Below are 56,702 nucleotides of genomic sequence, written 5' to 3'. Positions count from 1 at the left end.
CGCACCCTGGCCCAGGACCGCGGAATCCGTTGTCTCGTACTCGATTACGACGCACTCCGCGGGGCCGAGAGCACGGAGTTGCGACTGTTCTGATCGGTTGTGCTCAGCCGATCAGTTCTGCTCGACCTCGAGTGGGGCGGTATGGATCGGTGCGGTATCGGCGCGCTTGCCTGCGTGGCGGCCGTTGTGGCCGGTGGCCTTCTGGAACGGCTCGGTGTCGATTTGCGCGTCGCGTGACAACAGGGTGTTGAGCAGTTCGGCGTCGCTGTGTTCGGACGCGGTGGTCAGCTCGGCATCGACCTCGGTGTTCAACAACGCCGGGAGTTCGGCGAGACGCTCGGAGATCCGCGAGAACTCGGAGACGATCTCGTCGCGTGCCTTCGTGACGCGGTCGCCGAGTTCGCGCGAGCGCGCCACCCGTTCGGTGGCGATGGCCCGCGCGGTGCTCTCGATGTCGGCGGCGAGGGCGTTCGCCTCGGATCGCTGGGCGGACAGTTCCGCGTCGTGTTGAGTCCGCGCGTCCTGCAACTCCTGTGCCGTGCGGCGCCGGAGTTCCTCGGTCTCGGTGCGCGCCTTGGTGAGGATCCGTTGCGCCTCGGCCTTGGCTGCGGCCATCGTCTTCTCGTGTTCGGACTCCATTGCGGCGGCGCGGTCGGCGCGTTCGGCGGCGGCGCGTTCGGCGTCCGCGGCGGCCTCGGCCTTGATGGCGTCGGCCTCGTTGCGCGTCTTCGCCGAGTACTCGTCGGCGTCACCGACGATCTTGCTCGCCCGGGCGCGCGCGTCGGCGACGATCCGCTGGGCCTCCTCGGCGGCGTTGCGCTGGGTGTCCTCGGCCTCCTGGCGAGCCACGGACACCGTCTCGGCCGCTTCGGCACTCGCCTCGGCACGCATCTCCGAGGCCTCGTCGGAGGCCAGCTGCAACATCCGTGAGAGCCGTTCACTCATGCCGGTGACCGACGTCGGCGGCACCGACAGCTTGTCGACCTCGCGGCGCAACTCCTCGATCTCGTCGCGGGCATCGGCCAGGTGCGCCGCGAGTTCGCGGGCATGCGCGGTGGCCGCGTCGCGATCCGCGGCCAGCACCCGCATGTCGGCGTCGATGCGCCGGAGGCGGTCGGCGACCTGTTCTCGGTCGTACCCGCGCATCACGATCGCGAACGGTAACTGCTGCTTGGGTGCAGGGGCTGACATGCGGGCCAGTCTAATCGCAGCACCCGCACGTGCCGAGGAGGACGAAGGTCCCTCCCCGGCCACGCAGACGACCCGGTGGTCTCAGTGGGCGGACGCCGCGGGCTCGACCAGTTCGAGGAGCACCCCGCCGGCGTCCTTGGGGTGTACGAAGTTGATCCGGGAGCCGGCGGTGCCGCGACGCGGCTGTGGGTACAGCACGCGGACGCCGTTCGCGGTCAAGCGGTCCATCACCGCCGCGACGTCGGTGACCCGTACCGCGAGCTGCTGCAGGCCGGGGCCGTTGCGATCGAGGAATTTCGCGATGGTCGACTCCGGGGTCAGCGGCGCGAGGAGTTGGATGACGGCACCGTCACCTCCTTGCGGGCCGATCATCGCCTCACGCACGCCCTGCTCGTCGTTGGTCTCCTCGTGGAGCTCGACGAATCCCAGATTGTCGGCGTACCACTGCTTGGCGGCGTCGAGATCGGGCACGGCGATGCCGACGTGATCGATCGCGAGGACGAGATCGGAGATCAGTGCGGCCGGGGATTGGGCGGTGGTGGCGGGGTCAGCTGCGGAAGTACTCATGGCCTAACGGTAGCGTTAGAGGCGACAAAATACAGAGCGACCGCTCGGTTGGTGCCGCGGTCAGAGTCGTGGAGGTCCTCATGTCCCCAGATCAGACGACGTCGGTGATCGTCGCCGGCGCACGCACGCCGTTCGGCCGGATGCTCGGCTCTCTCAAGGGTTTCAGTGCCGTCGACCTCGGTGCCATCGCCATCAAGGGTGCGCTCGAGCGCTCGGGGGTGGCCGCCTCGGAGGTTCAGTACGTGATCATGGGTCAGGTCCTGACCGCCGGTGCCGGACAGATGCCGGCACGCCAGACCTCGGTCAAGGCCGGCATCGGGTGGGACGTACCCGCGCTGACGATCAACAAGATGTGCCTGTCGGGAATCGACTCGATTGCACTCGCCGACCAGCTGATCCGCGCCGGGGAGTTCGACGTGGTGGTCGCCGGCGGTCAGGAATCGATGACCCAGGCGCCGCACCTACTGCCGGGCAGCCGTAGCGGCTTCAAGTACGGCAACACCGAACTCGTCGACCACATGGCCTACGACGGCCTGTTCGACGCGTTCACCGACCAGCCGATGGGTGCGCTGACCGAGCAGGGCAACGACCTCGGGGCGAGCGGAGCGACGGGGAATGAATATCGTGGGTTCTCCCGCGCCGAGCAGGACGAGTTCGCTGCGCGCAGCCATCAGCTCGCCGCCACGGCCTGGAAGAACGGTGTCTTCGCCGACGAGGTGGTTCCGGTGTCGATCCCGCAGCGCAAGGGCGATCCGATCGAGTTCGCCGAGGACGAGGGCATCCGTGCCGACACCACCGCCGATTCGCTGGCCGGTCTGCGGCCTGCCTTCCGCAAGGACGGCACCATCACCGCGGGCAACTCCTCGCAGATCTCCGACGGGGCGGCCGCGGTCGTCGTGATGAGCAAGGCCAAGGCCACCGAACTCGGCGTCGACTGGCTCGCCGAGATCGGTCCGCACGGCGTCGTCGCCGGTCCGGATTCGTCGCTGCAGCAGCAGCCCGCGAATGCCATCCGCAAGGCCTGTGACCGCGCCGGGATCGCGCCGACCGACCTCGACCTCATCGAGATCAACGAGGCGTTCGCGGCCGTCGGGCTGGCCTCGACGAAGTCCCTGGGCGTCGATGAGTCGATCGTCAACGTCAACGGCGGGGCGATCGCCGTCGGCCACCCGATCGGCACCTCCGGAGCACGCATCACCCTGCACCTGGCGCTGGAACTGCAACGGCGCGGTGGCGGCGTCGGCGCCGCGGCGCTCTGTGGCGCCGGTGGACAGGGCGATGCGCTGATCGTCCGGGTTCCCAAGGCCTGATCTCCAGAGCCTGATCGCCAGAGCCTGAGCGCCGGAGGTCTGAGCGCCGGAGTCTGATCTCCCCAGGTCTGACCTCCAGGGCCTGATCGACACCGCAACCATCCCGTGGTGCCCGTGATGTGGGTCACGTCGGATCGCGTACGGCTACTACGGGATGTCGTAGGTTGTCCGCGGCTCCGGCACAATGGAGCGCATGAGGCAATTCTTCGACCTGTCCACGCCCGCCAAACGATTCCGCTTCGTCGCCGTGCTCGAAGCCATCACGTGGGCGGCGCTGCTCGTGGCGATGTTCTTCAAATGGGTGCTCGGCCACGACGAGGCCGTGCAGATCCCCGGCATGACGCATGGGATCGTGTTCATGGTGTTCGTCGTGGTCTCGCTGCTGACCGCGTTCTCCCTGCGCTGGAGCGTGAAGGTCACCGGGCTGGCCCTGTTCTCGAGTATCCCGCCGTTCGGGACCCTGGTCTTCGAGTGGTGGGCCCGGCGCAACGGACACCTCGCCGAGCTGTCGGTGTCGGAGTCGACGAGCAACGCAGCGGCCGCTGCCTGAGATACTCGGCTGCCTGAGATACTCCGCTGATGGGGACGCAACGATGATCGTCGCATTCAGCATCACGCCGTCGGGCGGCGACGCGGTCGAGGACGACGGCGGCATGAGCGCCGCGGTGGCGCAGGCGGTGCGCGTGGTTCGCCACTCCGGACTGCCGCACCAGACGACCGCGATGTTCACCTACATCGAGGGTGAGTGGGACGAGGTGATGGCCGTGGTCAAGCAGGCCACCGAAGCTGTCGCGGCGCTCGCCCCGCGCGTCGGGCTCGTACTCAAGGCCGACATCCGGCCGGGGCACACCGGCGAATTGGCGGGCAAGGTCGCCCGGGTCGACGCCCATCTGGAGAATTGACCGATTCCGGGCGGTCGACGGCGCCCGAGCATCTGGGTCGATCTCGTGCCGGTGTGACCGCGATCTTCTGCCTCAACGGCTTTCTGGCCGCGCTCTGGGTGGCCCACATCCCGGTCATCACCGAACGCACCGGCACCTCGCACGAGTTGTTGGGCGGGTTGCTGTTGCTCGTGGGCGCGGCGGCCTTCGTCGGGATGCAGGTGTGCGGGCATCTGATCGACCGCGTCGGCTCGCGACCCACCACGATCGCCGCAGCGGTCGTCCTGTGCCCGGCCATGCTGGGTCCGGTCCTGGCCACCGACCCGGTCGGCCTCGCCTGCGCGCTCGCCCTCTTCGGGTTCGCCAACGGTTCTCTCGACGTGTCGATGAACGCGCAGGCCGTCGTCGTCGAACGGATCTATCGACGCCCGATCATGTCGGCGTTTCACGGTTTCTTCTCCGTCGGTGGACTTCTCGGTTCCGGTGCGGTGGCCCTGGGGCTGTGGATGCAATGGCCGGTGGTGGCGACGGTGGCGGTGCTCGCCGGCATCGGGCTGGTCGTGGTTGCCGTCGCGGCACGGGGAATCGTCGCCCGGGGTGGTGCCCCGGTCTCGGTTTCGGCGCAGGGCGCCCCCGGCGGTGACGCCGACACGGAGTCGCCCCAACCAGGGGTCCCGGCCTCGCCGGATGCCCCACGCGCCCGGTGGTGGCGCGAGGTGGACCTGCGACGCCTGTCGGTGATGGCGGCATTGGCGTTCGTGCTGATGCTCGCCGAGGGCACGTCGTACGACTGGAGTGCGTTGCACATCGTCGAGACCTTCGGCACCCGGGAGGCGGTCGGCGCCATCGCCTTCGCGAGTTTCAGCGCGGCGATGATGGTCGCCCGGTTCGTCGTCGATCCCATCGCGGCACGTGTGGGACCGGTGTCGGTGGTGCGCGGGGGTGCGGTCATCGGAGCCGTCGGGATGGTCATCGTGCTCGTCCCGTCGACGCCGACCACCTCCTCGGCGATCGCCGCGATCATCGGATGGACGATCTTCGGGATCGGACTGGCCGGGCTCATCCCGCAGATCTTCACCGCCGCGGGCAATCTCACCGAGCACTCGAGCGGGCGGGCGATCTCGATGGTGGTGGGCTGTGGCTATCTCGGCATGCTCGCCGGGCCGGCGATCGTCGGCGTGATCAGCGGCCACTCGAGTCTGCGTCTCGGCCTCACACCGGTGTTGATCGCCCTCGCGTTCGCGGTCGTGGCCGCCGGGGTGGTCGCCGCGCCCGACAGAGGTGAGCGCACCTCACGCGCGTGAGCGCGACGCGCGGTCATGACACACTGTAGGGGTGAGCAGACCTTCCAACAGGGCACAGGCAGCCGCAGCCCAGCAGGCGGCCGCAGCTGTCGCGATGTCCGGTGCAGTCGACCTGTCCGCACTGAAGGAACGCGCGGAAGCCCAACGCGCGCAACCACAGCGTTCCGCAGCTCCCGGCGGACCGCCGGCATCCGGCCCGAGCTCGCCGGGTTCCGCCTCCCCCGGATCGGTGTTGGACGTGACCGAGGAGACCTTCGAGACCGACGTGCTCGCCCGGTCGACACGGCAACTCGTCGTCGTCGACCTGTGGGCCACCTGGTGTGAGCCCTGCAAGCAGCTCTCGCCGGTGCTCGAGCGCATGGCGGCCTCGGCCGGCGGGCAGTGGGTGCTCGCCAAGGTCGACGTCGACGCCAATCCCCGTATCGCCCAGGCCTTCCGCGTGCAGTCGATCCCGATGGTCGTGGCGATCGCCGCGGGCCAACCGGTCGCCGCGTTCAACGGGGTACGCAGCGAGCAGGAGATCACCGCGTGGATCGATGAGATCCTCTCCCAGGTCGGCGGTCACCTCACCGGGGTGCCCGACGCCGACGAGCCGGAGCCCGAGGCCTCAGATCCACGGATGGACGCCGCCGAGGAGTTGCTCGACTCCGGGGACTTCGACGGCGCACTCGGCGCGTACCGGGCCATCGTGGAGGCCGAGCCCGACAACGTCGAGGCCGCCTCGGCTGCACGCAACCTCGAGTTCGTGCTACGGGCCCAGGCCCACGATCCGGCCATCGTGGAGACCGCCGCGGCCGCAGATGTCGACGCGCAACTGGCGGCGGCCGACGTGCTTCTGCTCGCCCAGCAGCCCGAGGCGGCATTCGATCGGATCATCGAGGTGGTGCGCGCGACCGCCGGTGACGACCGCACCCGCGCCCGCACCCGGCTGCTCGAGCTCTTCGAGTTGTTCGATCCGGCCGAGCCGTTCGTCGTCGCCGCCCGGCGCAAGCTCGCGAGTGCCCTGTTCTGAGTCCGACCCGCGCTGAACCGATAGCGGTTCGACCAGAGCCGTGCCGGAGCGCGGGTCATGGAGTTCACGACACCTTGCGTCGGTAGACGACCATCGCGGCGGCGTAGGCGATCACCAGGATGCCGACGCACCATCCCAGGGCGATCCAGAGGTCGCCGCCGACCGGCTGCCCGGCGAACAGTGCGCGAATGCTGTTCACGATCGAGGTCACCGGCTGATGCTCGGCGAATGCCCGCACCGGTCCGGGCATCGACTCGGTCGGCACGAATGCGGAGCTGATGAACGGCAGGAAGATCAGCGGGTAGGAGAATGCACTCGCGCCGTCGACGCTCTTCGCGGTGAGCCCGGGGATGACCGCGACCCAGGTCAGCGCGAGGGTGAAGACGACGAGGATGCCGGCCACCGCGAGCCACCCGAGGACGCCGGCACTCGACCGGAACCCCATTGCCACCGCGACCAGCACCACGATGGCCACGGCCACCATGTTGGCCAGCAACGAGGTCAGCACATGCGCCCACAGGGTCACCGAGCGTGCAATCGGCATGGATTGGAAGCGCTCGACCATCCCACCGGCCATGTCCGAGTACAGCCGAAACGCGGTGTAGGAGATCCCCGACGCCACCGTGATCAGCAGGATGCCCGGCAACAGGTAGTCGATGTAGGGGCCCGAACCGGTCTGGATCGCACCGCCGAGGACGTAGACGAACAGCAGCAGGAAGGCGATCGGCATGACCGCGGTGGTGATGATCGTGTCCGGGCTGCGCGTCACATGCCGCAGGGTGCGGCCGAGTAGGGCAGTGGTGTCGGTGGCGAAATGTGTGGCCATCACGGCTCCTTGGTCGTACGGGTGGTGTCCTCGCCGATCACCGCGAGGAAGACGTCTTCGAGCGAGGGCTGCTTGACGACGTACTCGACCTCGGCGGGCGGGAGGAGCGCGGTGAGCTGGGCGAGGGTGCCGTTCTGGATGATGCGCCCCTGATGGAGGATCGCGATTCGGTCGGCGAGGTGTTCGGCCTCCTCGAGGTACTGGGTGGTCAGCAGCACCGTGGTACCGCGTCGGGCGAGGTCGGTGATCGACTCCCAGACCTCCAGGCGCGCTTGCGGATCCAGTCCGGTGGTGGGTTCGTCGAGAAAGATGACCGGTGGTTCGCCGATCAGGCTCATGGCGATGTCGAGTCGTCGTCGCATCCCGCCGGAGAACGTGGCGACCCGACGGTCGGCGGCGTCGATCAACGAGAACCGGTCCAGCAGGTGCTCGGCCACGGCGTCGGCGTCGGGTAGATGGCGCAACCGGGCGACGAGGACGAGGTTCTCGCGGGCGGTGAGGATGTCGTCGACCGCCGCGAATTGTCCGGTCAGGCTGATGGATTCGCGTACCAGTTGTGGCTGCCGGGTGACATCGTGACCCAGGACCCGGATGGTGCCGGCGTCGGGCCGGGCAAGCGTGGTGAGGATCTTGACCGTGGTGGTCTTGCCCGACCCGTTGGAGCCGAGCAGGGCAAAGATGCTGCCGGGCGCCACCTCGAAGTCGACCCCGCGCAGGACCTCGAGTTCCTTGAACGACTTACGCAGTCCGGCAACGGAGATGGCGGGCTCGGCGGTCATTTCTCACGCTCCGGGGTGTCTGTGTCGGGGTTGCTCGCCTCGGCGGCGATCGCCTGATCGAGCGCCGTGGTCAATCGCTTGCGTTCCTTGCTGATCCACGACGCCTCCGGGTAATTGCGCAGGAATCCCTCGGCGAACTCGATCGGGTCGTCGCCGACGAGGTCGGCGACCGGGGTCCGGTCGGCGGCGGCCTGCTCGAAGAGGTCGGCGAGGTCGGTGAGCAACGACATCAGGGCATCGGTCTCCGAGGAGGCGAAGTAATAGATGTAGTGCTCGACGGCCTCGAGGACGGTGCGCAGATGGTCCGGTAATGCGTCCCTCCGCGCTTTGTATGCGCGCCAACGTTTCTTGTCGCCGATGATCTTGGTGAGCATCACGGTTGTTCCTTTCGGTGGTGAAGTGTGTCGAGCCGGTCGGTGAGGAAATCCCAGGTGCGCCAGAACTCGTCGAGGTACTCGTGACCGGAGGCGTTGAGGGAGTACACCTTTCGGGGCGGACCCTTCTCCGACGGCACCTTCTCCACGTCGACCAGTCCGCGCTTCTCGATGCGCAACAGCAACGCGTAGACGGTTCCCTCGGCGATGTCGGTGAAACCCTGCTCGCGCAGTGCCGCGGTGATCTCGTACCCGTAGGCCGCGCGCAGGCTCAGGATCGCCAGGACGATGCCCTCCAGCGTGCCCTTGAGCATCTCGGTCATTTGTTTGCCCAACGCGTCCTCCGATACTCGGGGTGTGAAGTACTACTCAGTGTTGCTGACTACTAGTACATAGTAACGCTGAATAGTGAAAGCGCAAGGCGTCTCGCAGGCCACACAGACGACGGCGCCGGGTCGAGGATCTCGACCCGGCGCCGTCGGGGGTATCAACCGACGTGGGCGATCACGGCGATGTCGGAGCGGAATCGGTCGGGGAGTCGACCGGGACCGGGGCCAGCCAGATCGCCGAGTTCGCCGGGAGCATCACCGTCGCCGAGACGGGACGGGCGTGCCACGGTTGGTCGTCGGTGACGACGCTGCCCAGATTTCCCTGACCGGAACCCGAATACGCCGACGAGTCGGTGTTGAGGACCTCGGCCCAGGTGCCCGCCACCGGAAGCCCGACGCGGTAGTTGCTGCGATCGGAGCCGGAGAAGTTGAACAGACATGCGAGAACCGAACCGTCGGCTCCGTATCGAAGGAAGCTGATGACGTTGTTGGCGGTGTCGTTGGCGTCGATCCACTCGTAACCCGCCGGGTCGGTGTCCGCGCTGAACAAGGCCGGCGTCTGTCGGTAGACCCGGTTGAGATCGGTCACGAGAGCCGAGATGCCCGAATGCAATTCGCCTTCCCAGCCCGACATCTGTGACCAATCCAGGCTGCGGTCCTCGGCCCACTCGCCGGTCTGACCGAATTCCTGTCCCATGAACAGCAATTGCTTGCCCGGATGCGCCCACTGATATGCCAGGAACACGCGGACCCCGGCGGCCTTGGTGAACGAGTCGCCGGGCATCCGGGTCCACAGTGTGCCCTTGCCGTGGACGACCTCGTCGTGGGAGAGCGGCAGGACGAAGTTCTCGCTCCACGCGTACATCATCGAGAAGGTGATCTCGTGGTGGTGGAAGCTGCGGTGAACCTGATCACGCCCGAGGTAGCCGAGCGTGTCGTGCATCCAGCCCATGTTCCACTTGAAGCTGAAGCCCAGCCCGCCCAGATCGGTCATGCGGGTCACGCCCGGCCATGCCGTCGATTCCTCGGCGATCGTGACCACGCCCGGGAAATGCTTGTGCACAGTGGCATTGGTCTCCTGTAGGAACTGCACCGCCTCGAGGTTCTCGCGCCCACCGTAGATGTTGGGACGCCAGCCGCCGGCCGGGCGCGAGTAGTCGAGGTAGAGCATCGAGGCGACCGCGTCGACGCGCAGGCCATCGATGTGGAATTCGTCGAACCAGAACAGCGCGTTGGCGACCAGGAAGTTGCGTACCTCGTGGCGGCCGAAGTCGAAGACGTATGTGCCCCAGTCGAGTTGCTCGCCGCGCATCGGGTCGGCGTGTTCGTACAGGGCGGTGCCGTCGAAACGCGCCAATGCCCATTCGTCCTTGGGGAAGTGGGCGGGCACCCAGTCGACGAGTACGCCGATCCCGAGCGAATGCAGGTGGTCGACGAGATACCGGAAGTCGTCGGGGTGGCCGAACCGGGCCGAGGGCGCGTAATAGCTGGTGACCTGATATCCCCACGAGCCGCCGAAGGGGTGCTCGGCGACCGGCAGGAATTCGACGTGGGTGAAGCCCTTTTCGACGAGGTAGTCGCCGAGTTGCTCGGCGATCTCCCGGTAGGACAACCCCATTCGCCACGACCCGAGGTGCACCTCGTAGATGCTCATCGGTTCGGTGGCCGGTGCGGAGGCGGCACGGGTGGCGATCCACGCGTCGTCGGACCACTCGTGCGCCGAGGTGGTCACCACCGACGCGGTCGCCGGGGGCAGGTTGGTGCCCAACGCCATCGGGTCGGCCTTCTCCCGGATCACCCCGTCGGCGCCGTGCACCTTGAACTTGTACTGGGTGCCCGCGCCGATGTCGGGCAGGAAGACCTCCCAGATGCCGCTGGAGCCCAGCGATCTCATCGGCGCGGTGCGCCCGGTCCAGTCGAAATCGCCGATCACCGCCACGCCGTGGGCGTTCGGAGCCCACACCGAGAACGCGGTCCCCGACACCTCGCCGTCGGGAGTGGTGTAGCTGACCGGCCGCGCCCCGAGGATTTCCCACAAACGCTCGTGGCGGCCCTCGCCGAACAGGTAGCGGTCGGTCTCGCCGACGCTCGGCAGGAAGCGATAACCGTCGGCGACGACGTAGGACTCGTGGCCGCCCGCGCCGTCGGGATACTCCACGCGGTAGCGGTAGTCGATGAGACCCTCGATCGGGACCGCGACGACGAACAGATCGTCGGTCTGGGCGGTCATCGGATAGTCGACGCCGCCGATGACCGCGGTGACCGACGTCGCGGTGGGACGCAGCGTCCGCAGCACGGTGAAACCGGTCCCGGTGTCGTGAGCGCCGAGGAAGGCATGCGGGTCGGGATGGGTCAGGGCATCGATCCGTCGCAGATCGTGGCCGGAGGCGTTCGGGTCGGGCTCGCCGCACGCCGGCGAGGCCGTGGGCCGGGGATCGTCGGGGGTGGGGAATTGCGGGGGATTGGTCACGTCGTCGTCCTCTCCTCGTTCCTCACCGGATGCGGTAGGAAAGCTGTTGCGCGAGCGCCGGATCGAGGGGCGGCAGGGCCAGGATATGGGCCACCGCGCGCCACGGTTCGAGTTGGATGTAGTTCGCCTGACCCCAGGTGTACTCCTCTCCGGTGACCTCGTCGCGGACCCCGAAGTGGTCCTGCCAGTCGAAACCGAGGGCGGGCATGTCGAGCCACAGGGTCGCGGTCTCGGTGCCGAATGGATTGAGGTTGATGACGACCAGTACCCGGTCCCCGGAGGCGGGGTCGATCTTGGAGTAGGCGATCAGCGCCGGGTTCTCGATGTGGTGAAAGGTGATGTTGCGCAACTGCTGCAGAGCCGGATGACGACGCCGGATCGCGTTGAGCGAGGTGATCCACGGTTCCAGGGATTCCCCTCGGGACGCGGCCGCCTTGTAATCGCGTGGGCGCAGTTGGTACTTCTCCGAATCGAGGTACTCCTCGCTGCCCTCCCGGACCGGCAGGTGTTCGTAGAGTTCGTATCCCGAATACACACCCCAGGTCGGGGAGAGGGTCGCCGCCAGCGCCGCCCGCAATGCGAACATGCCCGGGCCACCATGCTGCAGGCTCTCGTGGAGGATGTCCGGGGTGTTGACGAAGAGATTCGGCCGGGCCTCGTCGGCGTGTGCGGCGAGTTCGTTGCCGAACTCCTCGAGCTCCCAGCGCGCGGTCTTCCACGTGAAATAGGTGTAGGACTGCGTGAACCCGAGGCGCGCCAGTCCGTAGAGTCGTGCGGGGCGGGTGAATGCCTCGGCCAGGAACAACACGTCGGGATGGCGTTTCTTGATCTCGGTGATCAGCCATTCCCAGAAGTTCGGCGGCTTGGTGTGCGGATTGTCGACGCGAAAGATGTTGACGCCCAAATTGATCCAGTGCAGCACCACGCGTAGCACACCTGCATAGATGCCGGCGCGGTCGTTGTCGAAATTGAGCGGATAGATGTCCTGGTACTTCTTGGGTGGGTTCTCCGCGTAGGCGATGGTGCCGTCCGGCAGGATCGTGAACCAGTCGGGATGCTCGGTGGCCCACGGGTGGTCCGGGGCGCATTGCAATGCGAGGTCGAGTGCGATCTCCATGCCGAGTTCGCGCGCCCGTCCGACGAAGTAGGTGAAATCCTCCTCGCTGCCCAGGCGCGGGTGGATGGCGTCGTGGCCACCGTCGCGGGACCCGATCGCCCAGGGCGAGCCGACGTCCTCGGCTCCGGCGATCAGGGTGTTGTTGGGGCCCTTGCGGTTGACCTCGCCGATCGGATGGATCGGCGGCAGGTAGACGACGTCGAATCCCATGTCGGCGATGCGGGGCAGATCCTGCGCCGCGGTGAGGAAGGTGCCGTGCACCGGGCGCCCCTCGTTGTCCCATCCGCCGGTCGAGCGCGGAAACATCTCGTACCACGAGCCGAACAGCGCGCGTCGGCGATCCACCCAGACGCGGTGGTTGCGGCTCTTGGTGACCATCTCGCGGACCGGGTGTTGGTGCAGCAGTGAGGTGACGGCGTCGGCGATGGCGGGGGCGACCCGCGTCGACAGGGACATGTCCTCGGCGCGCAGCAGGCGGATCGCGTCGGAGAGGACCCCGCGTTCGGTGGGGGCGATCTGGTCGCGGGCCCGGGAGAGCACGCGCGCGCCGATCTCGAGGTCGTTGGCCAGGTCCGCAGCGGACTGACCGGCCTCGATCTTCTTGACGATCGCCGACCGCCAGGTCGTGTACGGGTCGCTCCAGGCCTCGACGCGGAACGTCCAGTAGCCCTCGGTGTCGGGGACGAAGACGGCGTTGAACTGGTCGGGCTCGATCGACGGCGTCATGGTGATCTCGTAGACGCGTCGGCGCGGGGCCTCGATCCGCACAGTGACCCCGAGTGCGTCGTGGCCCTCGCGCCACGCGGTCGCACTGATCGGGATCGTTTCTCCGACAACGGCTTTGGCTGGATACTGGCCCGCCGAAACCAAGGGTTGGATGTCGTCGATGCCCATCCGGCCGATCACAGACGGTCTCCCTTCTCACCCCGACCGCGTGTCGGTGCGAGGATGCGTCGTTGCTCACCGCGGCCTCTGCGCCGGGGCGTGGTACCCATTCTTGTCGCTCGGAGCGCTCCGCGCGCCAGGATCAGCGTACGGGCACCCCTGTCAGCCTGCTCAGTGCCGACCGGACCACGGTGGGGTCGGTGGTCCGCCAGAAGGGTGGTAGCGACGCCGCGAGGTAGCCGCCGTATCCGGCGGTCGCCAGACGCGAATCGAGCACCGCGACCACACCACGGTCGTCGACCGAACGCAGCAGCCGACCGGCGCCCTGCGCGAGCAGCAGGGCGGCATGGTTGGCGGCGACCGACAGAAAACCGTTGCCGCCGCGGGCGTCGACGGCGCGCTGACGGGCGGTGAGCAGCGGATCGTCCGGCCGGGGGAACGGAATCCGGTCGATGAGCACCAGACTCAACGACGGCCCGGGCACATCGACGCCCTGCCACAGCGACAACGTGCCGAACAGGCAGGTCTCCGGGTCCTCGGCGAATTGCTTGACCAACGTCGAGGTGGTGTCGTCACCCTGGCACAGGATCGGCACCGACACGCGGTCGGCCAATGCATCGGCGGCCGCGCGCGCCGCCCGCATCGACGAGAACAAACCGAGGGTGCGTCCGTTGGCGGCACCGATCAGCGACTCGATCTCGTCGAGGGTCGCCGGGGCCAGTCCGTCGCGCCCGGGCCGTGGGAGGTGGCGGGCGACATAAAGGATCGCCGAGCGCGGATAGTCGAACGGTGAGCCGGCGTCGAGACCGGTCCAGCGGACCGTACCCTCGTCCGACGGGGCGGCCTTGCCCGTCGCGGTCGCCGTCCGCGCGGCCACCGCGGATCGCCCAGACCTGTCTCGCCCAGACCTGTCTCGCCCAGACCCGTCCCGTGATGACCCGTCCGGTCCCGGGTCATCGACCTCGTCGGCGGCCGGGGTGTCTGCACCGCGCCCCGAAGCCGGCAACCCCCAGGTGGCGGCCAGCGCGTCGAACGAACCGCCGATGGTCAGCGTCGCCGAGGTCAGGATCACCGTGGAGGTGGAGAACAGGGTGCTGCGCAGCAACCCGCCGACCGACAGCGGTGCGATGTGTAGCACCGGGCGGGTGCTCGCCGATGGCCCGCGGCCCACCCGCTCGTGGCCCACCCAGACCACGTCACGACGCTTGGCCACCTCCGGCTCGGAGAACGCCCCGAGCAGCCGCACGATCGTGTCGTGGAGATCCTCGAGTCCGGTGAGCGCGGCCGAGCGGGCCGCGGCGGCACCCTCGTCGCCGCTCGCCCCGAGGCCGCGGACCGGCCCGATGGCACCACGCGTGGCCCACAGGCGGTCGCGCAGCACCGTCAGCGTGGCGCCGGCCGCAGGCGGCATGGCCGTCCACTCGCCGGGCGGACAGTCATCGAGGAGCTCACCGAGGTGCTCACCGGCACCGATGAGCGCATCGACGGTTTCTTCGTCGACGAGTTTGCCGACCCGCTTGGACAGGTTGGCCACCGCTGCCGCCGAGACCTCCGCGGTGCTGACCGAGGTGATGCGGTCGACGAGCTCGTGCGCCTCGTCGATGATCACCACGTCGTGATCGGGCAGGACGTTGGCCGGGCTGAGCGCGTCGATGGCCAGCATCGCGTGATTGGTGACGACGACGTCGACCTGGGCGCTGGCTCGGCGCGCGCGTTCGGCGAAACAGTCCTCGGAGTAGGAGCAGTTGGTTGCTCCCAGACACTCCCGCGCCGACACGCTGACCTGTCGCCAGGAGCGGTCGGCGACCCCGGGGGACAGGTCATCGCGGTCACCGGTCTCGGTGTCGGAGGTCCACTCCCGCAGCCGGGTGACCTCGCGGCCGGTCCGGGACAGCTCGAAGGCATCGAAGAGCTCGGTATCGGGTTCCTCGACGGCGCCCGCGTGGATCTTGTGCAGGCACAGGTAATTCGAGCGGCCCTTGAGGATCGCGAAGGTCGGCTTGCGCCCGAGCGGGCCGGCCAGGGCATCGGCGAGCCGTGGCAGATCCCGCTCGACGAGCTGGCGCTGCAGCGCGATCGTCGCCGTCGACACCACCACCGTGTCGCCGGAGGCCACGGCATGCCGGATCGCGGGCACCAGGTAGGCCAGTGACTTACCGGTGCCGGTGCCCGCCTGGACGGCGAGATGCTCGCCGACGTCGATGGCGTGATCGACGGCGTTGGCCATGCGCAGCTGGCCGTCGCGACGACGGCCGGACAATGCGGTGACCGCCGCGTCGAGCAGCTCGGTCACCGAGGGAAGATCGGTCATGGGTGCGGCTCAGGACTCCTCGGATGCGCCACTGTACAGCAGATCGCCGTCGAGAGTTATTCCCGCCGAACGCATCTCGTCGAGCGCGGCCTTGGCCGTCGATGTGTCGACGGCGGCGGTGAAGTTGAGCAGCACGCGGGTACGCAGACCGGCGCGCGCGGCGTCGAGGGCAGTGGCACGCACGCAGTGGTCGGTGGCGATCCCGACGACGTCCACCGAGTTCACCCCGGCCACGCGCAGCCACCGTTCGAGGGATACCCCGTCGTCGTCGGCGCCCTCGAAACCCGAATAGGCGGCGCTGTACTCGCCTTTGGAGAAGACATCGGCGACCGTCGAGGTGTCCAGCGCGGGCGAGAACGCCACACCATCGGTGCCGACCCGACAGTGCGGCGGCCACGAGTCGACGTAGTCGGGGTCGTCGGAGAAGTGCGCACCCGGATCGATGTGATAGTCGCGTGTGGCCACCACGGTCCGGTAGTCGCCCAGGATGCTGTTGATCGCACCCGCCACGGCGTTACCCCCGCGGACGCCCAGCGCACCGCCCTCGCAGAAGTCGTTCTGGACGTCGACGATGACCAGGGCGTCGGCCGGGCCGGACCATTCGCCGGACTGCGGGCTGCTCATGATTCTCCTCGGGGGCGGTGGACAGGGCGGCTGGTGACGGGCGACGGGAAGGCGGTGGCCCGGAATGCTCAACCCAGAACGTAGCGCGTCGGCACCGCCGGATCACCGTGCGACAGGCCGAGTCCCTCCCACGGCAGGCTCACGAGGCCGCGGCCGAGGTGGTCGCGCGCGTCGGACAGGTTCGGCAGATCGTCGACGGGCTCGCCGGAACGGACGAGCGGGATCTGCAGGTCGCGGGTGACGAGCCCGTGGGTGTCCGGCAGCGGATCGCCCGTGCGGTGGATGATCTCCTCGACGATGGTGCCGCTGGGTCGGGCCGCGCGGACGGCGGTCTTGGCACCACCCCGCGATTCCTTGTGGCTGGCCCGTTTGGCGACGGGGGTGCCGTCGACCTCGACGAGCTTGTAGACCATGCCGGCGGTGGGCGCACCGCTACCGGTGACCAAGGAGGTGCCCACCCCGTAGGTGTCGACGGGTTCGGCGCGCAGCGAGGCGATGGCGTACTCGTCGAGATCGCCGGACACGACGATCTTGGTGCCGGTGGCGCCGAGGGAGTCGAGCTGATCGCGGACCTGTCGGGCGAGCACGCCGAGGTCGCCGGAGTCGATGCGCACCGCCCCGAGTTCGGGTCCGGCGACCTCGATGGCGTTGCGGACCCCGGCGGTGATGTCGTAGGTGTCGACGAGCAGCGTGGTGCCGACACCGAGCGCCTCGATCTGCGCGGCGAAGGCCGCCTTCTCGTCGGGGCCGTCGGGTCCGGCGAAGCCGAGGGTGAACGCGTGCGCGGCGGTGCCGGCACTCGGCACCCCGTAGGTGCGGGCCGCCTCCAGGTTGGAGGTGGCCGCGACGCCCGCGATGTAGGCCGCCCGCGACGAGGAGACCGCGGCCCGCTCGTGGGTGCGGCGCGACCCCATCTCGATGATCGGCCGGTTGCCGGCAGCGCTGACCATCCGCGCCGCCGCCGACGCGATCGCACTGTCGTGGTTGAGGATCGACAGGATCAGGGTCTCGAGCAGTACCCCCTCGGCGAAACTCGCGCGCACGGTCAGGATCGGGGATCCGGGAAAGTACAGCTCACCCTCGCGGTAGCCGTCGATGTCACCGGAGAACCGGTAGTCACGCAGCCAGGCGATCGTCTCGGCGTCGCAGAAGCGTTCGAGGACCGCGATCTCCTCGTCGCCGAATCGGAAGCGTGCCAGCTCGTCGATGACCCGTCCGGTACCGGCGACCACACCGTAGCGGCGGCCGTCGGGTAGGCGCCGCGCGAACACTTCGAAGACGCACCGGCGGTGCGCGATCGGGTGGCGCAGCGCTGCGCGGACCATGGTGACCTCGTAGTGATCGGTCAGCAGGGCGGTGTTGTCCACGTTGTTGATCCCTTACCCTTGGACGTATGGCGCCTGACGGAATGCGTGCGCATGAGGCTACTCCCGGTGGTGCGGCCGTCGCCGAACCCACCGTCGCCGAGGGCGCATCGGACCTCGACCGCCCGTGGATGACGGTCGTGTGGGACGACCCGGTCAACCTGATGCGGTATGTCACCTTCGTCTTCCAGAAGATCTTCGGCTACTCCGAGGCCCGGGCGAACGAGCTGATGATGCAGGTGCACACCGAGGGGCGCGCGGTGGTGTCCAGCGGTGGCCGCGACAAGGTGGAGTCCGACGTCCGAAAGCTGCATGCCGCGGGATTGTGGGCGACGATGCAGCGGGATTGCTGAGCGCGCGTGCGCACCTGGAAAAGGCAGGGTCGGGGTTCGCGGATGCGGATCTGCTCCAACCTCGAACGCCATGAGGTCGAGCTGCTCGCGTCGATGGTGACCTCGATGACCGACCTCCTCACCGAACGGGAATCGAGCGCGCCCACCGACGAACTCGCTGCGATGACCGGCATCCGCACGGGCCACTCGTCGCCGCCGACCGATCTCACCCTTGGCCGGTTGCTGCCCGATTTCCATCGTCCCGACCAGGAGCGCGACCTGGAAGCGGAGATGATCAATGGCGACCTCAACGCCGCGATGCGCAGCCTGAACGAGCCGAAGATCATCGACGCCAAACTCGGGGCCGCCCGGACCTTGCTGGATTCGTTGCCCGCCGGCGGTGGCGACATCGCCCTGACCGAGGCACAGGCTCTCGACTGGCTGACCGCGCTCAACGACGTCCGGCTGGCTCTCGGCGCGATGCTCGGTATCTCCGAGGACACCCCCGACCAGCTGCCCGAGGGTCATCCGCATGCCGCCCATCTCGACGTCTACCACTGGCTGACGGTGATGCAGGAACTCCTCGTCGAGGCCTTGATGTGAGCGGAGAATGATGTGAGCGAGGCCTCTTGGTGAGCAAGGGCGTTGATGTGACGGGGGAGTCGGACGCCCGAATGGCGCAGGCGGGCAACCGCATCACCGATATCGACGGGATCACCGTCGGCCATCACCACCGCATCGATGCCGAGGTGACCGTCGGCGGTGGCGGCCCCGACGACCCGCCGGGGACCGGCTGGTGCAGCGGCACCACGGTGACCCGGATCGACGGGCCGCGCCCGTGCGCGGCCGTCGACGTACGCGGTGGTGGTCCGGGTACCCGCGAAACCGATCTGCTCGATCCCTCGAACACCGTCACCACCGCCCATGCCGTGGTCCTGACCGGTGGCAGCGCCTACGGGCTGGCCGCCGCGGACGGCGTGATGAGCGAACTCGAGCGCCACGGCGTGGGCCTGCCGATGGACGCGCACGGGCACGTTGTCCCGATCGTTCCCGCCGCGGTGATCTTCGACCTCCCGGTCGGGGCCTGGGAGAACCGTCCGGACGCGGGGTTCGGTACCGCGGCGGTGCGCTCGGCGGGTCGCGAGTTTGCGGTGGGCAGCGTCGGTGCCGGTGCGGGCGCGCGGGCCGGTGCCCTCAAGGGCGGTGTCGGCACGACGAGTAGACGGATCGAGGAGGGCCCGGCCGCCGGGATCCTCGTGGGCGCGCTCATCGTCGCCAACCCGGTCGGTGCGGTGATCGACCCGGATACCGGATTGCCTTGGGGCGTCGGCCAATCCGAGCTGGCTCGACTGGGTCTGCAGCAGCCGGCGCCGGCCGAGGTGGCCGCGCTGGCAGACGTCGGCGCCAAGCCGACCGTCCTCAACACCACGATCGGCGTCGTCGCGACCGACGCGGCGTTCGCCCCGGCGTCGTTGCGGCGGGTGGCGATGTCGGCGCACGACGGGCTCGCCCTGGCGATCCGTCCGGTGCACTCGCCGCTCGACGGCGACACCATCTTCGCCGTGGCCACCGGGGCGCACCCGGTGGCGCCGACCCCGGCGATCCCGCCCGGCATGAACCCCGACACCGCGGTGCTGGCACAGGTGTGTGCGGTCGCCACCGAGGTCACCCGGGACGCGGTGATCGCGGCGATCGTCGCCGCCGAACCGGTCGCAGGCATCCCCGCCTACCGACGCGTGATGGCGTCAGCGATTCGCTGACGCCATCACGGTCTCCGGTGGCCCGCCGGTGAGAGCGGGCGGTGACTATTCGTGGCCCGAGGTGCAGACCCAGGTGTAGATGTCGCCGCCGCCTGCGGCGTAGAGCGCGTTCGACTGGGCGCTGTAGAGGCTCGGGCCGCGACCGTAACCCCAGTACGACGGTGACGAGGCGACCGCGCCGCAACCGTTGACGAACTGGACCACGACCTTGCAGCCGTAGCCGCAGGAGTCGAGTGCCGCGTCGGCGGCCCCGGCGGAGGAGTCGTAGTCCCACGCTCGTCCGGCGTCCCCGGTCGAGGTGTTCAGCGCGATCGCGCCGTAGTAGTTGCCGTAGGCGTGGGCAGCGGGGGCGGTGTCGAGGGCGGCGGGAGCGACGAGCGCTGCACCCACCGCGCCCACGGCGACGGCCGAGGCAACCAGACGCTTGCGAATACTCATGAGCTGTCTCCTTGCGTGAGCGGGTGATCAGGCCGGCGCGCGCGAGGCGTCGGACGGGTTGGGGGTTCCGGAGGGGGACGGGGTGGCGATCGTCGCCGGTTTGGTGACCTCGACGGTGTTGTTCCAGTTCGACAGGTTCATCGTCATCGTGGAGTTGGTCGCCGGTATGAGGACCACTCGGGCGAGCTGGTTGTCGGGAGTGATCCAGACGTTCACCGGAACCTGGGCGTCCTGGTTCTTGGTGATGTTGGTCCCGGTCAGCGCGGCGAGTTGCTTGGCGGCGACGGTCCCGGTGACGCGGGTGGCCTTGACGCCGCCGATGTCCTCGGTGCCGGAGGTCTTGGGGTCCTGCATGTTCCGCAGCAGATTCGCCAGGCCCTTCTCGGGGTTGAGAACGACCGAGACGTCGTAGACGGAGCGGCCGTCGCCGTAGTCGACGTAGCCCTTGTTGCCGATGTCGGCGTAGAGGTGCTGATCGACGTAGACGAACGGTGCGGCGCTGTCGGTGGTGCCCAGCATCACCGTCGCGGTGCCCTTGGCCGCGGTCTTGGGCTTGGTCACCAGATCGGCGTCGACCTTCTTGACGGTCACGTTGGGAACCTTGCCGTCGACGGTGAGGTCCAGATGGGCGCCGGTGAGGGCGGCGGTCTTGTCGGCGGCGGCGTTGATGAGGGCGGCCGGATCGTTCATCGACGACGAGGCGGTGGTGTTGTTGCCACCCGAGCCGCTGTCGGAATCCGACGAGCAGCCGGTGAGTGTGATGGCAGCGGCGATACCCGTGGCGATGGCGGCCGTGGCAACACGGTGGGCACGGTGCATGTGGTGAGCTCCTGATTCTCTGAGGTTCCCCCGGGGCCGATGTCGGTTGTCGAAGTCGGCACCGCAGATCGTGAACTGTGGCGAAACGCTACAGCGCCGGACGACGGTGTGAAAACAGCTGTAGTTCGCACGGATGACGGGTGTGTGGCGCGGGCGCGAGCCGCCCGGGCGCAGCTCTGACCTGCGAGAGCATGCGATCGGACAGGCGACCGGAATAGCGTCGCCGAGCCGGACGTTGGGTAGCCACGATGTGCGGAGTGCACCCGTGACGGTGAGAGCGAGGAGTGGCAGTGCTGCGGATCAGCCGCGAGCTGGTGGACCAGATGATCGCGCATGCACGTGCCGATCATCCTGACGAGGCGTGCGGGGTGATCGCCGGTCCCGAGGGCTCCGACGAGCCACAGCGGTTCATCCCGATGGTCAACGCCGAACGGTCACCGACCTTCTACCGATTCGACTCGCTCGAACAACTCAAGGTGTGGCGGGAGATGGACCGCCGGGACGAGGAGCCGGTGGTGATCTACCACTCGCACACCGCAACCGAGCCCTACCCCAGCCGTACCGACGTGTCGTACGCGAGTGAGCCGGGCGCCCATTACGTCCTGGTGTCCACCCGCGAGCCCGACACCGACGAGGTCCGCAGTTACCGGATCCTCGACGGGGTGGTCACCGAAGAAGAGATCGAGATCAGGAGCTGAGCAACCATGGCGGTAACCGTGTCCATCCCGACGATCCTGCGTACCCACACCGGTGGTGAAAAGCGGGTCGACGCAACGGGATCGACGTTGAGTGAACTCATCGACAACCTGGAGTCGGCGAACCCGGGGCTACGCGAACGGCTGGTCGCCGACGGCAAGTTGCATCGTTTCGTCAACATCTACGTCAACGACGAGGATGTGCGCTTCTCCGGTGGTCTGGACACCACCATCGACGACGGGGACGAGGTCACCATCCTGCCCGCGGTGGCCGGCGGTAGCGCCACGTCGTGACCCGCTACGACTCGCTGATCGCCTCGGTCGGCAACACTCCGCTGATCGGTCTGCAGCGGCTCTCGCCGCGCTGGGACGACGATCCGACGCAGGGTCCGCACGTGCGGCTGTGGGCCAAACTCGAGGACCGTAACCCGACCGGCTCCATCAAGGACCGCCCCGCATTGGCGATGATCGAGGCGGCCGAACGCGACGGCACCCTGAGGCCCGGGGCGACGATCCTGGAACCCACGAGCGGCAACACCGGGATCTCGTTGGCGATGGCCGCCAAGCTCAAGGGATATCACCTGATTTGCGTGATGCCGGAGAACACCTCCGAGGAACGCCGATCGCTGCTGAAAATGTATGGCGCCGAAGTCATCTCGTCGCCCGCCGCCGGAGGTTCGAACACCGCGGTGCGGGTGGCCAAGGAACTCGCCGCCGAGCACGACGACTGGGTGATGCTCTACCAGTACGGCAACGAGGCCAACTGGCGAGCGCACTACGCGGGCACCGGTCCCGAGCTCTACGCCGACCTGCCCGAGATCACGCACTTCGTCGCCGGGCTCGGCACCACCGGCACCCTGATGGGGGTGGGACGCTATCTGCGTGAGCGCGACCCCGACATCGAGATCGTGGCCGCCGAGCCGCGGTACGGCGACGAGGTGTACGGCCTGCGCAACATCGACGAGGGCTTCGTGCCCGAGCTCTACGACGACTCGGTGCTGACCCGCCGATTCTCGGTGACCGGGATCGACGCCGTCGCCCGGGTGCGTGAACTCATCGACACCGAGGGCATCTTCGCCGGGATCTCCACCGGCGCGATCCTGCAGGCCGCGCGAGGGATCGGACGCAAGGCGCTCAAGGCGGGCCGGCGCGCCGACATCGGTTTCGTCGTGCCCGACGCGGGATGGAAGTATCTGTCGACCGGGGCCTACGACGGTAGCCTGGAAGAAGCAGAGCAGGCCCTGGAGGGACAGCTCTGGGCCTGAGGGCCCGATCCGCCCCGACTGCACCTGACCGACACCGCATCTGACCGACCGAACCCGACCGACAAGGCACCGGCACCGGCGCCGAGGAGAACACCATCAACGCGACCCAGACACCGGGAGCGCCGCCGACGCGGCGCCCGTTGTGGCAGCGCTCGGCGCTGGTCATGGTGTTCATCGTCATCGGCCTGATCATCGTCGAGGCCATCGATGCCGCGACCCATTACGACCTCGATTCGGCCGGCATCGAGCCGCGTCGTATCGACGGACTCGACGGCATCGTGTGGTCGCCCTTCCTGCACGCCAACTGGGACCATTTGTGGACCAACCTCGCGGTCGGGGTGGTCCTCGGATTCCTGTTGCTGCTCGCCCGGCGATTCCTGTTCGTCACCGCGGTCGTCTGGATCACCTCCGGACTGGGCGTGTGGCTGTTCGCGCCGAGCGGATCGGTGACCGTCGGGGCCTCCGGGGTGATCTTCGGCTGGCTCGCCTATCTGCTGGTTCGTGGATTGTTCAATCGCAACCTCTGGCAGATCCTCGGTGGCCTGGTCTTGCTGCTCGTCTACGGGTCGGTGCTGTGGGGCGTGCTGCCGACCGACCCGACCGTCTCGTGGCAGGGACATCTGTTCGGGGCCATCGGCGGCCTTCTTGCCGCCTGGTTCCTCACCGACCGCGACCGGCGTCGTCGATCTCCGGGTAACGCGGCCGCAGGCGGTCCGCCGATGCCGGGGGTGTCGCAATAGTCGCCCCCGGACCCGACGCCCCGATCGGCATCTTCGATTCCGGCGTCGGCGGGCTCACCGTGGCCCGCGCGATCATCGACCTGCTCCCCGACGAGGACATCGTCTACATCGGCGACACCGCCAACGGCCCCTACGGGCCGCTGACCATCCCGCAGATCCGCAAGCACGCGTTGGCCATCGGCGACGAGCTCGCCGAGCGCGGGGTGAAGGCCATCGTCATCGCGTGCAACACCGCGTCGGCGGCATGTCTGCGCGACGCCCGCGAGCGGTACGCGCCGATCCCGGTGATCGAGGTGGTCCTGCCGGCTGTGCGGCGTGCGGTGGTGGCCACCAAGACCGGTCGTATCGGGGTCATCGGGACCGAGGCCACCATCGCCTCGCAGGCCTATCAGGACTCCTTCGCCGCCGCCCGGGACGCGGAGATCACCGCGGTCGCCTGCCCTCGGTTCGTCGACTTCGTCGAGCGCGGCATCACCAGCGGACGCCAGATCCTCGGCTTGGCGCAGGGCTACCTCGAGCCGCTGCAGGACGCGGGCGTCGACACCGTGGTGCTCGGCTGCACCCACTACCCGCTGCTCTCGGGCGTCATCGCCCTCGCCATGGGCGACGAGGTCACACTCGTCTCCAGCGCCGAGGAAACCGCCAAGGACCTCTTTGCCGTATTGACCCGCTCCGACATGTTGCACCCGCACACCGATCGCGCCGCCGAACGAGTGTTTCAGGCCACGGGAAATCCGGAATCGTTCGCGCGCTTGTCAACTCGGTTCCTCGGCCCGACGGTCGGCTCGGTGGCCCGCATCTGAGGTGACCGGCGGGAGTCGTTCACACACCGACTTGTGATCGGATACCCGGCCACCATGACGCCCACGCATGGCAAGGTAGGGCTATGCGTGTCACGGTGCTCGGTTGCTCGGGAAGTGTGGGTGGACCGGGTGCAGCCTGTTCGGGCTACCTGTTCTCGGTGCCCGGCGAGCAACCCGTGCTGATGGACTGCGGACCCGGCGTCTTCGGCGAGCTGATGCGGGTGTCCGATCCCGACAACATCGCGGTCGTGCTCTCCCACATGCACGCCGACCACTGCCTCGATCTGCCGGCGATGATGGTCTGGCGCCGCTATGCCCCGCCCGGACCGGCACCGGAGAAGGCCCCGCTCTACGGCCCGTCGGGGGTGGCGATGCGAATCGGCGCGGCGTCCTCGGAATTCCCCGGCGAGATCGACGACATCAGCGACACCTTCGACGTGCACGAGTGGGCCGACGGGATGGAGATCACGCTGGGCGGGATGAACATCCACGCGATCAAGCTCGATCACCCGCCGGAGACCTACGGGCTGCGCGTCACCGGTCCGGAGGGTCACGTGATCGCTTTCAGCGGAGATACCGGGCCGTGTGACGAACTCATCGATCTCGCCGCCGACGCCGACCTGTTCCTGTGTGAGGCGTCGTGGACCCATGATCCCGGCAACCGCCCCGAGCATCTTCACCTGTCGGGTATCGAGGCCGGTGAGGCCGCTGCGAAGGCCAACGCGAAGGCCTTGGCCATCACCCATGTCGCGCCGTGGTGTGACGCGTCGGTGATCATGGCCGAGGCACGCAGCACATTCTCCGGTCCGGTCGAACTCGTCCGGCAAGGACAGATCTTCCACTTCTGACGCCCCGACGGCGTCACCGCGCTCGGTGTCTACAGTTGATCGGGTGACGACACGCGCTGACGGCAGGGCCGACGACGAACTCCGACCGATCACCTTCACCCGCGGATTCACCTCCCATCCGGCCGGATCCGTACTGGTGGAATTCGGACAGACCCGGGTGCTGTGCACCGCCAGCGTGACCGAGGGTGTACCGCCGTGGCGTCGGGGATCGGGCCTGGGGTGGCTGACCGCCGAATATGCGATGCTGCCCGCCGCCACCCATGAGCGGTCTCGCCGCGAATCGGTCGCCGGCAAGGTCGGAGGCCGCACCCACGAGATCAGCCGACTCATCGGACGCTCGCTGCGTGCCTGCATCGACCTCGCCGCGCTGGGGGAGAACACCATCGCGCTGGACTGCGACGTGTTGCAGGCCGACGGCGGCACCCGGACCGCCGCGATCACCGGTGCGTACGTCGCGCTCGCCGACGCGGTGACCTGGCTGGGTGCCGCGGGCAAACTCTCCGACCCGCAGCCGTTGTCGTGCATGATCGCCGCGGTCAGCGTGGGCGTGGTCGACGGCCGGGTCCGGCTGGATCTGCCCTACGAGGAGGATTCGCGGGCCGAGGTCGACATGAACGTCGTGACCACCGACGCCGGCACCCTGGTGGAGGTGCAGGGCACCGGTGAGGGCGCGACCTTCCCGCGCGCCACCCTGGAGAAGCTGCTCGATCTCGCCGAGATCGGCACCGCCAAGCTCTTCGAGGCGCAACGCGCGGTGCTCGACGAGCCGTACCCGGGCGAGTTGCCGACCGCATGAACGCTCCTGATTCGACACCCCGCCGCGTACTGTTGGCCAGCCGTAACGCCAAGAAGCTGGCGGAGCTGCGACGCGTCGTCGACGCCGCGGGCATCGTGGGACTCGACGTCGTGGGACTCGACGCGGTCCCGGAGTACCCCGAGGAACCGGAGACCGGTGCAACCTTCGAGGAGAACGCGCTCATCAAGGCGCGCTCGGGAGCGCGTGCGACCGGACTGCCTTGTCTGGCCGACGATTCCGGGTTGTCGGTGGACGCTCTCAACGGTATGCCGGGAGTGCTCTCGGCTCGCTGGAGCGGACGCCACGGCGACGACGCGGCGAACAACGAGCTGTTGTTGAGTCAGATCGCCGACGTTCCCGACGAACGTCGCGGGGCTGCATTCGTCTCGGCCTGTGCACTCGTGGTGCCCGACGGTACCGAGACGGTCGTGCGCGGCGAGTGGCGCGGGACAATCCTGCGAGAAGGTCTCGGCGCCAACGGTTTCGGCTACGATCCGTTGTTCGTCCCGGACGACGCCGCGGCGGCCGGGCGCACCTCGGCGGAACTGTCGGCGCAGGAGAAGGATTCGCTGAGTCACCGCGGGAAGGCGTTGGCGCAGTTGGTGCCTGCGCTGGCGGCACTCGCCGTATCCGACTGAGTCCGCCGTGGTTTATGTCGAGGCGTCGGAACGGAGCCGTCGGTCGGTCGCCGCGGCCCGGGCGGTGATGGCGCGAGAGGGCGTGGCCGCCACGACACTTCGCGCCGTCGCGGCCGAGGCCGGTGTACCTCTCGGAACCCTGCAATATGTCTTCCCCACCAAGGAAAAGCTGGTCAAGGCCGTCATCGAGGATGTGGTGGAGGAGATCGCCGCGTTGCTCGCCGAGTCCCTGCCGGTGAAGGGCGGGCTCGCGAGGGCGATCCGCGACGGCGTCGCACTGTTCTGGTCGACTCTCGTGACACCCGATGTGCGACTGCAGATCGTGCAGGGTGAGCTACTCAACCACAGCCTCCGCAAGCCGGGGTGGGAGCACCTCGCCGCGTGGCAGTACGAACGCTATTGCAGCGTGCTCGTGCAGTGGTGTGAGCGGGCGGCGCAGGGGGCCGGCGAGACCACCGCGGTGCCGATCGAGCGGCTGGCGCGCCTTCTGCTCGCCGGAATCGACGGCATGACCCTGCAATACGTCTGCGACCCCGACGACGAACGCGCCGAGAGCGATCTGGCGTTCTTCGTCGAGACGATGATCACCGCAGCCGGCATCCAACCCGCACGCTGAGAAACGCCATTGCCTTTCGCGCCCGTCCGGCCCTAAAGTCAGTCATACGACTGACTGAGGAGTTCGATGAGCAACGATGTCGATGTAGTGGTGGTGGGCGCGGGGCTGTCGGGGCTGATCGCGGCCCGCGCACTTCGGCGATCACGGGCCGCCGTCCTGGTAGTCGAGGCCAGCGACAGATGCGGTGGCCGGGCGTATTCGGTGACGTCGAGTCTCGGCTCGCGACTGGACCTCGGAGGTCAGTGGGTGGGGCACGATCACCACCGGCTGATGGCTCTGGCCGACGAACTCGGTGCAACCCGATTCACGATGCACACCCCGACGATGCCGAGCATCGCCGACGGCTCTCGACGTATTCGGGTGACCTCGCCGTCGGTGCTCGCCGCCGTCTTCGGTCTCGCCGCAGTGAGTGCGGTGCGACGCGTGCGACGTCGGCAGACGTGGGCGACGACGAGCGTGCAGAGCTGGCTCGACCGGGTTCCCGGGGGCGCCCGACGACTGCTCGAGGTCGTCGCCGCGATCTCGTGGACCGCCGACCCGCAACGGTTCTCGGTGCGGACCATGATGAGCCTCATCGACGTACAGGGTGGTCTGGTGACCATGCTCTCGACGAAGGGTGGTGCCCAGGACGGGCTGGTCGTCGAAGGGATCGGATATCTCGTCGACCGACTCGTCGACGATCTCGGCTCGGCGGTACGCACGAACTGCGTCGTCACCGGGATCGAGCGGTCCGACGACCGCGTCGTCGTTCGCACCGCCTCGGGCGACATCGGCGCCCGCGAGGTCATCGTGGCCGTACCGCCGCCGGTCGCGGCGCGGATCACCCACCACCCGCCACTGCCGGCCGGGCGGATCTCGATGGAGCACGGCACATTCATGGGCTCGGTGTACAAGGCGATCGCGGTGTACCCGACCCCGTTCTGGCGGGAGTCGGGCGACGCCGAGATGATCCTCATCGACCGCCCCGGTGTCGCCGTCTTCGACACCTCACCCCCGGGCGGCCCAGGCCATCTGTGCCTACTCGTCGGCGGTGCCGAGGCGCATGACCTCGATGATCTCGATCCGGAGGGACGACGGCGACTTCTGTTGGGCAGGATCGCCGGTCATCTCGGAGACGCCATCCGCGAGCCGGTCGACTGGCACGAGAAGGCGTGGCACCTCGACGATCACGTCGGCGGCGGCTACATTGCCGTGCCGGAACTCGGCGCCGGTCACGATGAGCTGCCGATGTCGGCGCAGGCAATCGGGCGCGTCCATTGGGCCGGAGCGGAGACCGCGAGTGAGTACCCCGGGTACCTCGACGGCGCAATCGGTGCCGGTGAACGAGCTGCCGAGGAAGTGACGCGGGCGCTGCGAACGCGGGCCTGAGCGGCTCGCGGGATGGATGCCGACAGGGCGCGACCGCGGGCGCGTCAGGGCCTACAGCGACTTGCCGCCGAGGCCGTACTCCTGCTTCACCTCACGGGTGCGGATGTGCTCGAAGTAGAACGACAGGAACGGGATCGTGCCGGCGATCGCCGTGAGCACGATCTTGCCCAGCGGCCAGCGCACCTTAATGGCCAGATCCACGGTCATGATCAGGTACACGAAGTACACCCAGCCGTGCACGATCGGGACGAAGTCCAACGAGTCGACGCCGAAGCCGTACTTGACGATCAGCTCGACCACCAGCAGCAGCAGCCACAAGCCGGTGACCCACGCGAGGATGCGATATCGCAGGAGTGCTCCCTTGACCTTCTCGACGGGAGTGGCGGTGGGCTGGGCGGTCTGGGTCACTTGCGGCGGTCCTCACTGACAGATGAATCGGGTGTGGCGGTGGCCAGGTGTCCGTCGCCGTGTGCACGATCAGCGGCACTGAGTTCGGCCAGGTACCTGTTGTACTCGCGGAGTCCGGCGTCGTCATCCGCGACGGTCGATTCGCGCAGCGACGAGGCGCTCGGGGTGCTCGCGCGCTCGGGGAGCAGATCCTCGGGGATTTCCGTCATCCCCTTGGCCGCGGTCGCCCTCTGCAGTTCCTCGGGGTCGCTCTCCAGGACGACGAACCGTCGGTAGGCCCAAAGGAACGCGAAACCGAAAGCAGGCCACTGCAACGCGTAACCCAGGTTCTGGCCGGTCCCGCCGGCCTCATAGGTGTCCCACTGCCACCACGCCAGGCCGAGACAGACAATCGCGGCAACCACCACCAGCACCAGGAGTGCGGGGCGGTGCCGTCGACGGCCGGGCTGCGCGGACATACCTACGACGGTACCTGGCCTGCGCCGATGAGCTGCCGGGCGGTCCGGGTGATCTCTGTCTACATCGCCTTCCGTGCGGGTCACTGCCCGGTCAACAGGAGGACCTTCCCGACGGAGTCCGCCGATTCGAGCAGCGCCTGCCCACGCTCGGCATCGGCGAGCGGAATCCGTGCGGAGATCACCGGCGCGACGAGGCCTTGTTCGACGAGCGGCCATTCGTCGGCCGCCACCGCCGCCACGATCTCGGCCTTCGATCCCGGACCGGTCAGGGGACGGTTGCGGACGTTGAGTCCGATGATCCGGGCCCGCTTGCCGATCAGTGCGGCGACGTTGACCTCGCCGGTGAAGCCGCCCTGCATCCCGATGATCACCAGTCTTCCGCCCACGGCGAGGGCGTCGATGTTGCGCGACAGGTAGCTGCCGCCCATGATGTCGAGGATCACATCGGCGCGGCCGGCCAGCTCGGCGGCGAAATCCTGTTCGCGGTAATTGATCACGAGGTCGGCACCGAGCGCTCGGCAGCGCTGGGCCTTGTACTCGGAGCCGACGGTCACCGCGACGCGAGCTCCGAGCGCCTTGGCCACCTGGATCGCGTGGGTGCCGATGCCGCTGCCACCGCCGTGCACGAGCAACAGCTCGCCCGCGCGGAGCCCGGCGTCGGCGACAACCGTGGACCAGACCGTGCTCGCCACCTCGGGCAGCGCCGCGGCGTCGATGAGCGACACCGCCGATGGCACGGAAAGCACCTGGGTCACCGGGACGACGGCGTAGTCGGCGTACCCGCCACCGGCGATGAGGGCGCACACCTGCTGCCCGAGCGCGGGGGAGTCGGGGCCGACGTCTCGACCGAGCGCGACGACGGTGCCGGAGATCTCCATGCCCATGACGTCGGTGATGCCGGGCGGTGGTGGATACAGCCCCTGGCGCTGCATCAGGTCGGCGCGGTTGATCCCGGCGGCGGCGACGCGGACGAGTACCTCGTCGGGTCCTGGTGTGGGAGTGGGGATGTCGGCGACGGTGAGGTTCTTTTCAGCGTTGACGACGATGGCTCGCATGGTGGACGGAACCGAGCTCGTCGGAGTGCGGCTCATCGGGCCGACCCGACCGAGAAGGGGACCGGCATGTGCAGCGCGGCCTGCGCCGACGTCGTGGCGTCGAAGCGGATGGTCCGCAGTGGCTTGAGGGAACGCAGAGCGTCGGCCATCCGGCCCTCGCCGACGGTCAACTCGAAACCCCGTGGAAACAATGATGTCCCGGTCGTCAGGAGGTTGGTCTGATTGAGCGTGGAGTGCCACGCTCCGTCGCGCCGGGTGTAGGAGGTGAGGGTCGAGACCCGCGCACCACTGGTGAAGTTCTTTTGCGCGGGAGTCGATGCCGTGAACCGGAGGTCGGTGCCTCCGGCGTCGTTGGCGATGCGTGCCGAGGTACGCGTCGAGTCGATGCTGACCTGAAGGTCGGTGACCCACTTGGGAAATCCGTATCCGTCGTGGCCACGCACCTGCGCGATCTCGGTGTTGACCGGTAGCGAGAGCACATACGAGTGCAGGTGATCGTTGGCGAGGGCCGACGCGAGGTCGGCAATGCCACGCCCACCGTGGCGGGCCGAACGCACCGCGACCCCGACAGCCGCCTCGGTGTAGAAATCGATGTCGCACACGTCATATCGGAAGAACATCACCGACACCAGTCCGAGGCCGGGTGCGATCTCCAGGGGGGCGAGCTCGCTGGGGATGCGAGCGCGGATCGCGCGACTCGGGGCGAGCATCGTGAGCCGAGCCGAGGCCATCGCGTAGTAGAAGTTCGGCGTGCGAGTGGTGCCGATCGGTGACTGCACCTGCGTTTTCGGGAGAGTCCGGAAGAAGTCGACGCCGGGCACGCCTGGCATGGCCGCCACCTCGTCGAGTGGCGCGTCCATCCGGTAGCGGTCGAACATGCCGTCTCGCGGAACCGTGACCAGGCGTCCGCCCAGGTCGACGTCGACGGTGTCATCAGTGGTGCTGGGGGTGCTCATGTGGTTGCTCCTCGCGCATAATGTATGCATTGCTCACATGAGGGTATGCCTGCGAAGTGAACGATGTCAACATTGACTGCGTCGGCCCGGATGGGGTGAGGTCAGTGACGCAAGGACGCCAGCACGACGGAGCGGATGGTCGAGTCGATCGTGTCCGGGGTCGACGAATCGAGCTTGCCGTCGAGGAAGAGGAATGCGAGGCCGTGCACCAGCGCCCACGCGCCGGTGGCCGTGGCATCCGGTGTGTCCGAGGGGATTGCGCGCTTCACGACGTCGCGGAGATAGGCGTGGATGGCCTCGACCGCCTCGACCCGCTCGGTGTTGTCGGTGTCGCAGACGCCGCCGAACATGATCCGGAACAGGCCGGGTCGGTCGATGGCGAAATGCACGTAGGCCACCGCGATATCGGCGAGATCTTGAGTCGAACTCGGATTCCGTTGCGCTGCTTGCAGAGTGGTGGCCAGTTCGCGATAGCCCACCGCAGCCACCGCGGACAACAGCGCGTTGCGGTCGGCGAAGTGGCGATAAGGGGCGCCGGTGGAGACCCCGGCCCGGCGCGCCACGGCTCGCAGCGACAGATCGGCGTCTGCGCCCTCGGCGTCGACGAGTTCGATCGCGGCACGGACCAGCGTGGCGGGCAGATCGCCGTGATGGTAAGCCGAACGAGGGGGCATGAAGCGAAGTGTATCCAGATCGATTCGCGAAGCGCCTCGCCGCCCGCGGGTGCGAGCGTCGGTTGACGTAGGGGAGCGCGAACGCCTAATGTATGCACCGTCTACATTGCGCCCGCAGAACGCGGACGCACGAAACCGAACCCACAGGAGCGTGTCTCATGGCGACTCGCATTCTCAACGTCGTCACCAACGTCGGGCATTACGACGACCCGTCCCACCCGACCGGCCTGTGGCTGTCGGAACTCACGCACGCGTGGCAGGTTTTCGACGACCGCGGCTTCGAGCAGACGATCGTCAGCCCGCGCGGCGGCCATGTCCCATTGGAGCCGCGATCACTGAAGTTCCCCAACTACGACAAGACCGCGAAGACCTGGCATGCCGATCCCGCGCGCATGCAACTGCTCGAGACCACCGCGTCACCCGACGAGATCGACTCCGCCAACTACGATGCCATCTACTTCACCGGCGGCCACGCGGTGATGTACGACTTTCCCGAAAGCGAAGGGCTACAGCGGATCACGCGTGAAATCTTCGAGCGGGGAGGGGTGGTCTCCTCGGTCTGCCACGGCTACTGCGGTCTGCTCAACACCACCCTGTCCGACGGCACCCTCCTCGTCGCCGGCCGCAAGGTCACCGGCTTTGCCTGGCAGGAAGAGGTGCTCGCGCGAGTGAACAAGCTGGTGCCCTACAACGCCGAGGCGGAGATGAAGAAGCGCGGCGCCCTGTACGAGAAAGGCCGACTGCCGTTCGTCTCGTACGCGGTGGTCGACGGAAACCTCGTCACCGGCCAGAACCCCGGATCGGCCAAGGAGACGGCTCTCAAGGTTGCGGCGCTGCTCTGATCGCAGTCGATTCCGTCGATCGCCGACGTGGGCGGTAGTCTGGTTCGGCACGCGCGAGTGGCGGAATTGGCAGACGCGCTGGATTTAGGTTCCAGTGTCCTAGGACGTGGGGGTTCAAGTCCCCCCTCGCGCACCATATGTCATGAGTCGCGACATCGTTGACGCACGATGTCGCGACTCATTGCGTTTCAGCGTTTGCGTGGGTCAGAGGGCGCCGTACTTGTCGATGATCGGTGCAAGCAATTCGGCCGCGCGCACCCCGGTGATCACCTCGTCGTTGCGGACCTTGGTGACCACCTTGGATTCGGCGTCCTCGTAGACGTGTTCGCCGATGAGCAGACCCTCCTCGGTGTAGGGCCACACGAATGCCAGCGTGCGACGCACGAGGTAGTAGGCATCGGCGTCGTACTGGGATTCCGGCGCAGTATCGCTACCGACCGCCGCGAAGACGTTGTCGCCGAGGAGCGCTCCGGGAACGAACTGATTGAACTGGGCTTCGCCGCTGAAGCCCCAATCGTTCACCGCCATTTTCTGCTTCCCCGTCCACATGACCAGCATGTCCATCTCCGCGAGCTGCTGATAGAACGTGCGTACCGCGTCCATGCCGTCGAGGATCACGCCCTGCCCGCCCTCGAACAGCCGATAGTGCGGGTGGCGGACGGTCATCGAGGGCGCCAGTAGATCCTCGTAGCGGCCGGACACCTCGAGGAGTCCGTGGCGTCTGTAATTGATCAGGATCTTGCGGTGCAGCGGGTTGTCGAGGCTCTCGATGAGTTCATCGACGTCGTCCATCATGTGGACGAACTCTTCTTCGTACGGGGTCTGAGCCGTGATGTTGCTGCTTGCCTGAATTGCGGTCATTCGATTCTCCTCATTCTGATTCCGTGCGTCACGCGGCCGGCAACGCGCGCATTTCGAAACGCTTCGACGACGTGGCGTCGGCGTGTTGGGCGACGTGGCCCGCGAGCGGTTGTGCGGGCTGAACGGGCTGAGCACCCCGCCACAAACGCTGATCTGAGTGAAGCGCCCGGCGCAGCGCGAAGCCATGTCCAGTTCGACGAGTTTGTTCGTCGATCGCTTAACGGTCCAGGTCACACCGCTGCTCCGGAAGTGAGGCGAGTCACAATTCGTTTAGACTGACTGATCGTGGACCTCAATTTGCGTCTGGTTCGGCGCCTCATCGCCGTCGTCGACGAAGGACATTTCGGACGGGCGGCCGATCGGAGCTTCATCAGCACACCCGCGCTGAGCCAGCAGATCCGAAAACTCGAACAGTCCCTCGGAGTCGATCTGGTCGATCGCACCTCCCACCCCGTGGTCCCGACAGAAGCGGGTCGCGCCTTTCTGACCGACGCCCGACTGGCCCTGAACGCCGCGGACCGAGCCGTCGCCTCGGCGGAGGCCTTTCGGCGGCGGGCCGCAAGCTCGGCACGTCTGGGATTCATGACCGCGAGCACCGGTATCCACCTGCGCGAGGTCCTCGACGAACTACAGCGGACGATGCCCTCGGCGACGGTGCAGTTGCTGGAGCTCCCTTGGCCCCGACAGATATCGGCGGTTCGCGAGCGCCAGGTCGACGCTGCACTGGTACGACCGCCGGTCACCGACACGAGTGGCTTGCGCTTTGACGTGGTGGTGCAGGAAGGGCGGGTTGCTGCGCTGCCCACCGGCCACCCGCTCGCGGCTCGAACGTCGATCGGCATAGGCGAACTCGACGATGAGCTGCATGTCGCCGACGACGAGGCGGATCCCGCATGGGTCCGCTGGTGGGCAAGCGATCCCCGTCCCGGTGGGAAGCCCGTGCGGTACGGGCCATCGGTCCAGACGATGGATGAGCTGCTGGAGGTGGTTGCCGCCAGGCAAGCGATGGCGATCACCGGACAGTTCGTCGCCGATGCGTACCGCAATCCCGGGGTGGTCTTCGTGCCGATCGAAGACATCGATCCATGTCCATTGTCGCTGTGCACGCGCGCCGATGATTTCTCGCCGCTCGTGAACGCACTTCGGCGCGCGGTTGCGTCGGTTCGTACCGGACGCAACGAAACTCGCTGACGTGGAAGGGCCGGTTCCTCGGTGGACCGGTCGGTGGGACCTCGGTCGTTACTCATCTGCTTAACGCCGAATGGGTAATGCGACATGGACATTCCGCGCTTCCGATCAGAAGGTGGTGATCGTCACACGACGCTGTGTGATTCACCCAAAGGAGTTCATTCGATGACGAACCATCTGTGTAGGGAGCGACGCGCATGACCACTCGCGTAGCCATTGTCACCGGCGCCGCCCGCGGCCTCGGAGCCGAGATCGCACTGCGCCTGGCCGCCGATTACGACGTGCTCGTTCTCGCCGACCTCTCGGCGGAACACCCTGAGCGGGAATCAGATCCACGCTGGCAGGAGGTCGACGCCGATGTGGTGCCGATCGCCTGTGATGTTCGCGATGCGGCCGCGGTGTCGGCGATGTTCGATACGGCCGCAGAGGCCGGGGCCCTGTGCGGCCTGGTGAACACCGCGGGCACCGGACTGTTCACACCGCTGGTCGAGATCGATCAACAATTGTGGGACAACACGTTTGCCGTCAATGCTCGCGGTACCTTCCTCACCTGCCAGGAGTTGGTGAAACGGGCCGACGGGCCCGCCGCGATCGTCAATATCGCCTCCATCGGCGCCCGGCTCGGCAATGAGATGCTCACGCACTACGGGGCGTCGAAGGCCGCTGTCATCGAACTCGGCCACAGTGTCGCGCGGTCGGGAGCGCTGCGCGAAATACGTTGCAACACGGTGCTCCCCGGCCTGATTCTCACCGATATGTGGCGACAGACCATTGCGTGGCTGCGCGGTCGCGACAGTTCTCTGGAGGGAGTATCTGACGACGACGTGTTCGCCGGTTTCGTTCAGCAGATGGTGCCCATGGGACGGCCCCAATCTGCTGGTGACATCGCCGAGATGGTGGCCTTCCTGCTCAGCGACAAGGCACGCAACGTCACCGGGCAGTCGATCGCCGTCGACGGTGGGGCGGTCATGAGCTGATGGCTCATGATGTCCTGGGCTGACGGAGCTCACCTACCAGGAACGAGGTGAGTCGGCAGTCTCACTGCCGTCGATGCCGCGACCGGCGAGACCGCTTCTGACCCAGTGACATTCCCGGGTCGCCGTGTCGGTCAACGAGCGGCGGGGCGTGGACCGATACGGCGACCTCGGGGGAGTGAACTTGCCGACGCTGAGCTGCGGTAACGTGATTCAACAAGAGTGCAGAACGCGCTCCGGCGGGAATGCATCGCTTTTCACGACGAGAAGAACTCGCGCCAAGGAGGATTCTGTTGGCTCTGAGGTATCCGCTTCCGCAGACGAATGATGCGTTGCTGGTGCGCACCTACTGCGATCCGGCGACCGATCAAGCGTGGGGGGCCCTTGTCTGGGAAGCGAGTGCTCCGGTGGACTTTGAGCACGAAGAGGGTCGATTTCGTGCGAACTTTCAGTACATCGATGACCGCGCATATGACGGTGTGACTGTCGACGACATTGTCGACTCGGCGCCGGAACCCCCGCCGTTCTTCGTCTTCGTTGCTGACGAGGCGACTCTCAGCTCGCCCGATCACGCCGTGCTTGTCGTTGATCTGCTGCACCAACCGGGTCGAACGGTGCGGGTGCGACCGCGTGACCTGTGGTCTGTCGAGAACAACCTCTCCTTGGGAAACATGGGTTTCGACGACTTCGCGAGGGCTGCCGTCGACGGTGTGTTCCCCGGTTTCGGGTGAGCACTGGATTCGACGCCTGCCGACCGCCAGCCGATCGAGCACAATAAGCCATGCGCACCGACAACCCCTGGACCCTGCTCGGGTCGACGATGCCCTACGAGAATCCGTGGATGCGTGTTCGCGAGGATCGGGTGATCACACCTCTGGGAACCGAGGGCATCTATGGCGTGGTGGAGTCCAACGATTCGGTCATGATCGCTGCACTCGACGATGCCGACAGGCTCTACCTGGTGCGGACATTTGCCTACCCGTCACAGCAATGGCACTGGGAACTGCCCGGGGGTGGCGGCGACGGTCAAGAGGTACTGACAGCCGCGGCGCGAGAGCTCCACGAGGAGACCGGGATTCGAGCCTCGGCCTGGGAAGTTCTCGGCCGTACACGCGTCTGCAACGGGCTCATGACCGAACGGATGGCCACCTGCCTGGCCCGTGACCTCACCTTCGACGGAGAGCGTGAGGTCTCCGACGAGCAGTTCGACGACGCGGATTTCTTCACAATGGCCGAAGTCGACGAGATGGTGGCCACCGGTGGGATCGACGACGGCCAGAGCATCACGGCAATTCACCTGGTGCAGAAGTGGATCGACCACGCTCGCCGATGAGCGCGGTCGACCGGTTCTAGTTGATGCCCGGGATCCGGATCGGTAGACCCGGGATGACCGGCGCCGGCGTCGACGTCGGCGAGGACGCGCCGCGGCGCGGTGAGCTCGACGGTGCGGAACTCGACGGTCGGCCCGGCCGGGCGACGGTCGGCGTGGTCGTACTCGCCGACGGCAAGACCGCATTGTCGCGATTGACCTGTGCGCCGCGGCCGGTCCCGGTGGTGTCGTCCTCATTCAGGCACATCGATCGGATCACGTTGTGGTAGTTGACGAGCCCGTAGGTCAGAGGTAGCGCCGCCACGGCGCCGATGGCCCGCGTGGGGGAGAGGAAGCCGACGGTCGGGCTTCCCAGGATCTGACCTTCGGCCAAGCCGCCGACCGTGGTGAACAGGTAGAGCGACAGATAGTACGAGTAGTAGGCGGCGGTGAGCGACTTGGTGACGGTCAGGTCGGCGACGCTCACGGTCTCGAACGGATTGTCTCCCTGATCGAGGTTGTGCTTGAGGCCGATCGTGATGTCGAGCGGGGCGCCGCCGACGTAGGGGATCAGACTGCCGACGAGCGAGGCGAAGGACTCGAGTTGTGTGAAGTCGGCTGGATCGGCGGGAATCAGGTTGTGCGGCACCTGGGTTGCCCGCATCTTCGCCAGAATCGCGTTGGTCTCGCTCGCGATCTTCTGCTTCTGTGCGTCGGTGGTGACCAGTTGTTGCGCATACTCGCCGGTGCGGGTGACGATGCGGCTGAGCGGCAGCGTGCCGATCTGCCGGCAGTTGTCATTGTCGGCGAGCGCGAGCTGTCCTGCGGCGGCGCGCACCGCGGCGGGGATGTCGATGTGGTAGGTGACGTCGTCGCTGGGGCGCCCGGCCTGCTCTCGCTGATCTTCGGTGACCCGGGCGACGCACTGGTTCATCACCATGTTGGAGATCCCCTGATACAGGTACTGCGACCCCAGGACGCCGCCCTGTACGGCGAGTTGCAGGATGGTGTTGTACGTGAAATACCCCTGGTAGCTGTCGAGAGCCGTGCCGGTCAACGGACTACCCAAGAACGGGGTGAGCTGAACGGCGAGTTTCACCGGCGCGACGACGGTGACGAACAGATACAGCCACACCGTCTCCACCGCCTGGGTCAGGGTGATGTTGCCGAGCGGAATCGCCTCGTTCTCCTGGCCATCGCGAATCTTCAACAGCTGCGTGACAATCCACTGCGACACCGGGCCGCGATAGGTCATCGACGGATCGGCGGAGTCGGCGCCGAGTGCCATCGGGTTGTCGGATATCGCCAGCGTAGAGACGTTCAGGCGCTTCATGTCCCGATGCGCGGCATCGCGTGCGGCGTAGGCGTTCTGGCGCAGTTGCGGGGGCAGCGAAGGCAACAGAGATTCAAACAGCGAGTCATACACCACCGACAAACTGGTGAACTCACCACTGACGCAGACCGTCGCCTTGCCCTGGTTCTCCTGCAGAGGCGCGAGCAACGAGCGCGGGCTCTGCGCGATACGGTCGATCCGCTCCTGATAGGTCTCGGGCTCAGGAGCCTTCGGGGACTTCGGGGCCGCCTTCTCCGCGACCGGTGCGGGAGCAGGGACCAACGCCGGATTGATCACCGCCGCAGTGCCGTTGGAAGTGAACGCGCTTGCCGAGAACGCCGTGAGCGTCGCCACCGCCGACACCCGTACGGCCCACGTGCGAGCACGTCGCGAGCGTCGATTCCCCACCGCACCAACAGTCTTCACGCGCACTCCTCCGACCCCAGAACAGACATCCGGCCTCGGTTCTCCGGCATCGGCCAGGGGCCTCGAGGAGAAGTCCTCGTGCGGGAAACCGAAAGTAAAGTTAGCATAACCTTTGCATTACGAGCGGATCGTGACCGCAATCACGACCGGGGCGGGGCTGCGTCGAGGACGGGCCTGGTCAACGAGTAGGTCGTCAACCAAGGTTGACCCGCGGCGAGCTCCGGTGAATGATGATGCCATGCGCACAAGCCTCGGACCAGATGAATCGGGTGACCCCGACAACCCGGTGACCGCCTTGACCGCCGTCGCCCGGCGTCGTGCCGAGATCGCCCGTGACGAGGAGGTCGCCGTCCGACGAGCCCGCGCGGCCGGCCTTTCCTGGGCCGAAATCGGTGTGTTGCTTGGCGTTTCCAAACAGGCCATGCACAAGAAGTATCGGAGCGTCGGTTGATGACGACGCTGCCTCTGCAGTCGCGCCCGGTGGTGCTCGCCCTCGGAGCCGACCTACGCGCCGCCGGCTACACCGCGGACGGGGTGGCGGCGGCGCTCGGCGACGACGCCAACGATGCCTTGGGGCGCGGGGTCTGGTGGCCCGCGTTGCGCGCAGCGCGTCCCGGCGGTGCCCGGGAGTCGCTGTCGACATTGATCAGGCTGTTCCTGCTCGGCTCCGACGAGGACGAGCCGACGCTGGCGGCGGCCTTCCCGAGCACCGGCGTGCAGGCGCTGATCGCCGAAGGCGTCGTCGAACAGCGCCCCGACGGCCGATACCGCGCGATCCTCGATATCCGACCCCACGCCGACGATGCCAACGACTTTCTCGTGATCTCCGATCAGGACGCGGCGATGCGCAGCGGACCCGTGGCCCACGACCACGTGCTCGGCATCGGTGGAGCGTCGATCTCGTTGGCGCGCGCGGTGATCCGCGACCGCGTCGATACGGCCCTGGATCTCGGCACGGGGTGTGGCATCCAAGCATTGCATCTCGACGCCCACTGCGGGTCCATCGTGGCCACCGACACCAATCCACGAGCTCTGGCCCTGGCCGCGGCCACCGCGACGCTCAACGACATGACCTGGGATCTGCGGGCGGGCAGTCTGTTCGAGCCGGTCGCCGGGGAACGGTTCGACCTGATCGTGTCCAACCCGCCGTTCGTGGTCGGGGCCGGCGCACAGGACTACATCTACCGTGACTCCGGACGGGCCGGCGACGCCCTGTGCGCCGAGCTGATCGCCGGGTTGCCGGACCACCTGACCGACGGTGGTACCGCCCAGTTGCTCGCCAACTGGATGGTGCGCGACGGCGCCGACTGGCGACAACGCGTCGGCGGCTGGTTGGCCGGCACCGGACTCGACGCCTGGGTGGTGCAACGAGAGCTCGCCGATCCGATCAGCTACATCTCGCTGTGGCTCTCCGATGCCGGCGAGGATCCCGACCAGGTCGCCCGACGCGGCTCCGACTGGTTCGATTGGTTCGCCGAGGAGAAGATCACCGGAATCGGCATGGGCGTCATCACCGTTCGCAAGCGCGCCGGCTCGCGATCAACCGATGGCGAGCACACCCTCGAAGAGATCACCGCTGCGGGGGAGGAGGTGACCGGTCCCGAGGCCAAAGCCTTCCTGGACCGGCGCGCCTACCTGCGTGCCCACGACGACGACCACCTGCTGACGGCTCGGTTGGCCTGTGCGCCGGTGTTCTGCGAGACACAATCCTTACCCGGCGACGACGGTTGGCAGGAGATCGGGTCGGCGGTGCGGCGCCCCGGCGGACCGGGCGCTGTCCTCGGCGTCGACGAGGTATCGCGAGCGCTGCTTGCCGGATGTCGCGGAGCGGTCGAACTGGGCACCCTGATCGATTTGCTTGCCGCGCACCACGGTGTCGACGCCGACGCATTGGCACAGGCAGCACTTCCCGTGGTCCGCGAGGCGATCGGCCGCGGAATCCTCTTCGAGGTTCGGTGAATGTCCGATCCCGCACGACTCTTCACCGACTGTTCACCTGGTGTGAAACCGGTCGATGCCGTGTGATCCGGTGACCTCCGTGAGGTGAGACACCGAGATGTGTGGTGCCGGCGTTGCCGGCCGGACCCGGAGGAGACCATGAGGCGTCGGACAGTGAACTCGATGGTGGCAGCGATCCTGGCTGCCGCAGCATTGGTGCTCCCCACCGCGGTGGCGCAATCGCCGGCCACTGCCGCCCCGGCATGCGCGTTCGCGCCGACGCAGGTGCCCGCATCCGCAGGTTTCGCTGCAGGGCAAACCGATCAGGCATTCGCGACCCCCGCGCCGCGCGATCACATCGCCATCCTGGACGGCTTCTCGTCGATCTCCCCGCTGGTGCGTCAACAGAACCTCGCCGAGGCGGTCGCCATCAACAACACCGCGAGCCCGGCGACCGCCCGCGCCGCGGTGAACGACAACTATGCGATCGAGGGCCCGGCGATCTTCGACGCACTGGGTTCCCGTCTGGCTCCGGCGTTCTACGCGGCGCTGCGTGCCGGACAGTTGCCGAAGACCGCCGCGCTGCTACTCGGCGACGAGTCGCCGGCCGGCGAGCGGACCGGAACCAGCAAGGAGAAGAAGTACTTCCAGTACCCGCGGCCGTTCGAGGTTGCGCCGCAACTGATCCGCCACTACGGCGACGGCCGCCCCGATCTGTACGCGGCGGTGCGCGGTAGCGGCTCCTACCCGTCGGGTCACACCACCTGGGGCTACACCCAGGCCTTCCTGATCGCGGCGATGTTGCCCGAGGAGGGCCCGCAGATTCTCGCGCGCGGCGCCGACTACGGGTACCACCGCGTTGTGCTCGGGGTGCACTATCCGCTCGACGTCATCGGTGGTCGGATGCTCGCGCAGGCCGTGACCTCCGAGATGCTCGGTGACCCGCGGTTCGCCGGGTTGTTCGCGCAGGCGCGTACCGAGCTGCGGGCGGTGCTGCAAGCACGCGTGGGCGCCCCGATTGGGGCGATCGTCGCCTGCCAGCAGGCCGCCCAGCCCACCGCGACGGCGCTGACGACCTACCGGCAGCGTGCGACCTTCTCCTTCCTGCCGTCCGGGGCGGCCCAGGCGGAGAACGTCCCCGCAGGAGCCGAAAACCTCATCCGCGCCGCACATCCCGGACTCAGCACGGCCCAGCTGCGCGACATCCTGGCCCGGACCGCGTTGCCCGCCGGCTACCCCCTGGACAAGAGCGGGCTGTCCGGCGGATGGCAGCGGCTCGACATCGCACGCGCATGGGTGACCCGCTGAGAGTGCCCTCGAGCGCGTGCCGTCGCGGCCGGATGGTCAGCCGAAGGTGGTGTCGAGGGCGCGGGTGAGATCGTCGACGAGATCGTCCGCGTCCTCCAGCCCGACCGAGAACCGCAAGTGCCCAAAGGTGCGAAAGGGCTTGGGATAGGCGGCGACCCGTGGTCCGTCGGTGCCGACGTGCACGATGAGCGACTCGTCGTGACCCAGCGAGACCGCCGAGGTGATCACTCGCAGGTGCGACACGAACCGATTCTGGGTCGCCGGATCACCGTCGACGGCGAAGGCCATCATTGCGCCGAACCCGCGCCCGCCGAATTGCCGTGCGGCGAGGTCGTGTTGTGGATGGGTGGCCAGCCCCGGATAGGCCACGTACGCGATTCGCGGATCGCCGGCGAGGAGTTCGGCGAGTCGCTGTGCGGTCGTCTGATGCTGACGCAGCCGCAGCGGCAGGGTGATGGACCCGCGGTCGATCAGCCACGCGTTGAACGGTGAGATGACCCCGCCGACGTCGACCATCGCCTCGGACTTGATCCGTGCGATGAGATGCTGCGCGCCGATCACCGCGCCACCCATGGCATCTCCGTGTCCGTTGATGTACTTGGTGAGCGAGTGCACGACGAGATCGGCGCCGTCGGTCAACGGCCGATACAGCGGCGGGGGAGTGAAGGTCGAGTCGACCATCAACAGCGCATCGGCGCGGTGCGCGATCTCGGCGAGTGCGCCGATGTCGGCGACCTTGGTGGTCGGGTTCGCGATGGCCTCGGTGACGAGCATCCGGGTGGTGGGCCGGACAGCTGCGACGACGGCGTCGAGATCGGTGGCGTCGACGAAGCTTGCCTCGATGCCATACTTGCGCGGCATCAGTTCGGTCCACAGTTTGAACGTCGCCTCATAGGTCGTGTCGGAGACCACCACGTGGTCGCCGGTGGCGAGGAACGTGAAGAACACCGCGTGCAGGGCAGCGACGCCGGAGGCGAGTGCGACGGAGTCGTCGCCGTGGTCGAGTAGTGCCAGTTTTCGCTGCAGCGCAGCCTGATTGGCGCCGGTGTTGCGGGTGTAGAAGAGTTGATCGGTGCCCGACCAGTCGGCGGTCTCCGGATTCGGTGGCAGGTGATACGAGTTGGCCATGGTGATCGGGGTACGGATCGAGGGCCCGCTCGTGTCATTGCCCGCGTGCACACACGCCGTCATGTCGCCGCTCGCGCGCAGTAAGTCGTCGGTGTGCTCATCCATGTCGCTTCCACTCCGCTCGGCCGTCGGTCAGATCGTGTCTCATGCTGCCCGGTCGTCGGCGGATACCTCTCGCCGGCCCGTCCACCCGCGCGGAGAGGGCGCAACGTCGGCGACGGGTGCCGACGCAAGGGCGGGCGATGAGCTCGCGGTGGTCGGGCATGCCGGCCCCGCAGCGTCCGCTCGTGTCATGGTGAGCCGGGCGAGGACGGGAGCGCCGAGAATGACGGGCAACCGGTGCAGCTTGTCGATCCCGAGCGCGAGCCGGACCTCGGCCCACGCCCAGCACGTCCCGAACACGCCGATCGCGAAGGCGGTCATGAGCAGGGGTGACCACGGTCGATCGACGACGAGGATCGGTACCGCGACGAGTGCCAGCGCCTGGATCACATACGAGTCGAGGCTGCGGGTCCCCGACATCAGCAGTGGCCGCAACCATTCTCGTGACCACAACGACAAGAAGATCCGGCACAGCCCGTAGACCGCCGGCACGAGCACCCAGGCGCCGACGGCTCGTGCCGGTCCGAACTCGAGTTTGTCGCCCAGGAAGGACTCGGCCGTGTGCCACGGACCGGCGGTCACCAGATAATGCGTGCAGACCGCGATACCCGCTGCCACCAACACCACAGCCGGGAGGTGTCGCTCGATCCGCCCGGCGAGATCCCAACGACGCCACTGCCATCCGACGATGAGAGCAGGAACGAACATGATCTGCCAGCCCGCCCAGTTCTGGATGCGGGCGCCCGACGGTTGTGCAACCAGATAGAACCAGTCGGGTGCGGCGAATTGCGAAACCGCGTACAGCGCCACGGACGCGGCGAGGACCGGCCGCCACCACCCGCGCACCAGAAGCGGAAAGACGGCGAACGCCGAGCCCATCAACACCATGTAGAGCAACAAGATGTTGCCGCCGCTGGGCAGATAGCTCATCGTCACCGCCATCACCAGGCCCTGACCCCACCCGTCGACCGGACGGAGCCAGGTCAGGTGCCCGAACCCGGCCATCCCGGCCGCGACCGCAGTAAGCGACAGCGTGAGCTGGCAGACGTAAAGTGCGGCAAGCCGTTTGGCCAGGCGCGTATAGGTGAATCGCAGACCGCGGGTCTCGATCCACCGATGGTGCACCAACCCCAGGACGAACCCCGAGAGCAGGACGAACACGCTCATCCCGTCGACGTACGGGAACACGTGGGTGGGCATGGCGATTTTCGCGCCGTCGGCGAAATGGGCGGTGATCATGCTCCAGATCGCCAGGCCGCGTGTCACGTCGATCGCGAGGTCCCGGTTCATCGGTCCCGACAGTAGGACCGGTTCGCCTCCTCCCCGAGTGCGACGCGCGATCGAGTCCCAATCGTCACATTTGCCACATTGGGAACTTTGGTCACAGGTCGGTCATCGGTGCGACGCAACGACGAGGGGCCTCCCGGGCATCGCCCGGGAGACCCCTCGTCGGAGCTCGGTGCTCAGGTGTACAGGTCGGCGATCGCCTGCTTGTAGGTGTCGCTGATGACGTTGCGCTTGAGTTTCATCGTCGGAGTGAGTTCTCCCGATTCGATGGTGAAGTCGGTGTCGAGAATCTCGAACTTCTTGATCGCCTCGGCCTTGGACACCTTCGAGTTGGCCTCGTCGACGGCCTCGGCGATCTCGGCGCGCAATTCGGCGTTTCTGGCCAGGTCGGCCAGCCAGGTGTCGGCCGGCAGATTGTGACGCTCGAGCCAGCCCGGAGTCGCCTCGGGGTCGATCGTGATGAGCGCGCCGATGAATGGCTTGTTGTCGCCGACCACGAGGCACTGGCTCACCATCGGGTGCGCACGGATGGCGTCCTCGAGCTGCGCCGGCGACACGTTCTTACCGCCTGCGGTGACGATCAGTTCCTTCTTCCGGCCGGTGATGTAGAGATAGCCGTCCTCGAGGCGGCCGATGTCGCCGGTGTGGAACCAGTCATCGTGGATCGCCTCGGCGGTGGCCTCCGGGTTGTGCCAATAGCCGGTGAACACCACCGGTCCCTTCAGCAGCACCTCGCCATCCTCGGCGATGGCCACCGACACCCCCGGGACTGGGCGACCCACCGATCCCACACGCTGGTGGTCCTCGTTGTTCGCGGTGACCGCCGCGGTCGTCTCGGACAGGCCGTATCCCTCGTAGACGGGGATGCCGACACCCCGGAAGAAGTGGCCGAGGCGCGCTCCGAGCGGGGCGCCGCCGGAGATGGCCCCCTCGCAATTGCCGCCGAGTGCGGCGCGCAGCTTGTTGTAGACCAGCGCATCGAAGATCTTGTGCTTGATCGTCAACACCAGTCCGGCCGAGCCTTTTTCGGTGGCCTTGCTGTACTCGATGGCGGTGTCGGCGGCCTTGTCGAAGATCGAGCCCTTGCCGCCGTCGTAGGCCTTCTGCTTGGCGGAGTTGTAGACCTTCTCGAACACGCGCGGTACCGAGAGCACGTAGTTCGGCTTGAAGACCGCGAGATCGTCGATGAGGTTCGGGATGTCGTTGGTGTGGCCGAGGATCACGCCGTTCTCGACGCAGCCGACCGCGACGACACGGGCGAAGACGTGGGCCAGCGGGAGGAAGAGCAGGGTCGACTTGCCCTCGGCGAGGCCGGCGCCGACCGCATCCCGCGTCGCCGCGCACTCGGCGAGGAAGTTGGCGTGGGTCAGCACGACGCCCTTCGGCCGGCCGGTGGTGCCCGAGGTGTAGATGAGGGTCGCCGCGTCGGAGGACAGTTGATTGGCGTGCCGCTCGTCGAGTTGCTCGTCGCCGATCTGCTCGCCGCGCTTGGTCAGTTCGTTCACCGCGCCGCGCTCGATCACCAGGGTCTCGCGCAGCGGATCGCCGGCCTCGACGACCTCGGCATGCTTGGTGAACTGCGCCTCGGACTCCACGATCAGAAGGGACGTTCCCGAGTTCTCGACGATGTACTTGACCTGATCGGTCGCCGAGGTCTCGTAGATGGCGACGGTCACCGCCCCAGCGCGCCAGATCGCGTAATCGAGAACCGTCCACTCGTAGCGGGTGGAGGACAGGATCGCGACCCGGTCGCCGGGCGCGACCCCCGAAGCGATCAGGCCCTTGGCGACGGCGTCGACCTCGTCGGCGAAGTGCTTGGCGGTCACGGTGATCCACGTGCCGCTACTGCGCCGCTTGAACAACGGCATCGTCGGGCGCTCGGCGCGATACCGCAGGATCGCGTCGACGGTGGTCGCCTTGTCGTCGACGGAGAGATCGGACGGTGTCGTGTACTCCTGCATGCTGCTCCTGATGAAGAACCCGACATAGCGGACAACCCGCTGGTCGGCGCGGCGATTTTATGTGCGACCGAGGGTACCAGGATTCATGAGAGGCCCGTCACACCAGGCGGTGGTGGTGGGTGACGTCGGCGGTCGCGTGCTCGAAGCCTCTTCCACGTTGGTCTGTGGACAGATGCGCCTCGAGATGCGGTCTCTTCGGTCCTCGCGCATTACAGTTGTCTCGATGAACGGGATACGCAGACCATGACCGAGACCCCAGCCGCCGACCGCCCCGACGCCGACGCGATCACCTTCGACGACCTCGACATCGACGACCGTGTGCGCAGTGCGATCGCCGAGGTCGGATACGAGACACCCTCGCCGATCCAGGCTGCGACGATTCCGCCGTTGATGGCGGGCCGCGATGTCGTCGGCCTGGCCCAGACCGGTACCGGTAAGACCGCGGCCTTCGCGATCCCGATCCTGTCCCGCATCGACCCGGCGGTTCGTCGTCCGCAGGCGCTGATCCTCGCGCCCACGAGAGAACTCGCCCTGCAGGTGTCCGAGGCCTTCAGCCGGTACTCGGCGCACATGCCCGAGGTGCGGGTGCTGCCCATCTACGGTGGGCAGAGTTACGGCGTGCAGTTGGCCGGGCTGCGGCGCGGTGCGCAGGTCATCGTCGGAACCCCGGGCCGTGTCATCGATCACCTCGACAAGGGCACCCTCGACATCTCCGAACTCGAATACCTCGTCCTCGACGAGGCCGACGAGATGTTGACGATGGGTTTCGCCGAGGACGTCGAGCGCATCCTGGCCGAGACGCCCGACTCCAAGCAGGTGGCGCTGTTCTCCGCGACCATGCCCAGCGCGATTCGCCGACTGGCGCAGAAGTACCTGCACGATCCGCAGGAGATCACGGTCAAGTCCAAGACCGCGACCGCCCAGAACATCACGCAGCGCTATCTGCAGGTGTCGCATCAGCGCAAGCTCGACGCGTTGACCCGGTTCCTCGAGGTCGAAACCTTCGACGCGATGATCGTGTTCGTGCGCACCAAGCAGGCGACCGAAGAACTCGCCGAGCGGCTTCGGGCGCGCGGATTCTCGGCGGTCGCCATCAACGGCGACATGGTGCAGGCCCAGCGAGAGCGGACCATCAACCAGCTCAAGGACGGTGGGATCGACATCCTCGTCGCCACCGACGTCGCCGCTCGCGGTCTCGACGTCGACCGCATCTCGCATGTGGTCAACTACGACATCCCGCATGACACCGAGTCCTATGTGCACCGCATCGGGCGGACCGGCCGGGCCGGCCGGTCGGGTAACGCGCTGCTGTTCGTCTCGCCGCGGGAACGCCACCTGCTCCGGGCCATCGAACGCGCCACCCGCCAGCCGCTGACCGAGATCGGGCTGCCGTCGGTGGAGGACGTCAACGCCCAGCGTGTGGCCCGCTTCGCTGACTCGATCACCGAGAACCTGACCTCCGATCACCTCGACATGTTCCGCAAGCTCGTCGAGGACTACGCACGCGACAAGGACGTCGCCATGGCCGACATCGCCGCGGCGCTGGCCCTCGAGACGCGCGACGGTGGCTTCCTGATGGCTCCAGACCCGCCCGAGAGCGAGCGGCCGGCCCGCCGTGAACGGGAACCGCGCAAGGGGGGCGGCTCGTATGCCACCTATCGCATCGCGGTGGGCCGCAAACACAAGGTGTCACCCGGCGCGATCGTCGGTGCGATCGCCAACGAGGGCGGCCTCACCCGGGGTGATTTCGGCAACATCAGCATCCGCGACGACTTCTCCCTCGTCGAATTGCCGGACAACCTCGACCGCGACACCCTCGACCGGCTCCGCGACACCAGAATCGGCAAGCACCCGATCGATCTGCGTCGCGACCAGGGCCCACCCCGCGCCCGGGGCGGCAACAAACGCGCTGGTCAAGGTCAGCGCGGTCGAGACGGTCACCACTCGCGCGGTGACAGCTGGGGCAAACGCGGCTCGCGTCATGTCGCCGGTCGCGGGCGTAGCTGAGGCGACTCCCCAGGGCGGTCGGGACACCCGATGCGTAGGTGACACTGTTGGGCGTTTCGAGATTGTTCCGTAACCTTGGTGGCGGATCGAACGATGATCCATGTGGACACCGTCCGACCCGACCGTCAGATTTACGCGAGCATTTTCAGGAGTAGTCACCAGTGTCAGTGGTGGATTCGATCTCAGCAGCCGAAGCCTTGTCCCACACCCGCGAGGGCGACGCCGTCGTCGTCGACGCCCGCCCCCAAGTGGTCCGCCACCAGGGTTCCTTGCCCGGTGCGGTCGTCGTGGACCCGACCGACGTCCGGTCGCGATTGGCCCCGACGCCGTCGGGAACGTTCCCGGTCATCGGGCATCGCGACACGGAGATCAACGTCGTATCCGTGTCGTCGCAGGCACCGCGCATCGCCGAGCAGATCGCCGACCTCGGCTACACGAATGTGCACTACGTCGACGGTGGTTTCCCGGCACTTCGGCGTACCACCCCGTGATCGTGTGGCCTGCCACCGGCGCGTCGACTTGATAGCGTGATGGGTCAGCCCGACCGTGGGCCGGTGCCGTCCGGCCAGGTCGGGGGATCTGCGCAGGAGGAAGCCGGGCTGATGGCCGAGCAGGAGACTCTCGACGACCGTCGTGACCAGGTCGTGCGTCTGCTCGAATTCCTCTCCGACCTCCTGGCCACCCGCGCCGGTCGTCGGCGCCATGTCGACGCCCATCGCGCCCGGCTCGACGTCGGTCCGGGTACCGCGGTCACGGTGCGTTCGGGTGCCGCGGCCGGCCAGGTCGTCGTGGAGCTCGACCCCGGCTACGTCGGCTACGACGAGCTCGACGCGATGATCACCGAGCTGTACGACCATCCGGAATCCCGCGAACTCGTGGTGGCCGGTGGCCTGGTGGTGGTGACCTCGGTGATCGGGGCCGGCTCTCCGGACGACGGCGCATCCGAACTGGTACGGGAGTACCTGCTGACCCAAGAGGTTGTCGCGCAGCGCGATCCGGACACGGGCGCGTTGCGGATCTCGCTCGGCGCAGGGTCTGCGCCGAGTGTCCAGGACGCCCGACTGCTCGCGGGGATCGAGGGAATCGACCTCTCCCGGACGGTCAAGCTCCACTCCCGTTTCGAGGCTCTGCCCAGTGTGGTGAGTCCCAAGGCCACCGATCTGCTCGACGAGTGGATTCCGCGTGTCGACACCGACCCCGACCAGGTCACCGTGGTGGTCGATCCGTCGGCTACGGCGTTGGTCCTTCGCGAGCGGTCGACCACTGCTCTGGCGGCGTTCTACGACACCGTCGCCGACCGGCTGCGTGAGTCCACCGAGGACGTGCCGATCGGGTTGGCGCAGTTGGTGGCGCCGATCGAGGTCGACGAGCGCGTCGAGGCGCTCGCGGCCTCGGGAGCCCTGCCCGCCGGCGAACTCGTCACCGACGCGCTCTATCCGTTGCCGTCCAATGTCGAACAGCGTGATGTGCTGTCGCGTCTGGGCGCCGACAGCGGTGTCGTGGTCGAAGGGCCGCCGGGCACCGGGAAGACCCAGACCATCGCCAATGTGGTTGCCGCCCTTCTGTCCAAGGGCCAGCGGGTGCTGGTGACCAGCGAGAAGGCCGGCGCGCTCGCGGTGCTGCGGGACATCCTGCCGCCGGAGTTGCGCGCGCTGACCGTCTCCACCGCCGACCTGTCCCGCGATCGCTTCGAGTCGGTGGTCTCCGGTGTCGAGGAGATCGCCGAACGCAAGGCGACCTACGTCGACAGCGTCGGCAGCGCCGAGATCGACGATCTCTCTGCGCGTCGGCAGCAAGCGGTCGAGCGGCGCGAACGCGCGCTGCGGGGGCTGTGGGAACTGCGCCGCTCCGAAACCGAGGTGCACGAATGGGTGGCCGGTGACTTCTCCGGGACGGCCGCGGCGATCGTCCGGCAGACCAACGCCGACGCTGACCGGTTGGACTGGCTCCCGGGCCCGATCGACGGGGCATTCGCGCCACTCGATGCGAGCGAGTTCCGGCGTCTCCTCGAATTACTGAGGGCCACGAGAGGACAGACGCCGCGACTGTCCCAGCGTTTCGTCGATCTCGATGATCACCTTCCGGATCCCGCGACCATGGACCAGATCTGTGCGCGGATCGCGCGGCGGCCGGCCGAGCCTATGGTCGGCAGCGGATCGCTGATGTCGATCCTCGGCGATGTCGCCAGCCCGCGATTGCTCCATATCAAGGAGATCTGCGATCACCTCGGCGTCGCCGCCCACGAGGTCGGTACCTTTCCGCCGACCATGATCGACATGGCCGATCGGCTTCTCGCCGGACAGGCCGCGCACCTGTGGTCTCGGGTCACCGCCCTCTCGCCGGTGATCGCCGACGCCGCGCGCCGCGATCGCGAGCTCGGCGCGCACAGTGTCGTCGTGGACGGTGCGCGGCCGGGGGACGGTGAGCTGTTCGCCGCGGCAGCGGCCCACCTGCGCGACGGCGGACGCTGGCGCGGCCGTTTGCGCCGATCCGAGGAGCAGCGTGCGGTCGAGGAATCCGGTGTGGTCGTCACCGTCGACGGCCGGCCGGCCACCGACGAGCGGTCGTTGCAGGCGGTGGCCGATCATCTGGCCGTCTTCGACGCCGTGCATCAGGCGCAGCGCGTCCTCGGCGACCTGCACGTCCCCATCGACACCTCGGGTTCGCGGTCGTCGCAGCTGAACCGCCTGGTCCTCCTCGACGGGCAACTCGGCTGGATCTCGGCCCTGGTCACCGCGCGCGACGACCTCGTTCGTGAACTCGAGGTGATCAGTCCGGGCGGCCCGCGACCGCGCAGCGTCACCGAAGCCGCGCGCGTGGCCCGCGAGGCCGGCGCGATCGCCGCGGCCAACGATGCCCTGCTCGCCGAGGAAGAGCTCGCCGAGCACGCCTACAGTCTGGCTGCGCAACTGGAGAAGGGGCCCTCACCGGAGGGCGATGCCCTGGTCTCCGCACTGGCCAACGCCGATGCCGAGGCCATCCGCGCCGCCCGGCGCGCGGCAACGGTCGCCCGGACGGAATGGGAGGACCAGACCGCCCTGGACCTCCTGATGCTGCGGTTACGCAGCAAGGCACCGGATTTCGCGGATCTGTTGGCGTCCACGGCCGACGACCCGCGATGGGACGCGAGACTGCGCGATGTCTCCGACGCATGGGCGTGGCGACGTGCACGGACGTGGGCCGCCGAACGCAGCGATCCCAAGGGGGAGCAGCGGTGGTCGGCTGCCCTCGACGAGGCCGAGGCCGACATCGCGCAGTTGACCACACAACTCGCCGCGGCCCGCGCGTGGCGGGCGTGCCTGTCGCGCGTGACCGTGGCCCAGGTCCAGGCGTTGCAGTCCTATCGCGACCACATGATCAACCTCGGCAAGGGGTCGGGTAAGCATGCTTCGAGGTTCCGCGCTGCAGCCCGGGAGGCGATGGAGCAGGCATCAGCCGCGGTGCCGGCATGGGTGATGCCGATGTCGCAGGTGGTGGACATGATTGCGCCCGAACAGAATTCGTTCGACGTGGTGATCGTCGACGAAGCCAGTCAGTCCGACATCACCAGCGTGTTCCTGCTCTGGCTCGCTCCGCGGGTGATTGTGGTCGGCGACGACCGGCAGTGCGCCCCGACGGGGCTGGCGGGCACCACCCTCGACGACGCCTTCGCCGCACTCGACGCCCGGTTGCCCGACCTGCCGCACTATCTTCGTGACGGTCTCACGCCGAGATCGAGTCTGTTCTCGTTGCTGCGCAGCCGATTCGGCCACGTCATCCGACTACGGGAGCATTTCCGCTCGATGCCCGAGATCATCGGCTACTCGTCGGCGCAGTTCTACGCCGACGCCCCGCTGATCCCGGTCCGTCAGCACGGCGCGGACCGACTCGATCCGCTACGGACCGTGCGGGTATCGGGAATTGCTCAGGGGCAAGGTAATTCGATCGTCAACACCAGCGAGGTCGACGAGTTGGTGTCGACACTGGTCGAGTGCCTGGCCGACACTGCCTACGACGGACTCGATTTCGGTGTCATCGCCTTGCAGGGCACCAAGCAGATCGACCTCCTGACCCGTGCGTTGCGCGAGGCGGTCGACGACGAGACGTGGCGTGCCCGGCGGATTCGGGTGGGGTCACCGCCTGACTTCCAGGGTGATGAGCGGCGGGTGATCTTCTTGTCGATGGTGGTTTCCGACCCCTCGTCGATCGCCGCCCTGACGCGCGCCGAGTCGCAGCGCCGCATCAATGTCGCTGCGTCTCGCGCGATGGATCAGATGTGGCTGTTCCACTCCATCGATCTCGCCGACCTGGGGGAGGTTGACCTGCGGCGGTCGCTGCTGGGCTATATGCAGGCCAATGCCGGACCGGTCATCGACGCCATGCCGGTCGACGTCCCCGATGACCGCAGGGTCGAACCGTTCGAGAGTCTCTTCGAGCAGAAGATTTTCAATTGCCTTGCCGCGCACGGTTATCACGTCACGCCCAAGGTTTCGGTCAACAACATGTGCATCGATCTGGTGGTCACCGGCGCCGACGGCCGTTTGGCGGTCGAATGCGACGGTGATGAATTCACCACGACCGGTGCGCAAGCCCGTTCCGACATGGAGCGTGAGCGCGAACTGCGGCGATGTGGTTGGGAGTTCTGGCGGGTGCGGGAGTCGGAGTTCGAACTCGACGCCGACGCCGCGCTGGCGCCGCTATGGGAGGCTCTCGATCGCCGTGGTGTGAAGCCCGGATCGGTGGCCGGCCCGCATGTCGGTATCGCGGGAACCGCTGTCTCGGAAGGCTCGTCGGCGGAACTCGCCGCGGTGTGGGAGCCGGTGGATCTCAGCGCAGGCGAGTAGGCGGCACCTCCAGCGCCTGCACCAGTGCGGGTAGCGCCACCGCCGCGCCGACCGGAATACGTTGCTGCACAGACGGTGTCAGCGCCGAGGGCTCGGGATTGATCTCGATGACCGGAATCCCGGCGGCCGCGGCGCGTTCGGGTAGCGACGCTGCCGGGTACACGATCCCGCTCGTGCCGATCACGAGGACGACGTCGGTCGCGCGGAAGGCTGCATCGGCGCGTTGCCACTCCTGCGCGGGCAGCGGTTCACCGAACCACACCACGCCCGGACGCACCAGCTCGCCACAGACCGGGCACCGCGGAGGCTCTACCCTCGGCAGCTCGCCGGTGACCTCCGGGTCGGCGACGTCGATGGGGTCGGTCTCGGTGAACCGATGCCCACAACGGGAGCAACGCGGCGCGAACAGGCTGCCGTGCAGATGACTGGTCACCGGCGTGCCCCCACGTTCGTGCAGGTCGTCGACGTTCTGGGTCACCACCATCACCGCGCGCGGATCGTCTCCCGCCGCGCGCCCGGCATGCCGGAGCTCGGCGAGTGCGCGGTGCCCGGCGTTCGGCTCGCGGCGTCGGACCTGTCCGGCACGCCACTGATACCAACCCCACACCAGCGCCGGATCGTCACGCCAAGCCTGCGGCGTGGCCAGAGTTGTCGGATCGAAGTTCTCCCACAGACCGGTGCGGACGTCTCGGAAGGTGGGGATGCCGCTCTCGGCGCTCATTCCCGCGCCGCTGAAGACCGTGACCCACTCGGCCGCGCGAACGATCTCGGTGACCTCGGGCGGGATCAGTGGCTCGCCCCGGTGCTCGTCGGTCATCGCACCTCACGATTCCCTGGTGCCGTCGAGGGCCGCACGCAGCAGCATCGCTGTGGAGTCCGGATCGGGATCGCGACGAACGATCATTCCGCGGACGAAGCGCAGGCGATCACCGTCGTGTCGTGGCACGACGTGCAGATGGGTGTGGAAGACGGTCTGAAAGGCCGCCCGACCGTCGTTGATCGCGAGGTTGACGCCGTCGGCGGCCAGCGGCGAGCGCTTCATGGCCGCGGCCACGGACTGGCCCGCGCGCAGCATGCGCGCGCCGAGTTCGGGTGCGAGGTCGGCCAGCCCGGTCGAATGTGTCCGGGGCACCAACAGCGTGTGGCCGCGGGTGACCGGCCGGATGTCGAGAAAGCCCAGGACATCGGGGTCGGAGTAGACGACGCGGGCTGGGGCCGCGCCCGACACGATGTCGCAGAAGACACAGTCGGTCATGGTCGATCACCCTACGTCGTCGGCGTGCTCACCCGACATCGGCGGGTGTGGTGCGGGACACGCCGCCAAAGGTGTTCCAGTTCACATAACGATTGAATAACGAACGCGGGCTGACCTGCGGAGCGCTCGTTCGGTCCGCGAAAAGCTGGCGTGAACTGGCGCAACCCTGGCGGTCCCCAAACCGGGTTGAGTGCACGTGTGTGTTACCCGCGGGATTACCGACGGGTATACCGCGGGGTCAGTTCCGAACATGAGGAATCCCTCACTTTCGTGTGTCATGATGAGTGCCACGAACACGTCGGCGATATCTCACTGCCGAGAACGCCACACCAAAGACGGTGTCACACAGGCGTGTTCAGAAACATCGCGACCACTCTACCGGCCCGGCCCACGTCGGGCACCGGTGGCGATGACGCGTGCCCGTCAGCGGGTGCGGTCACGGGTCGTACGACAACCGGACACAACCACAGGAGTTCATGTGACCGTCGATCACCATCGCACCGGAGCAGACCGGACCACCACCGGCCGCCCCACCCAGGCGCTCATCGATCGCCTCCTCGCCGGCGAGCCCTACGCGGTCAGCTTCGGCGGTCAGGGAGCAGCCTGGCTGCCGACCCTGGCAGAGCTGGTGATCGACGCCGACCTCGAGCATCGGGTGGCCGGCGTCGTCGACGCGGCCGAACGCCTCGTCGAGCCGGTCGCCGAGCAGATCACGATCGCCCGGCCGGACGGATTTCACCCGATGGCGTGGGCCCACGCCCTCGACGCCGGCGAGCCCGCACCGTCGGACGCCGACCTCGCCGACTTCACGCTGTCCGGCCCCGGCGTGCTGCTCACCCAACTCGCCGCGATCGAGTCGCTGCGTAAGCAGGGCCTCGACACCGCTCAGGCCGCGCCGCGGGCCGTCATCGGACATTCCCAGGGCTCGCTGGCCACCGGCGCCATCGGGGCCGAAGGCCACGTGGCCGAGTCGGGTCAGGGTCTGCTGCTGGCGATTGCTCATCTCATCGGTGCCGCGGGCACGATCGTCGCGCGTCGTCGCGGGCTGGCCACGACCAGTGAGGGCTCGCCGATGCTCGCGGTTACCGGCGTCCGGCCCGAGCGCATCGAATCGCTTCTCGCGCAGTACCGTTCCGAGCTCGCCGCCGCCGAGCAGGACAACGCCCCGGTAATCGCGATCCGCAACAGCCGCACCGCGGTCGTGCTGTCCGGCGCGCCGCGCCACCTGCGTGCCTTCACCGCACTATGCGAGAAGGTCGCCGCGGCAGAGGCCGATGAGCGCAAGCGCAAGGTCACCGGCGGCGCACCGTTCGCCCCCTCCTTCGACCACCTGTCGGTCAGTGTCGCCTTCCACCATCCGGCCATGGCCGGTGCGGTCGAACTCGTCGGACAGTGGGCCGAGCAGTGTGGGATCGACGTCGATCTCGCCGTGCGGCACGCTCACGACATCCTCGTCGCCACCGTCGACTGGGTGGGCACCGTCGAGGAGACCCTCGGCACCGGAGTCGGGTGGATTCTCGACTTCGGTCCCGGTGACCTGGCCACCCGGCTCTCGGCCCCGCTCGTTCGCGGCCAGGGTGTCGGTCTGGTCGCCGCCGCATCGCGCGGTGGACAACGAAACCTGTTCAGCCCCGGCGGTATCCCCGAGGTTGCCCGCCCGTGGAGCGAGTTCGCGCCGACCCTCGCCGAACTCCCCGACGGTCGCAAGGTCGTCGAGACCGCGTTCACCAAGCTCACCGGGCGTTCGCCGATGCTGCTCGCCGGCATGACCCCGACCACCGTGGATCCGGCCATCGTCGCCGCCGCTGCCAACGCCGGACACTGGGCCGAGCTCGCCGGTGGTGGGCAGGTGACCGAGCAGATCCTCGCCGACAACGTCGCGACCCTGACCGACCTGCTCGAGCCGGGACGGCAGGCGCAGTTCAATGCGCTGTTCCTCGACCCGTA

Annotated in this window: 55 protein-coding genes, 1 tRNA gene and 1 pseudogene (1 of these 57 running past the window's edge); 32 read left to right on the top strand and 25 right to left on the bottom strand. The window is 67.6% G+C overall.

Translation table 11 applies throughout. The annotated features are described in order from the left end of the window. A protein-coding gene (gene nucS / locus GOPIP_RS19945; RefSeq protein WP_006371591.1) for an endonuclease NucS crosses the window boundary here: on the top strand, positions 1-93 show its 3' end. 606 nt of this gene lie to the left of the window's left edge; only the last 93 of its 699 coding nucleotides appear in the window; its start codon lies off the left edge, out of view; it ends in the stop codon at positions 91-93. Between the two features lie 18 nt (positions 94-111). On the opposite strand, the gene GOPIP_RS19940 is transcribed toward nucS, so the two are convergent. Beyond that, positions 112-1,191: a coiled-coil domain-containing protein gene (locus GOPIP_RS19940; protein WP_014359650.1), complete on the bottom strand. Its 1,080-nt coding sequence runs from the start codon at positions 1,189-1,191 to the stop codon at positions 112-114. Between the two features lie 81 nt (positions 1,192-1,272). After that, positions 1,273-1,758, bottom strand: a complete 486-nt coding sequence (mce, locus tag GOPIP_RS19935) for a methylmalonyl-CoA epimerase (protein ID WP_006371589.1) — start codon at positions 1,756-1,758, stop codon at positions 1,273-1,275. An 80-nt stretch (positions 1,759-1,838) separates the two neighbouring features. Here mce and GOPIP_RS19930 point away from each other — a divergent pair, with 80 nt between their 5' ends. From GOPIP_RS19930 to GOPIP_RS19910, 5 genes are all read left to right on the top strand, one after another. After that, a complete protein-coding gene (locus GOPIP_RS19930) occupies positions 1,839-3,068 on the top strand; it encodes an acetyl-CoA C-acetyltransferase (RefSeq protein ID WP_006371588.1) in 1,230 nt (409 codons plus the stop codon). Between the two features lie 184 nt (positions 3,069-3,252). Further along, on the top strand, positions 3,253-3,618 hold the full coding sequence (locus GOPIP_RS19925) for a DUF3817 domain-containing protein (RefSeq protein ID WP_014359651.1): 366 nt from the start codon (positions 3,253-3,255) through the stop codon (positions 3,616-3,618). 43 nt (positions 3,619-3,661) lie between these two features. Continuing rightward, positions 3,662-3,970: a thiamine-binding protein gene (locus tag GOPIP_RS19920; RefSeq protein ID WP_006371586.1), complete on the top strand. Its 309-nt coding sequence runs from the start codon at positions 3,662-3,664 to the stop codon at positions 3,968-3,970. After that, positions 3,967-5,253: an MFS transporter gene (locus tag GOPIP_RS19915; RefSeq protein ID WP_035728493.1), complete on the top strand. Its 1,287-nt coding sequence runs from the start codon at positions 3,967-3,969 to the stop codon at positions 5,251-5,253. The genes GOPIP_RS19920 and GOPIP_RS19915 overlap by 4 nt, the downstream gene beginning before the upstream one ends. A 94-nt stretch (positions 5,254-5,347) precedes the next feature. Then, complete coding sequence (locus tag GOPIP_RS19910; protein ID WP_006371584.1) at positions 5,348-6,265, top strand: tetratricopeptide repeat protein; 918 nt, start codon at positions 5,348-5,350, stop codon at positions 6,263-6,265. A 64-nt stretch (positions 6,266-6,329) separates the two neighbouring features. Here GOPIP_RS19910 and GOPIP_RS19905 read toward each other — a convergent pair whose 3' ends face one another. The 9 genes from GOPIP_RS19905 to GOPIP_RS19865 all read right to left on the bottom strand — a co-directional run bounded on the left by GOPIP_RS19905 (position 6,330) and on the right by GOPIP_RS19865 (position 17,305). Then, entirely contained in the window at positions 6,330-7,091 is a 762-nt protein-coding gene (locus GOPIP_RS19905; protein WP_006371583.1) for an ABC transporter permease, read from the bottom strand. After that, a complete protein-coding gene (locus tag GOPIP_RS19900; RefSeq protein WP_006371582.1) occupies positions 7,091-7,870 on the bottom strand; it encodes an ABC transporter ATP-binding protein in 780 nt (259 codons plus the stop codon). Before GOPIP_RS19900 ends, GOPIP_RS19905 begins: the two co-directional genes overlap by 1 nt. Beyond that, positions 7,867-8,244 carry a DUF1048 domain-containing protein gene (locus tag GOPIP_RS19895; protein WP_006371581.1) on the bottom strand — a complete coding sequence of 126 codons (378 nt, stop codon included), beginning with the start codon at positions 8,242-8,244 and terminating at the stop codon, positions 7,867-7,869. The genes GOPIP_RS19900 and GOPIP_RS19895 overlap by 4 nt, the downstream gene beginning before the upstream one ends. Beyond that, the gene (locus tag GOPIP_RS19890; RefSeq protein ID WP_006371580.1) at positions 8,244-8,579 is read right to left on the bottom strand and encodes a PadR family transcriptional regulator; all 336 of its coding nucleotides are present in this window, start codon (positions 8,577-8,579) and stop codon (positions 8,244-8,246) included. Before GOPIP_RS19890 ends, GOPIP_RS19895 begins: the two co-directional genes overlap by 1 nt. A 169-nt stretch (positions 8,580-8,748) precedes the next feature. Beyond that, complete coding sequence (gene glgB / locus GOPIP_RS19885) at positions 8,749-11,043, bottom strand: 1,4-alpha-glucan branching protein GlgB (RefSeq protein ID WP_006371579.1); 2,295 nt, start codon at positions 11,041-11,043, stop codon at positions 8,749-8,751. 22 nt (positions 11,044-11,065) lie between these two features. Beyond that, entirely contained in the window at positions 11,066-13,066 is a 2,001-nt protein-coding gene (locus GOPIP_RS19880; RefSeq protein WP_006371578.1) for a maltotransferase domain-containing protein, read from the bottom strand. 121 nt (positions 13,067-13,187) lie between these two features. Next, on the bottom strand, positions 13,188-15,356 hold the full coding sequence (locus tag GOPIP_RS19875) for an ATP-dependent DNA helicase (RefSeq protein ID WP_006371577.1): 2,169 nt from the start codon (positions 15,354-15,356) through the stop codon (positions 13,188-13,190). Positions 15,357-15,365: 9 nt separating this feature from the next. Continuing rightward, the gene (locus GOPIP_RS19870) at positions 15,366-15,980 is read right to left on the bottom strand and encodes an isochorismatase family protein (protein WP_006371576.1); all 615 of its coding nucleotides are present in this window, start codon (positions 15,978-15,980) and stop codon (positions 15,366-15,368) included. A gap of 68 nt (positions 15,981-16,048) precedes the next feature. Then, on the bottom strand, positions 16,049-17,305 hold the full coding sequence (locus GOPIP_RS19865) for a nicotinate phosphoribosyltransferase (RefSeq protein WP_210739326.1): 1,257 nt from the start codon (positions 17,303-17,305) through the stop codon (positions 16,049-16,051). A 68-nt stretch (positions 17,306-17,373) separates the two neighbouring features. On the opposite strand from GOPIP_RS19865, the gene clpS reads away from it, so the two are divergent. The 3 genes from clpS (at position 17,374) to GOPIP_RS19850 (ending at position 19,436) form a co-directional block, all read left to right on the top strand. After that, entirely contained in the window at positions 17,374-17,697 is a 324-nt protein-coding gene (gene clpS / locus GOPIP_RS19860) for an ATP-dependent Clp protease adapter ClpS (protein WP_026920197.1), read from the top strand. A gap of 6 nt (positions 17,698-17,703) precedes the next feature. Beyond that, on the top strand, positions 17,704-18,279 hold the full coding sequence (gene aosR / locus GOPIP_RS19855; RefSeq protein WP_014359660.1) for an oxidative stress transcriptional regulator AosR: 576 nt from the start codon (positions 17,704-17,706) through the stop codon (positions 18,277-18,279). Between the two features lie 71 nt (positions 18,280-18,350). After that, positions 18,351-19,436 carry a P1 family peptidase gene (locus tag GOPIP_RS19850; protein ID WP_035728491.1) on the top strand — a complete coding sequence of 362 codons (1,086 nt, stop codon included), beginning with the start codon at positions 18,351-18,353 and terminating at the stop codon, positions 19,434-19,436. 45 nt (positions 19,437-19,481) lie between these two features. On the opposite strand, the gene GOPIP_RS19845 is transcribed toward GOPIP_RS19850, so the two are convergent. Beyond that, positions 19,482-19,874, bottom strand: a complete 393-nt coding sequence (locus GOPIP_RS19845; RefSeq protein ID WP_006371571.1) for a DUF4189 domain-containing protein — start codon at positions 19,872-19,874, stop codon at positions 19,482-19,484. 27 nt (positions 19,875-19,901) lie between these two features. Further along, entirely contained in the window at positions 19,902-20,693 is a 792-nt protein-coding gene (locus tag GOPIP_RS19840) for an SCO4651 family lipoprotein (RefSeq protein WP_006371570.1), read from the bottom strand. 290 nt (positions 20,694-20,983) lie between these two features. Between GOPIP_RS19840 and GOPIP_RS19835 the strand changes: the two genes are divergently transcribed. From GOPIP_RS19835 to GOPIP_RS19790, 10 genes are all read left to right on the top strand, one after another. Next, positions 20,984-21,391 carry a M67 family metallopeptidase gene (locus GOPIP_RS19835; protein ID WP_006371569.1) on the top strand — a complete coding sequence of 136 codons (408 nt, stop codon included), beginning with the start codon at positions 20,984-20,986 and terminating at the stop codon, positions 21,389-21,391. A gap of 6 nt (positions 21,392-21,397) precedes the next feature. Further along, complete coding sequence (locus GOPIP_RS19830; RefSeq protein ID WP_006371568.1) at positions 21,398-21,682, top strand: MoaD/ThiS family protein; 285 nt, start codon at positions 21,398-21,400, stop codon at positions 21,680-21,682. After that, positions 21,679-22,653 carry a PLP-dependent cysteine synthase family protein gene (locus GOPIP_RS19825; protein ID WP_006371567.1) on the top strand — a complete coding sequence of 325 codons (975 nt, stop codon included), beginning with the start codon at positions 21,679-21,681 and terminating at the stop codon, positions 22,651-22,653. Before GOPIP_RS19830 ends, GOPIP_RS19825 begins: the two co-directional genes overlap by 4 nt. A gap of 140 nt (positions 22,654-22,793) precedes the next feature. After that, a complete protein-coding gene (locus tag GOPIP_RS19820) occupies positions 22,794-23,393 on the top strand; it encodes a rhomboid family intramembrane serine protease (RefSeq protein WP_006371566.1) in 600 nt (199 codons plus the stop codon). Next, on the top strand, positions 23,390-24,196 hold the full coding sequence (murI, locus tag GOPIP_RS19815; protein ID WP_193361613.1) for a glutamate racemase: 807 nt from the start codon (positions 23,390-23,392) through the stop codon (positions 24,194-24,196). Before GOPIP_RS19820 ends, murI begins: the two co-directional genes overlap by 4 nt. Positions 24,197-24,279: 83 nt before the next feature. Continuing rightward, complete coding sequence (locus GOPIP_RS19810) at positions 24,280-25,044, top strand: cyclic nucleotide-degrading phosphodiesterase (RefSeq protein ID WP_006371564.1); 765 nt, start codon at positions 24,280-24,282, stop codon at positions 25,042-25,044. A gap of 43 nt (positions 25,045-25,087) precedes the next feature. Further along, a complete protein-coding gene (gene rph / locus GOPIP_RS19805) occupies positions 25,088-25,840 on the top strand; it encodes a ribonuclease PH (RefSeq protein WP_006371563.1) in 753 nt (250 codons plus the stop codon). Then, the gene (gene rdgB, locus GOPIP_RS19800; RefSeq protein WP_006371562.1) at positions 25,837-26,478 is read left to right on the top strand and encodes an RdgB/HAM1 family non-canonical purine NTP pyrophosphatase; all 642 of its coding nucleotides are present in this window, start codon (positions 25,837-25,839) and stop codon (positions 26,476-26,478) included. The genes rph and rdgB overlap by 4 nt, the downstream gene beginning before the upstream one ends. A 7-nt stretch (positions 26,479-26,485) precedes the next feature. Next, positions 26,486-27,094, top strand: coding sequence for a TetR/AcrR family transcriptional regulator (locus tag GOPIP_RS19795; RefSeq protein ID WP_006371561.1), 609 nt, complete (start codon positions 26,486-26,488; stop codon positions 27,092-27,094). A 66-nt stretch (positions 27,095-27,160) separates the two neighbouring features. Then, the gene (locus GOPIP_RS19790) at positions 27,161-28,462 is read left to right on the top strand and encodes a flavin monoamine oxidase family protein (RefSeq protein ID WP_006371560.1); all 1,302 of its coding nucleotides are present in this window, start codon (positions 27,161-27,163) and stop codon (positions 28,460-28,462) included. A gap of 51 nt (positions 28,463-28,513) precedes the next feature. On the opposite strand, the gene GOPIP_RS19785 is transcribed toward GOPIP_RS19790, so the two are convergent. The 5 genes from GOPIP_RS19785 to GOPIP_RS19765 all read right to left on the bottom strand — a co-directional run bounded on the left by GOPIP_RS19785 (position 28,514) and on the right by GOPIP_RS19765 (position 32,013). Next, complete coding sequence (locus GOPIP_RS19785) at positions 28,514-28,870, bottom strand: DUF3817 domain-containing protein (protein WP_006371557.1); 357 nt, start codon at positions 28,868-28,870, stop codon at positions 28,514-28,516. Beyond that, the gene (locus GOPIP_RS19780) at positions 28,867-29,328 is read right to left on the bottom strand and encodes a hypothetical protein (RefSeq protein ID WP_006371555.1); all 462 of its coding nucleotides are present in this window, start codon (positions 29,326-29,328) and stop codon (positions 28,867-28,869) included. Before GOPIP_RS19780 ends, GOPIP_RS19785 begins: the two co-directional genes overlap by 4 nt. 80 nt (positions 29,329-29,408) lie before the next feature. Further along, the gene (locus tag GOPIP_RS19775) at positions 29,409-30,383 is read right to left on the bottom strand and encodes an NAD(P)H-quinone oxidoreductase (protein WP_014359669.1); all 975 of its coding nucleotides are present in this window, start codon (positions 30,381-30,383) and stop codon (positions 29,409-29,411) included. 32 nt (positions 30,384-30,415) lie between these two features. Next, on the bottom strand, positions 30,416-31,339 hold the full coding sequence (locus tag GOPIP_RS19770) for an acetoacetate decarboxylase family protein (protein ID WP_006371552.1): 924 nt from the start codon (positions 31,337-31,339) through the stop codon (positions 30,416-30,418). 101 nt (positions 31,340-31,440) lie between these two features. After that, the gene (locus GOPIP_RS19765) at positions 31,441-32,013 is read right to left on the bottom strand and encodes a TetR/AcrR family transcriptional regulator (protein ID WP_006371549.1); all 573 of its coding nucleotides are present in this window, start codon (positions 32,011-32,013) and stop codon (positions 31,441-31,443) included. A 158-nt stretch (positions 32,014-32,171) separates the two neighbouring features. Between GOPIP_RS19765 and GOPIP_RS19760 the strand changes: the two genes are divergently transcribed. Continuing rightward, positions 32,172-32,855 carry a type 1 glutamine amidotransferase domain-containing protein gene (locus tag GOPIP_RS19760; protein WP_006371547.1) on the top strand — a complete coding sequence of 228 codons (684 nt, stop codon included), beginning with the start codon at positions 32,172-32,174 and terminating at the stop codon, positions 32,853-32,855. A 51-nt stretch (positions 32,856-32,906) separates the two neighbouring features. Beyond that, positions 32,907-32,991, top strand: a tRNA-Leu gene (locus tag GOPIP_RS19755). Positions 32,992-33,059: 68 nt separating this feature from the next. Here GOPIP_RS19755 and GOPIP_RS19750 read toward each other — a convergent pair. Then, on the bottom strand, positions 33,060-33,716 hold the full coding sequence (locus GOPIP_RS19750) for a hypothetical protein (protein ID WP_006371545.1): 657 nt from the start codon (positions 33,714-33,716) through the stop codon (positions 33,060-33,062). Positions 33,717-34,001: 285 nt separating this feature from the next. Here GOPIP_RS19750 and GOPIP_RS19745 point away from each other — a divergent pair, with 285 nt between their 5' ends. The 4 genes from GOPIP_RS19745 (at position 34,002) to GOPIP_RS19730 (ending at position 37,211) form a co-directional block, all read left to right on the top strand. Further along, positions 34,002-34,907 (top strand): LysR family transcriptional regulator, encoded by a 906-nt coding sequence (locus GOPIP_RS19745; RefSeq protein WP_035728488.1) that lies wholly within the window; start codon positions 34,002-34,004, stop codon positions 34,905-34,907. A gap of 194 nt (positions 34,908-35,101) precedes the next feature. Then, positions 35,102-35,881, top strand: a complete 780-nt coding sequence (locus GOPIP_RS19740) for an SDR family NAD(P)-dependent oxidoreductase (RefSeq protein WP_006371542.1) — start codon at positions 35,102-35,104, stop codon at positions 35,879-35,881. A gap of 290 nt (positions 35,882-36,171) precedes the next feature. After that, entirely contained in the window at positions 36,172-36,609 is a 438-nt protein-coding gene (locus GOPIP_RS19735) for a DUF6924 domain-containing protein (RefSeq protein WP_006371541.1), read from the top strand. Positions 36,610-36,659: 50 nt separating this feature from the next. Continuing rightward, positions 36,660-37,211: an NUDIX domain-containing protein gene (locus tag GOPIP_RS19730; RefSeq protein ID WP_006371540.1), complete on the top strand. Its 552-nt coding sequence runs from the start codon at positions 36,660-36,662 to the stop codon at positions 37,209-37,211. Between the two features lie 16 nt (positions 37,212-37,227). Here the strand turns inward: GOPIP_RS19730 and GOPIP_RS19725 are convergent, their stop codons facing one another. Beyond that, complete coding sequence (locus GOPIP_RS19725) at positions 37,228-38,946, bottom strand: hypothetical protein (protein WP_006371539.1); 1,719 nt, start codon at positions 38,944-38,946, stop codon at positions 37,228-37,230. A 238-nt stretch (positions 38,947-39,184) separates the two neighbouring features. On the opposite strand from GOPIP_RS19725, the gene GOPIP_RS19720 reads away from it, so the two are divergent. The 3 genes from GOPIP_RS19720 (at position 39,185) to GOPIP_RS19710 (ending at position 42,192) form a co-directional block, all read left to right on the top strand. Continuing rightward, the gene (locus GOPIP_RS19720) at positions 39,185-39,397 is read left to right on the top strand and encodes a hypothetical protein (RefSeq protein WP_006371538.1); all 213 of its coding nucleotides are present in this window, start codon (positions 39,185-39,187) and stop codon (positions 39,395-39,397) included. Then, on the top strand, positions 39,397-40,905 hold the full coding sequence (locus GOPIP_RS19715) for a DUF7782 domain-containing protein (protein WP_006371537.1): 1,509 nt from the start codon (positions 39,397-39,399) through the stop codon (positions 40,903-40,905). Before GOPIP_RS19720 ends, GOPIP_RS19715 begins: the two co-directional genes overlap by 1 nt. Before the next feature lie 138 nt (positions 40,906-41,043). Then, positions 41,044-42,192, top strand: a complete 1,149-nt coding sequence (locus GOPIP_RS19710; RefSeq protein ID WP_020171607.1) for an acid phosphatase — start codon at positions 41,044-41,046, stop codon at positions 42,190-42,192. Positions 42,193-42,228: 36 nt separating this feature from the next. On the opposite strand, the gene GOPIP_RS19705 is transcribed toward GOPIP_RS19710, so the two are convergent. The 3 genes from GOPIP_RS19705 to GOPIP_RS19695 all read right to left on the bottom strand — a co-directional run bounded on the left by GOPIP_RS19705 (position 42,229) and on the right by GOPIP_RS19695 (position 46,670). Then, complete coding sequence (locus GOPIP_RS19705; RefSeq protein ID WP_006371535.1) at positions 42,229-43,425, bottom strand: trans-sulfuration enzyme family protein; 1,197 nt, start codon at positions 43,423-43,425, stop codon at positions 42,229-42,231. A 39-nt stretch (positions 43,426-43,464) separates the two neighbouring features. Continuing rightward, on the bottom strand, positions 43,465-44,712 hold the full coding sequence (gene opgC, locus GOPIP_RS19700) for an OpgC domain-containing protein (protein ID WP_006371534.1): 1,248 nt from the start codon (positions 44,710-44,712) through the stop codon (positions 43,465-43,467). A 173-nt stretch (positions 44,713-44,885) separates the two neighbouring features. After that, complete coding sequence (locus tag GOPIP_RS19695; protein ID WP_006371533.1) at positions 44,886-46,670, bottom strand: AMP-dependent synthetase/ligase; 1,785 nt, start codon at positions 46,668-46,670, stop codon at positions 44,886-44,888. Between the two features lie 243 nt (positions 46,671-46,913). Between GOPIP_RS19695 and GOPIP_RS19690 the strand changes: the two genes are divergently transcribed. The 3 genes from GOPIP_RS19690 (at position 46,914) to GOPIP_RS19680 (ending at position 53,500) form a co-directional block, all read left to right on the top strand. After that, positions 46,914-48,677, top strand: a complete 1,764-nt coding sequence (locus GOPIP_RS19690; protein ID WP_006371532.1) for a DEAD/DEAH box helicase — start codon at positions 46,914-46,916, stop codon at positions 48,675-48,677. A 161-nt stretch (positions 48,678-48,838) separates the two neighbouring features. Further along, the gene (locus tag GOPIP_RS19685) at positions 48,839-49,168 is read left to right on the top strand and encodes a rhodanese-like domain-containing protein (protein WP_006371531.1); all 330 of its coding nucleotides are present in this window, start codon (positions 48,839-48,841) and stop codon (positions 49,166-49,168) included. A gap of 39 nt (positions 49,169-49,207) precedes the next feature. Continuing rightward, positions 49,208-53,500: a PDDEXK-like endonuclease domain-containing protein gene (locus tag GOPIP_RS19680; RefSeq protein WP_006371530.1), complete on the top strand. Its 4,293-nt coding sequence runs from the start codon at positions 49,208-49,210 to the stop codon at positions 53,498-53,500. On the opposite strand, the gene GOPIP_RS19675 is transcribed toward GOPIP_RS19680, so the two are convergent. Together GOPIP_RS19675 and GOPIP_RS19670 are read right to left on the bottom strand one after the other, a co-directional pair. Beyond that, entirely contained in the window at positions 53,484-54,317 is an 834-nt protein-coding gene (locus GOPIP_RS19675) for an SIR2 family NAD-dependent protein deacylase (RefSeq protein ID WP_006371529.1), read from the bottom strand. The two genes, GOPIP_RS19680 and GOPIP_RS19675, sit on opposite strands and share 17 nt — an antisense overlap. A gap of 6 nt (positions 54,318-54,323) precedes the next feature. After that, a complete protein-coding gene (locus GOPIP_RS19670; RefSeq protein ID WP_006371528.1) occupies positions 54,324-54,755 on the bottom strand; it encodes an HIT family protein in 432 nt (143 codons plus the stop codon). 478 nt (positions 54,756-55,233) lie between these two features. Here GOPIP_RS19670 and GOPIP_RS19665 point away from each other — a divergent pair. Then, positions 55,234-56,702, top strand: a pseudogene (locus GOPIP_RS19665) (3-oxoacyl-ACP synthase); the annotation flags it as partial.

This window comes from Gordonia polyisoprenivorans NBRC 16320 = JCM 10675, assembly GCF_000241325.1.
GTDB classification, from domain to species: Bacteria; Actinomycetota; Actinomycetes; order Mycobacteriales; family Mycobacteriaceae; genus Gordonia; species Gordonia polyisoprenivorans.
The sequence above is the reverse complement of the archived record's forward strand: the minus strand, read 5'-3'. Positions and strand labels throughout refer to the sequence as shown.

Coding starts and splice junctions, on each gene's coding strand:
- GOPIP_RS19850 (WP_035728491.1), top strand. CDS start 18,351: ATGGCGCAGGCGGGCAACCGCATCACCGATATCGACGGGATCACCGTC.
- GOPIP_RS19670 (WP_006371528.1), bottom strand. CDS start 54,755: ATGACCGACTGTGTCTTCTGCGACATCGTGTCGGGCGCGGCCCCAGCC.
- GOPIP_RS19760 (WP_006371547.1), top strand. CDS start 32,172: ATGGCGACTCGCATTCTCAACGTCGTCACCAACGTCGGGCATTACGAC.
- GOPIP_RS19905 (WP_006371583.1), bottom strand. CDS start 7,091: ATGGCCACACATTTCGCCACCGACACCACTGCCCTACTCGGCCGCACC.
- GOPIP_RS19750 (WP_006371545.1), bottom strand. CDS start 33,716: ATGACCGCAATTCAGGCAAGCAGCAACATCACGGCTCAGACCCCGTAC.
- GOPIP_RS19930 (WP_006371588.1), top strand. CDS start 1,839: ATGTCCCCAGATCAGACGACGTCGGTGATCGTCGCCGGCGCACGCACG.
- GOPIP_RS19710 (WP_020171607.1), top strand. CDS start 41,044: ATGAGGCGTCGGACAGTGAACTCGATGGTGGCAGCGATCCTGGCTGCC.
- GOPIP_RS19810 (WP_006371564.1), top strand. CDS start 24,280: ATGCGTGTCACGGTGCTCGGTTGCTCGGGAAGTGTGGGTGGACCGGGT.
- GOPIP_RS19830 (WP_006371568.1), top strand. CDS start 21,398: ATGGCGGTAACCGTGTCCATCCCGACGATCCTGCGTACCCACACCGGT.
- rdgB (WP_006371562.1), top strand. CDS start 25,837: ATGAACGCTCCTGATTCGACACCCCGCCGCGTACTGTTGGCCAGCCGT.
- GOPIP_RS19720 (WP_006371538.1), top strand. CDS start 39,185: ATGCGCACAAGCCTCGGACCAGATGAATCGGGTGACCCCGACAACCCG.
- GOPIP_RS19695 (WP_006371533.1), bottom strand. CDS start 46,670: ATGCAGGAGTACACGACACCGTCCGATCTCTCCGTCGACGACAAGGCG.
- GOPIP_RS19705 (WP_006371535.1), bottom strand. CDS start 43,425: ATGGATGAGCACACCGACGACTTACTGCGCGCGAGCGGCGACATGACG.
- GOPIP_RS19765 (WP_006371549.1), bottom strand. CDS start 32,013: ATGCCCCCTCGTTCGGCTTACCATCACGGCGATCTGCCCGCCACGCTG.
- GOPIP_RS19730 (WP_006371540.1), top strand. CDS start 36,660: ATGCGCACCGACAACCCCTGGACCCTGCTCGGGTCGACGATGCCCTAC.
- GOPIP_RS19770 (WP_006371552.1), bottom strand. CDS start 31,339: ATGAGCACCCCCAGCACCACTGATGACACCGTCGACGTCGACCTGGGC.
- GOPIP_RS19925 (WP_014359651.1), top strand. CDS start 3,253: ATGGAGCGCATGAGGCAATTCTTCGACCTGTCCACGCCCGCCAAACGA.
- GOPIP_RS19780 (WP_006371555.1), bottom strand. CDS start 29,328: ATGTCCGCGCAGCCCGGCCGTCGACGGCACCGCCCCGCACTCCTGGTG.
- GOPIP_RS19865 (WP_210739326.1), bottom strand. CDS start 17,305: ATGGTCCGCGCAGCGCTGCGCCACCCGATCGCGCACCGCCGGTGCGTC.
- GOPIP_RS19680 (WP_006371530.1), top strand. CDS start 49,208: ATGGGTCAGCCCGACCGTGGGCCGGTGCCGTCCGGCCAGGTCGGGGGA.
- GOPIP_RS19675 (WP_006371529.1), bottom strand. CDS start 54,317: ATGACCGACGAGCACCGGGGCGAGCCACTGATCCCGCCCGAGGTCACC.
- GOPIP_RS19790 (WP_006371560.1), top strand. CDS start 27,161: ATGAGCAACGATGTCGATGTAGTGGTGGTGGGCGCGGGGCTGTCGGGG.
- GOPIP_RS19895 (WP_006371581.1), bottom strand. CDS start 8,244: ATGCTCACCAAGATCATCGGCGACAAGAAACGTTGGCGCGCATACAAA.
- GOPIP_RS19875 (WP_006371577.1), bottom strand. CDS start 15,356: ATGACCGATCTTCCCTCGGTGACCGAGCTGCTCGACGCGGCGGTCACC.
- GOPIP_RS19775 (WP_014359669.1), bottom strand. CDS start 30,383: ATGCGAGCCATCGTCGTCAACGCTGAAAAGAACCTCACCGTCGCCGAC.
- opgC (WP_006371534.1), bottom strand. CDS start 44,712: ATGAACCGGGACCTCGCGATCGACGTGACACGCGGCCTGGCGATCTGG.
- GOPIP_RS19920 (WP_006371586.1), top strand. CDS start 3,662: ATGATCGTCGCATTCAGCATCACGCCGTCGGGCGGCGACGCGGTCGAG.
- GOPIP_RS19845 (WP_006371571.1), bottom strand. CDS start 19,874: ATGAGTATTCGCAAGCGTCTGGTTGCCTCGGCCGTCGCCGTGGGCGCG.
- GOPIP_RS19690 (WP_006371532.1), top strand. CDS start 46,914: ATGACCGAGACCCCAGCCGCCGACCGCCCCGACGCCGACGCGATCACC.
- GOPIP_RS19940 (WP_014359650.1), bottom strand. CDS start 1,191: ATGTCAGCCCCTGCACCCAAGCAGCAGTTACCGTTCGCGATCGTGATG.
- clpS (WP_026920197.1), top strand. CDS start 17,374: ATGGCGCCTGACGGAATGCGTGCGCATGAGGCTACTCCCGGTGGTGCG.
- GOPIP_RS19740 (WP_006371542.1), top strand. CDS start 35,102: ATGACCACTCGCGTAGCCATTGTCACCGGCGCCGCCCGCGGCCTCGGA.
- mce (WP_006371589.1), bottom strand. CDS start 1,758: ATGAGTACTTCCGCAGCTGACCCCGCCACCACCGCCCAATCCCCGGCC.
- GOPIP_RS19840 (WP_006371570.1), bottom strand. CDS start 20,693: ATGCACCGTGCCCACCGTGTTGCCACGGCCGCCATCGCCACGGGTATC.
- GOPIP_RS19910 (WP_006371584.1), top strand. CDS start 5,348: ATGTCCGGTGCAGTCGACCTGTCCGCACTGAAGGAACGCGCGGAAGCC.
- GOPIP_RS19900 (WP_006371582.1), bottom strand. CDS start 7,870: ATGACCGCCGAGCCCGCCATCTCCGTTGCCGGACTGCGTAAGTCGTTC.
- GOPIP_RS19870 (WP_006371576.1), bottom strand. CDS start 15,980: ATGAGCAGCCCGCAGTCCGGCGAATGGTCCGGCCCGGCCGACGCCCTG.
- GOPIP_RS19715 (WP_006371537.1), top strand. CDS start 39,397: ATGACGACGCTGCCTCTGCAGTCGCGCCCGGTGGTGCTCGCCCTCGGA.